A 47,802-nucleotide genomic window follows, 5' to 3' on the forward strand; every position below is an offset into this window, starting at 1 on the left:
CGTTCAAGCCTTGCCCAATCCCCCGCGGGGCATGGCATTTGCCGCCGCCTCCAGTTCCGCCGGCTGCGCGCCGCGTCCGATCAGCATGGCGCACACCGCCGACACCACCCCCGCGAACAGCACGTACAGGCAGATCAGCCAAGGCTGGCCGCCGCCCGTCTTCAACAGCGCGGTCGCGATGATGGGCGTGATGCCCGAGGCGAAGATGCCGGAGAACTGATAGACAAAGGAAATCCCCGTGTAGCGCACCTTGGCGTCGAACAGCTCGCAGAACAGCGCCGCTTCCGGCCCGTACACGGCGGCGTACAGGATGCCGAACGGAATGATGATGGCCAGCCAGATCAGCATCACGCTGCCCTGGCTGTTGAGCATCATCCAGAAGCCGGGGAAGGACGCTGCAGCAGTGATGAGCGAGCCCCAGAAGTAGACCCGGGTGCGTCCGATGCGGTCGGACAGGCGGCCGAAGAAGGGGATGAAGAAGCACATCACCAGGGCCGCGGCCATCACGCCGATCAGCGCTTCGGTGCGCGTGATCTGTACGGTCTGCGTCAGGTACGAGATCGAGAACACGCCGAACACGTTGAAGAACACGCCGTCGATGTAGCGCGCGCCCATGCCCTTGAAGACATTGCCCGGATAGCGCTTGAGCATGTCGAAGAAGGGAATGCGGCTTTCGGCGTTGTTGGCCTTGACCGCCGCGAATTCCGGCGTCTCCTTGATGTTCAGGCGGATGTACATGCCCACCAGCACCATCGCGGCCGAGGCCAGGAAGGCGATGCGCCAGCCCCAGGCCATGAACTGCTCATCCGTCAGCAGGGTGGATAGCAGCGCCACCGTGCCAGAGGCCAGGCACAGTCCGATCGCCAGTCCGATCTGCGGCAGCGAGGCGTAGAAGCCTTTCTTGCCGGGCGGGGCGTATTCATAGGCCATCAGCACCGCGCCGCCCCATTCGCCGCCCAGCCCGATGCCCTGGAACACGCGCAGCAAGAGCAGCAGAATCGGCGCCCAGATGCCGATGCTGTCGTAGGTCGGCACCAGGCCGATCAGGAAGGTGGCGATGCCCATGATCATCAGCGTCATCACCAGCATGCTCTTCCTGCCGATACGGTCGCCGAAGTGGCCGAAGATCAGCCCGCCCAGCGGCCGGGTGATAAAGCCCACGGCGAAGGTGGTATAGGCCAGCATGGTCGAGATCGTCGGGTCGCCGGTGGGGAAGTACAGCTTGTTGAACACGATGCCCGCGACGACGCCATACAGGAAAAAGTCGTACCACTCGATGGTGGCGCCGATCAGCGACGCGGCGACGACTTTGCGCACCGCGGCTTCGTTTTGCTTGGCCATGTCTAGTCTCCTTTGGTGGGGCGGTCGGGCAATCTGCGTTGTCCTGCGCCTTGGGGGTTCTGCTATCCGGGGTCCGTCATCTCCGATTCAGGCGGCGACGCGCAGCGCCTGCGGCTGTGCTTGCCTGAGGTCCTGCAACATGAAATCGGCCGCGCGTTCGGCCAGCATCACCACGGGCACGTTGGTGTTACCTGACACCAGCGTGGGCATGATCGAGCAGTCCACCACGCGCAGTCCCGCCACGCCATGCACGCGCAGGCGCTCGTCCACCACGGCCATGGGGTCGCTGGACGGTCCCATCTTGGCGGTGCCGGACGGATGGAAGATCGTGGCGCCGTATTCGCGGCAGAAGTGCAGGATCTCGTCGTCCGTGCGCACCTCCGGCCCGGGGCGGAACTCGCGCTTCATCAGGCCGGCCAGCGGCTCGGTGGCGGCGAGTCTGCGCGCATACTTCACCGCGGCCACGGCCATGTGGCGGTCCAGTTCGGTGGACAGGTAGTTCGGCTGCATGGACGGCGCCTCGAAGGGGTCCGCGCTGCGCAGCTGGACCCGGCCGCGCGACGTGGGCCGCAGCTGGCACACCGAATAGGTGCAGCCTGAGAACGGATGCACCTTGCCGCCCGCCATGTCGGCGGACAGCGTGGCGAAATGGAACTGCGTGTCGGGCGTGCGGCTGGCCGGATCGACCCGGCAGAATACGCCGCCCTGATTGATGCCCACGGCCAGCGGGCCGCCGCGGAACAGCAGCCATTCCAGCCCCATGCGGGCGCGGCCAGTCAGGCTGCGCAACTGGTCGTTGGTGGTGATGGGGCGGGTGGTTTCGTAGATCAGACGGATCTGCAAGTGGTCCTGCAGGTTCTCGCCCACGCCTGGCAGGTCGCGCACCACGCCGATGCCGAACTGGCGCAGCAGGGCTGCGGGGCCGACGCCGGACAACTGCAACAGCTGCGGCGATTGCAGGGCGCCCGCGCACAGCACGACTTCGCGGCGGGCGCGCACGGTGTGCACCTGGCCGTTGCGGCGGTAGCGCACGCCGCAGGCGCGGCGGCCCTCGAACAGCACGGCCATGGCGTGCGCGTCGGTCTCCACGCGCAGATTGCTGCGGCCCTGCGCTGGGCGCAGGTAGGCGACGGCGGTGGAGCAGCGGCGGCCGTTGCGCGTGGTGAGCTGGTAGTAGCCCACGCCTTCCTGGTCGCCGGTATTGAAGTCCTGCACATGCGGCAGGCCCAGCTTTTGCGCGGCGCCGATCAGCGCTTCCACCAGCGGATGCGCGGTCTTGATCGAGGTGGCGTTGAGCATGCCTTCGGTGCCGCGCGTGGGGCCAGGACCCAGGTCATTGTTTTCCAGCTTGCGGAAGTAGGGCAGGCATTCGTCCCAGCTCCAGCCTGGATTGCCGGCAGCGGCCCAGGCGTCGTAGTCGCGTCGCTGGCCGCGGATGTAGATCAAGCCGTTGATGGAGCTGGAGCCGCCCAGCGTGCGGCCGCGCGGCCAATAAATGCGCCGGTCCAGCATGCCGGGGTCAGGGTCGGTGTAGTAGCCCCAGTTCAGGACCTTGTGGAACATCGTCTTGCCATAGCCGATGGGGATGTGTATCCACGGGTTGCTGTCCTTGGGGCCGGCTTCCAGCAGGCAGACGCTATGCGTGCCGCTGGCGCTCAGCCGGTTGGCCATCACACATCCGGCCGAGCCGGCGCCAACCACGATGTAATCCACGGTATCGGACATGTCCGCAAGCTCTCCCTGCAGCCGGGCGCCGCGCCTGGCCTACGGCGCGTTAACCCTGCTTGTCGTTGTGGGGCGCACTTATATACTGGATCGATGCCGGGGCTTGGGTGCTCCGTCATTTGTGGCGATTCTAGGAAGCACGCGCGCAGAACAAAGCACAACAGGCGCAGGGGCGGAAAAGTGGAACAGAATATGCAGATTCAGTTTCAAAATCGCGGTGCAGCATCGGCGCAGCAGGCCGACGACGCCGCGACCCAACAGGAAGCCGCGCGTTCGCTGCGCGCGCTGGTGGTGCTGGACCACCTGGCGCGAGCCCAGCATCCGCCCACCCTGGCGCAACTGGCGCAGCGGCTGGATATGCCCAAGACCACCTTGATGCGCCTGCTGGCGGCCATGCAGCGCGCCGGCTATGTCGCCGCCACCCCCACCGAGAACGGCTTCGTGCCCGGGCCGCAGGCCGCCACGCTGGCGCTCGCCACCTTGCGCGCATCTGCCTTCTCGCGCGCCTGCCGCGCCGTGCTGGCACAGCTTGTCGGCACCTTGGGCGAAACCTGCAACTTGACCGCGCCTGACGGCGATCGCGTGATCTACATGGAACGGGTGGAAACCGAGGAGCCGCTACGCCTGTTCTTCGCGGTCGGCAGCCACGTGCCCATGCATTGCACCGCCAGCGGCAAGCTGTTCCTGGCCTCTATGAACCGGTTGGAGCGCGGGCGGGTGCTGGCGCGCCTGCCGCTCACGCGCAATACGCCGCGCACGCTGACGGACCCGGCCAGGCTGGAAGAAGAACTCGAACGGTTGGCGGCGCGTGGCATCGGCATCGACAACGAGGAATTCGTGCGCGGCATGAGCGCCGTGGCCGTGCCGGTGCGCGATGCGGACGACCGGGTGGTGGCGGCGGTGGCCTGCCATGCACCGACCGCCCGGGTCATGCTCGATGATCTGCTGCGCGCGGTGCCCGTACTGGAACGCGCGGCAAGATCCATGCACGAGGTGCTGGCGCAGCATCGCGCCGGCGCGGCTTGACCGCGCGCTTCGCGGGCCGGCCGCGGTTCATGCTTGAGGATTGAACAGGTCCGGCGGCAAGCGCGCCACCGCGTCGTAGGTAAGCCGGATATGAGCGGCCAGCAGGTCACAGGCGCGGTCGGCATCGCGGGCCAGCGTGGCGTCCAGAATGCCCTTGTGTTCGTCGTCCAGGTTACGGGCGATGGGCTTGCGCGTGACGGTCAGGCGGCGGTAGCGCTCGGCCTGCTGGTACAGGATTCCCAGGAAATGATGCAGCCAGCGCGAGGGACAGGCGCGGATCAGTTCGCGGTGGAATTCGCGATTGCGCTGTTCCCATTCCTCGAATCGGGTGTCGGGGTCAGCGGCCAGGCGCTGTTCGGCCTTGCTCAGGCGGTGGAAGGCGGCGAGCACGGCGCTTTCCCAGTCGTCGTCGCCCAGGGCGATGGACTGCCGCAAGGCCTGGGTTTCCAGCAGCACCCGGTTCTCGGCGATGTCGCGGAAGTCTTCCAGCGAAATCGGCGTGACGTGAAAGCCGCGCTGTCCCTGGGCGATGACCAAAGCATCCGACACCAGCAGCGCCAGCGCTTCGCGTAGCGTGCCCGCGCCCACGCCGTAATCGTCCTTCAGGTGTTCGACCCGCAGGCGCGATCCTGGCGGGTGCACGCCCTGGATGATGTCGCGGCGCAGGTTGACATAGGCCGCGCCGACCAGGGTGTTGGCCGAGGCTGAATGGGCAAGCGGAGGGAGGGTGGCGCCTTCTGACATGGGGGCTACTTTATCACTGTGATAAAAAAATCTCGATAAAAATTATTGACGCCGAGATTTATGCTGCTTATCGTAGAAAAAAGCGTCGAGACGACGACCGGCATGAAGCCGGCGGCAGGCGCAACCAGGAGACAAGCAGAGTGATACGGCTACACGACGTCCGGCAGGCCCGGCTGCGCACCCGCAATCCGTCCAAAACGCCCGCGCGGAGACCGATGTTGCGCCGCATGGCGGCCTGCGTGGCCGCGTTGGCGGCGCTTGCCGCAAGCCCCTGGGCCAGCGCCGAGAACTGGCCGGCCCGGCCCGTGACCATCCTGGTCAACGGCGGTCCCGGCAGCTTGCCGGACCTGTTCGCCCGGCCCTTGGCCGAGCGCCTGCACCACGCCCTGGGCCAGCCCGTGGTGGTCGAAAACAAGCCCGGCGCAGGCGGCATGCTGGCGATGCAGCAGCTGAAATCCGCGCCGGCCGACGGCCACACGCTGGCCCTGGTCACCAACGCCCACCTGGTGTGGAACCCCTACATTTTTCCGGCCCTGACCTACGATCCGGCGCGCGACCTGCAGCCGGTCAGCCCGCTGGCGGTCATCCCCATGGCGCTCACGGTCAATGACAAGCTGCAGGCCAAGTCCCTGGACCAGTTGCTGGCGCTGGCGCGCCAGAAGCCCGGTCGGCTGAACTACGCGTCCTCCGGCAACGGCAGCCCGCCCCATGTGCTGTTCGAGATGCTGCGCGAACAGGCCGGCGTCGACATCATGCACGTGCCGTTCAAGACCGGCACCGGCGCGCTGAACTCCGTGCTGGCGGGCGACACGGAAATCTATTTCGCCGGCACCGCCCTGGTGGAACCCATGGTCAAGGAAGGACGCTTGCGCGTGCTGGCCATGAGCGAGACCGTACCCGATGCGGCTTTCGGCAAGGCGCCGACGCTGGCCGCCAGCCATTTCACGGGCTTCGAGGGCGCGGTGTGGCTGGGCGTGGCCGCGCGCGCCGGCACGCCGGACGCCATCGTGCAGCGGCTCAACGAAGAAATCGGCCGCGCGCAGCAGGACGGCGCGCTCAAGCAGATGTACGCCAGCCACGGCTCGCTGCCGTACCATCTGGCGGCGGCGGCCTTTGCCCAGCGGGTTGCTGCAGAGCGCGACACTTCCGGTCCCGTGCTGCGCAAGCTGGGCATCAAGCCCGATTGAATTCCCCCTTTCCAACCCGAGGGCCTGCGCAAGGCTCGCGTCAGTGCGTAACAGCCCTCTAATTCCGGGCTCCGCTTGCGGAGCCCGCAGCAGCTTATGAACCTGATCGAAGAGATTGTTGAAAACTCCCCGTCCATCCGCGACATCCGCAGGGACATCCATGCGCATCCGGAACTGGCGTTCGAAGAGAACCGCACCTCCGACCTGGTGGCCCAGCTGCTGGAAAGCTGGGACATCCCGGTGCATCGGGGCTTCGGCAAGACCGGCCTGGTGGGCGTGATCCGCAACGGCGAATCCGGGCGCACCCTGGGCCTGCGCGCCGACATGGACGCGCTGCCCATGCATGAGGTCAACCAGTTCAGCCACGCCAGCAAGCATCCCGGCGTGATGCACGCCTGCGGCCACGACGGCCACACCGCCATGCTGCTGGGCGCGGCTCAGCATCTGGCCCGCCATCGCAACTTCGACGGCACGGTCTACCTGATCTTCCAGCCCGCCGAAGAGCGCGGCGGCGGCGCGCGCGAGATGATGCGCGACGGCCTGTTCGAGAAATTCCCCATGGAAGCCGTGTTCGGCATGCACAACATGCCGGGCATCCCGGTCGGCTGCTTCGCCTCGTCCGCGGGGCCGGTGCTGGCGTCCAACAGCGAATTCCACGTGACCATACGCGGCAAGGGCGGCCACGCGGCCATGCCGCACCTGGCCATCGATCCCATACCCGCGGCGGCCCAGATGATCGAGGCCTTCCAGACCATCATCAGCCGCAACAAGAAACCGCTGGAGACGGCAGTCATCTCGGTGACCACGGTGCAGGCGGGCGGGGTCGTCAACGTCATCCCCGACACCTGCGAACTGCGCGGCACGGTGCGCGCCTACACCCGCGAAACGCTGGACCTGATCGAGCGCCGCATGGGCGAGGTCGCGCAGCACGTGGCCGGCATGTTCGGCGCGCAGTGCGAATTCGTTTTCACGCGGCACTATCCGTCGACCATCAACCACGAGGCCGAGACCGCCTTCATGCGCACCGCGTTGACCCAGGTGGTGGGCCAGGAGCGCGTGCTAGTGCAGGCGCCCATCATGGCGGCCGAGGACTTTTCCTTCATGCTGGAAGAGGTGCCCGGCAGCTATTGCTTCATCGGCAACGGCGAAGGCGACCATCGCGAACCTGGCCACGGTGAAGGTCCGTGCCTGGTCCACAACACCAGCTACGACTTCAACGACGCGTTGCTGCCGATCGGCGCCAGCGCCTTCGTGAAGCTGGCGGAGAACTGGATGCCGCGCAAGTAGCGGCAACGGCGGCGCGGGCGGGCAGGGCACTGTCCGTCCGACCGCGCGCCGCAAAATCCGGGTTCAGTGTGTGGTACCGGCCTGGACCGACAACTCATGGTTGCGTGTGCGCACCAGCAGCGCGCTCAGCACCGCGGCAAGCGCCGCGATCAGCGCGCCCGCCAGAAAGGTCAGCTGATAGCCGCCATTCAGCGCCACGGCCGGTGCCGCGCCAGCGGCGGCCAGGCCCGCGCTGCGCGCCGCGGCCAGACTGGCCAGCACCGCCAGGCCCAATGCGCCGCCCATCATGAAAGCGGTGTTGACCACGCCCGAAGCCAGGCCCGACTGGCTGGGCTCCACATCGCTCATCGCGGCCAGCAGCATGGGATTGAAGGCCACGCCCGCGCCCAGGCCCAGCAATAGCATGCCGGGCAGCACGTCCGCGGCGAAGCTGCCGTCCACCGGCGCGCGCGCAAACAGCGCCAGTCCCAACGCTGCCATGAACAGGCCCGTGGCCAACGGCGCGCGGATGCCGAAGCGCATCACCAGCTTGGCCGACAGGCCCAGCGAGAAAGCCGCCATGATGAGGTTGGCCGGCAGGAAGGCCAGGCCCACTTCCATAGGGCTATAGCCCAGCACCAGCTGCATGTACAGCGCCGACACGAAGAACCACGCGAACATGGCAGCAGCCCACAGCACGCCCACGACGTTGGCGGTGGCCACGTTGCGCAGGCGGAACAGGCCCAGCGGCATCAGCGGCGATTCCACCCGCGCCTCGATGGTCAGGAACAGGATCATCAGCGCGGCGGCCGCGCCCAGCAGGGTCAGCGACTGCGTCGACGTCCAGCCGGCTTCATTGCCATTGACCACGGCATACACCGCCAGCATGAGCGAGGCCGTGACGCTGAGCGCGCCGGCCACGTCCAGCCGGGTACCCGCGGCGGCGGGCCGGGCGGCCGGAATCAGCCGCAGGCACAGCGCATAGACCACTACGCCGATAGGCAGGTTGACCAGAAATATCCAGTGCCAGGACAGCGCGCTGGTGAGCAACCCGCCCAACAGCACCCCGATGCTGCCGCCGCCCGCACAGACAAAGCCGTACACGCCCATGGCGCGCGCCCGTTCGCCCGTTTCGGTGAACAGATTCATGATGAGCGACAGCGACACCGCCGACACCACCGCGCCGCCCAGGCCTTGCGCGGCGCGTGCGCCGATCAGCAGGGCCTGGTTCTGCGCCAGGCCACAGGCCAGCGAGGCGATGGTGAAGACCACCAGGCCCGCCAGGAACATGCGGCGGTGGCCCAGCAGGTCGCCCAGCCGCCCACCCAGCAGCAGGAAGCCGCCGAACGTCAGCATGTAGGCGTTGACCACCCAGACCAGCGAGGTCTCGGTGAAATGCAGGTCTTCGCGAATAGAGGGCAGGGCGACGTTCACGATGGTGGTGTCCAGCACGATCATCAACACGCCCAGGCAAAGCACCATCAGCGCCCACCAGCGTTGCTTGCCGTGTATTCCATGCGTCATCAGTTGTTGCTCCGTGGATGGCGGCTCGATCCGCCGTCTTGCTTCTTAGTGGGAAACGCGCCCGCCGCTGACCATCCAGCGGGTGCCGTAGCGGTCTATCAGCGAGCCATGGGCTTCGGCCCAGAAGGTCTTCTGCAGCGGCATCGTAATACTGCCGCCATCGGCCAGCAGCTCGAAGACGCGCTGCGCGTCCGAGACCGTGGGATAGGCCAGGGACAGGGCCACGCCTTGCTTGCCAGGGTAAGGATGCCCGGCGGTGGCGTCGCTGCCCATCAGCGTCTGCTCGTCCAGGCCCAGGCGCGCGTGCATGATGCGCCCGGCGTCTTCGTCCGACAGGACCGGCATGGCGGCGTCGGGCGGCGCGTCCGCATAGCGGATCATGGCCTCCATCCGGCCGCCCAGCACGCGTTCGTAGAACTGCATGGCTTCGGCGCAATTGCCGTCAAAGCTGAGGTAGGCGGATAGTTGGGGCATGATCTCTCCAGAGTGGTGAACGGACGGTGCCAGGAGGGCGGCGCCGCTCTATGATGGAAGCCCGACCCTCACATACCAAGGAGCCCGGCCATGCTGAAAGGAAGCTGCCATTGCGGACAGATCGCATTTGAAGTCGACGGCGAACCGTCCCAGGTCCTGGAATGCAATTGCTCGCACTGCATCCGTAAAGGCTATCTGCTGTGGTTCGTGCCCCGCGCCAGCGTGCGCCTGGCCACGCCCGCCAGCGGCTTGTCGACCTACCGGTTCAACAAGCACGTGATCTCACACCATTTCTGCGCCAATTGCGGCTGCGCGCCATTCGGCTTCGGCGTAGGCGCCAAGGGCGAAGAGACCGCGGCGGTGAACGTGCGCTGCCTGGAAAACGTGGATCTGAACGCCTGGCCCCGCATTCCGTACGACGGCCGCAGCGTCTGAGCGCCGCGAACCGGGCTACATCATAGGGCATGGCTGCGCCGCGCGATATGGCGAGTGCGTGACATGTCTTTTCATCGAATTGAACTAGTTTCCAGGGAAGCGCCGCATGAGCACCGTAACACTGCTGTCCGACGAAGACGTACGCAAAAGCCCGCAAGCCTGGGCCGTGTTCGAAGACATCCGCGCCACGCGCAAGTCGGATTTCATCAACAACTTCTGGCGCGCCCTGGCCAACGATCCGCCGCAGCTGGAGCGGGTCTGGGGCCAGCTCAAACAGGTCATGATGGCCGACGGCGAACTCTCGCCGCTGGTGCGTGAAATGATCTACATCGCCGTGTCCACCGCCAACGGCTGCACCTACTGCATCCACTCCCACACCGCCGCCGCGCGCGCCAAGGGCATGACCGACGGCCAGCATGCCGAACTGCTGGGCGTGATCGGCATGGCCGCGCAGACCAACGCCATGGTCACCGCCATGCAAGTGCCCGTCGACGAGGCATTCATCGTGAAATAGGAGGCCGCCATGTCTCTGATTCCGCTGTTTCCGCTATCCAACGCGCTGTTTCCCGCCGGCGTGCTGCATCTGCGCATCTTCGAGGTGCGCTACCTGGACATGATCCGACGATGCATCGCGGACGGCAGCGAGTTCGGCGTGGTGGGCCTGCTGTCGGGCCAGGAGGTTCGCACGCCGGAGGGCACGGAGACGCTGGCACCGGTGGGTACGATGGCGCGCATCGAATCGTGGGACGCGCCCATGCCGGCCCTGCTGGAGCTGCGCTGCGTCGGCACCAGCCGCTTCCGGCTGCTTTCCAGCGAGGTGGCAAAATACGGCCTTTGGATGGGCCAGGCCGAGCCCATCCCCGACGACCCGCCCGCGCCCGTGCCGGCGGCCATGCAGCCTAGCGCCGACGCGTTGGGACGCCTGGTCGCCCAATGGCAGCAAGACGGGGTGTCCCCCGAAAGAATGCCCCTGGGCCCGCCGTTCCGGCTCGACGACAGCGGCTGGGTCGCCGATCGCTGGTGCGAACTGCTGCCGCTGCCGCCCGACGACAAGGCCGCCTTGCTCGCCATGACCGATCCGGTGGCGCGCCTGGCGGCAATCCAGGACGTGCTGCGGGGGCAGGGGCTGGCTTAGGACAGATCAAGGGCTGGTTTAGGGCAGATGCCAGGGGCCTCGTATGGCTCGTATTGCGTGCCGGGCCTCGGCGTAACCGTATTTGGACACCATGGAAATCAGGATAGACGAGGGCCTGCGCGCCTACATAGACCCCTTGACCGACGACGAGCGCGAAGCGCTGGAACGCAGCCTGCTGGCCGAAGGCTGCCGGGACGCCCTGGTGCTATGGGGCGATCTGCTGGTCGACGGCCACAACCGCCATGCGCTCTGCATGAAGCACGGCATCCCCTTCGAGACCCGCCAGAACACCTCGTTCAAGTCCATCGAGGACGTGCACCTATGGATGATCGAAAACCACCTGGGCCGGCGTAGCGTGTCCGACTTCCAGCGTGGGGTGCTGGCGTTGCGCAAGAAGGAAATCCTGCAGGCGCGCACCCCCTCGGCGCCCGCGTCTGACGATCCGCCTTGGGACGAAGACTCCGGCGAACCGCCGCCGTTGCCGGCCGCAGTCGTGTCGCAGGCGCTGAGCCGGCAGGCCCTGGCTCGGGCTGCACGGATCAGCAGCAATACCTTGGGGCAGATCGAGAAGATCCAGAAGGCTGCGGCGCCGGAACTGGTGCGGGCGGTTAAGGATGGGGCGATATCCATCAACGCTGCGGCGGCGGTGGCGACGTTGCCGCCCGAGCGCCAGGCTGCGGCCGTGGCTGGCGGCAGGAAGGAATTGCAGCAGGCAGCCCGGGAAGTCCGCCAGGCCAAGGCGCCGCCGCCGCGGGAGGCGGTGCCGGATATTCCTATTGAGAATATTGCTGATCTGCCGGCCGAGGTGGCGCGGCTACGCGAGCTGCTGACCCGGCTGACGGATGAGCGGGATCAGCTTAAGAAGAAGGTGATGCATTTGACGGTGGCGCTGGCTGAGGCTCGGAATGCGTCGGCGGGAGGGGATGATTGAAGGCTTGGGTGGCGTAGGGGGCGGGAACTGAGTAGAGAAGCTTCGAATCAAGCGAAAGCTGGCTTGTCGCCGGCGGTATTGGGCTTGTTCACCCCCACGTTGGCGCGCACCAGCCGCTCGGGGTGCGCTACCAGTTCCGTCACCAACGCTGCCACGCTCTTGCGCGATACTTCGGTGCCCTTGAATGGCTCGTCCCGCCCGGTGATCTCGTAGTCCACTTCCTCTTCGTTCTGCAGCCAGGCAGCACGCAAGATGGTGTAGTCGGTATCGGACGCCTCGATCAGATCCGCCGACTTGCGGTAAGGCGGCAGGTACTGGCCGATCTCGTGGCGGTTCCATTCGCCGAACTTGCCAGGCACTTCGTCATAGATACCCAGCGAATTCACGATGATCAGGCGCTTGACGCCCTTGGACCTCATCACCGCGAGGATGTGCGCAGTCTGTTTGTCCACGTCACCCGCCAGATTGGCATAGACCACATCCTGTCCCTCCATAAGCTGGGGCAGCAGCTTCTTGTCCATCACATCGCCGATGGCGATTCTGGCGTTGGCGGGTTCCGCGCTGGTGAGCTTCTTGGGGTCGCGCACCAGCAGGGTCTGTTCGAGATCCTTGCGCTCGCCCAGCATCTGTACGACCCAGCGGGCAATTTGGCCGCTCGCGCCCAGGATCAATACCTTGGTCATGGCCTTGGTCATGTTGTTCCTCTCCAAATGAATCGGCCCAGCCGTCTCCGGCGGGGCCGATGGCTTGTTCTCGCAGAAGGTCGGGGAGCCGCAGGCTCGCGCTCAGCCTGCGTTTACAGGTTTTCCTGATAGAAGGGGATCAGCTTGGCCAACGCCTGGCCGACCGGCTCGGGCTTGTCGTACAGGTCATAATGCGACCAGCCTTCGACCACGACCCACTCCTTCTTCTTCGAGGCGGCGCGGCCAATGATCTCGCAGCCGTCGCGGTAGGCGCCAAAGGCCCCGACCTGATCGCCGACCACCACCATCAAGGGCTGCGTCAACAAGGTCTCGCAGAGGTGAAAAGCATCCCAGCCTATGGCCGCGGACTGGTGCGAGAACAGCGCACGGTTCAGGCCATTGGGCGCGCGGCCACGGTCACTGCGGTAGTACTCGGTGGCGCCCAGCACGTCAATTTCCTTGATGCCCGCTTCCTTGGCTGCCTCGGGCGAGGGCGGCAGCAGGTCGTCCACGCGCAGCGCGGCCCCCCGGGCCTCTGCCGTGCGCTGCTTGGCCATGGCCTCCAGCGCGCCGATAGGATCAAATCCGCTGAAGCCTTCGCGCATCAGGCGGCCATAGTTCGCGCCCGTGACGGTGCCCACGGCCTTGATCCGGCGCTCGGTCATGGCGGCGTTAATGGAGTAGCCGCCGCCTCCGCAAATGCCCAGCACGCCGATGCGTTCTTCGTCCACATAGGGCAGCGTCACCAGGTAGTCGCACACCACCCGGAAGTCCTCGACGCGCAGCGTGGGGTCTTCGGTGAAACGCGGTTCGCCACCGCTGGCGCCCTGGAAGCTGGCATCGAAGGCGACCACGACGAAACCTGCCTTGGCCAGGGCCTCGCCGTAGACCTTGCCCGAGGTCTGCTCCTTGCAGCTTCCTATGGGGTGCGCACTGATGATTGCCGGGTACTTCCTGCTTTTGTCGAAATCCGGCGGGAAGTACAGGTCCGCCGCAATGTCCCAGTAGGTGTGCTTGATCTTGACGCTTTGCATGATGCGCTCCTGGTGGCCGCTAAGTAGGAATTGCCGGGCCACTTTTCTCTGAAGGCGCAAGCCCAAGCCCGATGAATGCACTGTACGCCGTGCATTTGGTTAGCCATAGCCCTCAATCCGAACTACAGTAGTATTTCCAAATTGACAATGAGCGTTGCATGGACCCGTCATTGTTTGCAGGAGTTTTGTACGCGCTACCCCAGGCTGCAACTGGAACTGGTCATGGACGATGCCCTGGCCAACATCGTGGCCGAAGGCTGCGATGCGGGCATACGCATAGGCGAGAGCCTGGCCGAACACATGGTGGCGGTGCCGATCACGCCAGCGCTGGAAATGGCGGTAGTGGCCACGCCCGCATACTTCGAGCAACATGGCTTGCCCGTCACGCCAGCAGACCTGTCCCGGCACAACTGCCTGCGTTTCAGGCAGACCCGGGGTGCGATCCACCCGTGGGAATTCACCTCGCCCGAGGTAGGCGGACACACCTTCACCGTGGAGCCTCAGGGCCGCATCATCACCAACGACGACGACGGAATGATCCGCGCCGCGTTGCAAGGCGCTGGACTCATGCAGCACATCGACATCGCTGTCCGGCAACATCTGGAGTCCGGCGCGCTGGTGCGTGTGCTGCACAACTGGTGCAAGCCCTTCGCGGGGTTCTATATCTATGCGCCAACTCGGGCCCAGATGCCCGCCAAGGTGCGTGCGTTGATTGATTTTCTGGTCGAGAAGCGCGAGGGCCGCTGACTGTGCTTCGGAACTGTAGTCTGGCACCAATTTTCTTGCTACGAGTCTATACTCGGCGGCCCGCCAATTTGCCTGATACGACAAGGCCAAATGAAAGCAAGAGAATTAGTCCTCGCCACGCTAGGAGCGTGGGTGTTGACTCAACCATCACTATCTTTCGCACAGAACCTCAATGGGAAGAATCTCTACACCCAGAGATGCGCGATGTGCCACGGCGCAGATATCAAGGGCTCGGGGCCACTGGCCAAGAAAAGCAATCCTCCCACGCCCGACCTCACAACGACTGCGTTCAAGAAGCGACTCAATGAATATCCGGGTGTCATAGTCTCGTCGGTAATCCTTCGTCCGAACGGAGATCTGATTCCGAGAACGTTGAGAGAGAACGGCGTGAAGCTGGCGCCGCACTCCTGGACCGTTCAGGATTTTCGGGATTTGAACAAGTACATGAGCGATGTGATTTCCAAAAGCCGATGATGGCGTGTTGACAGGCTGACTGCGCTATCTAACTCGTTCGAAATCGAGCCGCCAGGGCTGAGACTGGTCAGTTTTTGCGATCCGGATCAAGGCGGACGAGGTGGCCTGCATCAGATTCGACGGACTTGATGGATCGGGCCGGGAAAGGGGAGCTTAGGGCTGTGTCACCGTATCGCCCGGAAGCATCGGATTGCTCCTTCCGGGCTAGTTACTTACACCGCGATCACGAATAACCTACTCGTTCAAAAAGAGAATGGGGGGCGATCATGAGGAATTGGCTATGCGGTGCGGGCGTGATAGGCATGCTGCTGGCTGGTCCGGCTGACGCGCAATACGTCGCCACCTGGGAGGATCCTGCGGGAGTGTGGAAGGGGCCTGCGGCAAATCAACCTGGGACCGATCTGAATTTTGCAGAAGGAGCTGCGCATCGGGCCTGCCTGGATCGCGGTATCCCCAAGCTTTGGAACCGCGCCGCGAAAGTGACGGAGAAGGCTACCGGGAAGGTCATGCTGGAACTGGACTGCAACGCGGAGCGAGCTAAAACCAAGGAACTCCAGGCGGCAACAAACCCGCCGCAGGACACCACGATGTATCAGGCGTACTGGCAGGAACAATCCGGCCAGTGGAAAGCGACGGTTACCGCTCCGCGCCATCCTGGGCTACTACTCTCTTCCGCAAAAGGCTATGCATACGAAGCATGCAAGGATCGGGGCAATCCGAAAGACCTGAAGCTGGCGTCGAAGGTCACGGAAAAGAATACCGGGAAGGTGGTGCTGGAACTCGACTGCAACGCGGAGCGCGCGAAGTTAAAGGCCGGCAGCAACGCGGCAAAGCCTGGCCGGGAGGCCGCGAGCGCTAAACAGTAGTGTCCCGCGACTCGAAGTTTGCTCACCGAGCACAGGCGTCTTGCGTAGGACGCGTGCATTCTCCACGGCTGCTGGATGAAAAAAAGATGCAATACGTGCTTGCGAAACTTCTGCTGCTGAGCTTTCTTTTGATGGGATCGCCCGGAAGTGGAACCGCGCAGCCCTCTCAAAAACCGGATGCCGATGCCAAAGGGGTTGCAGTGGCACTTCTAGCTATGGCGAACCCGCAGAAAGAGACCAAGCAAGCGTTCGCTCAACGTGTTGGCCCCACCTTCAAGCGCCTGGTAGCAACCGAGACCATGACGCGAGTTGTACTGGGACCGGCATGGGGATCGATGTCAGCGGCAAGGCAGGCAGAAGCCGTTGAACTTTATAGCCGGTTCCTGATGAGGACCCTCCAAGGCACCTTCGAAGGCCTGTTGCCCTCGCAGTTTGTATTGGAGTCTGGAGAGATGTTCCGAAGCAAGCCAAGCTCGGTTGCTGTGATCCAGATCACCTGCCTCACGCTGAAGATGGCGGACTGCATTTACTATTCGGCGAAATCGAAGGCCAACGAGTTCACCATGGAGTTTCAACTTCTCTATATAGATGGTAAATGGCAGATGGTCGAAATGTATGTGAGCGGGATGTCCGTTCAGCAGGCCCATTATTCGAATTTCAGCTCCATTATCAAGTCCAGTTCGGTCGAAAGTTTTCTGGAAAAACTTCGCGCACGGGTCGATAACTGATCTGGCCACAATGCCGGCCATCCGGCCGAATTCAAAAGCCGTCCTGTCTGCTACGGGCCGGCTGATCCGCGCTCAGGAAATGTTGTCGAACAACAATTTCGCTATCTGGATACTGCGGAAATTTCAGTCTGGTACCTATTTTATTTTTTGCACAGCTAGGTGTGTCGTAGTGTTCCGATCTGATTTCAGGCAAGCGCCTAAATGGAGGACCTATGCTTGAACGTAGCTATCTCAGCAACAGCTTCACCGTCTCGGATCCCGACGCGCGGTTGAGGCAAGCAAACAATCTCATGGCTTTCGAAACGGCCAACGGAAAAATCCGAATAATACCGAAAGGAATTGTCGTACGTGTTGATGCGATTCAACGCTTGCAGACTGGAGCAAAGAAGGTCGCGTTGTTTGCGCATGCCGTCCGAGAAGATGGCGAGCCACTTGGCTGGACCTCGACAAAGAACTTTGACGGCGGGTTTATCAATGAGACACTGGATCTGCTCAAGCCCGCGGCTGGAAGTGGAAAGTTCGGTTCTAATGCCGCCTGGTCGCATGGCGCCTACATTGGCCAGATTGACGTCGTCGAAATAATCGATTCGAAGATGGAAATTGAGCATCTTTCTATTGATACCGTTTCGCCATATCTGGAAATGGTTGGTGAGGCGAAGTCGTCGGGTGTCAACCTCACTATCAATAGCGGGTTCCGATCCTATCCGGAGCAGAAGATGTTGTGGGATGGGTATGTCAAGCGTCTTCCCGGATTCAATTTGGCTGCGAAGCCCGGCAACTCAAACCACCAGAACGGAATCGCCATCGATATTGCTGTCGCCGGCGCGGACGGCAACGAGGTTTATGAGTGGCTAAAACAAAGCGCGCCTCGGTTTGGATTCGTTCGCACCGTCAGTGGTGAGCCATGGCATTGGGAATACGATCCCGGACGCGCTCAGCAGGCGTTTCAAAATGGGACCTACAAAATTCCATCTGTGAATGACTGACTAGGCGAATCTCTGCGGAACTGCTCGTGAACCCGTAAACAGAGAAAGGTTCGGACTACGGGCGGTCCCGTCCTAGGTAGCTTCCAGCTTTGCAATGCGCGTGCGGCGCAGTTCGACCACCTGCGCCGCGCCGACAGCCCGCGCGCGCAACTGCCCACAGCCTCCATCCACGTCCTGCCCGGCGCTATTCCTCACCTTGGTCAGCACGCCACGGCTTTGCAGAGAGCGGACGATCTCGTGGATGCGCTCGGTATCGGGGCGTTGGTAGTCATCCCCTTCGAGACTATTGAAGGGAATGACGTTGAGCACGCCGTACTTGCCCTTGAGCAAGCGCACGACCGCATCGAGTTCGTCGTCGCCGTCGTTGATGCCCTTGAGCAGCGTCCATTGATACTGGATCGGATAGTCGGTGTCGCGGGCGTATCTCTCGCCCAGTTCGACCAGTTCCTCGGGCCCAATTTTCGGCGCGCGCGGCAGCAGATGTGCGCGCAGTTCGGCCTTGGTCGTGTGCAGCGACAGCGCCAGCGCGGGCTTGACGCGTTGTTGGGGCAGGGCCTCGAACACGCGCAGGTCGCCCACGGTGGAGAACACGAGATTCTTGTGGCCGATATTGCCCTCGGTGCCGAGCAGGTCGATGGCTTCGAGCACGTTGTCGAGGTTGTGCGCCGGTTCACCCATGCCCATGAAGACGACCTTCTTCACCGCGCGCTGACGCCGCGCCAGCACGACTTGGGCAAGGATTTCCATGCTAGTGACCTGGCGGATCAGGCCGCTCTTGCCGGTCATACAGAAGCGGCAGCCGACCGCGCAGCCGACCTGCGTGGAGACGCAGAGTCCGTCGCGCGGCAACAGCACGCTTTCCACCATCTGCCCGTCGGCGAGTTCGACCAGCAAGCGCGAGCCGTCGTTGCCGGCGTGTTCGGAGCGGACGCGGGCGAGGGCGTCCAGTTCCGCCGTCAAGACGGGCACGGCGTCGCGCAGCGCAAGAGGCAGAAAGTGTTCGGCGCTCCGGCGTCGCGTCCCGGTGTCGAGCGCTTGCCCTTGCAGCCAGACGCGCAGGATCCGGCCACGATGGACGGGCAGGGCGCCGAGAGCGGCGAGGCGTTGGTCGAAGTCGGAGTAGCGCATGGGGGGCGCATTTTACCCTGGCGCTGGAACGGGCTGCTGGAGGGTAGATGGTCTCGTTGGCGACCACTGGGTTCCCTACACCCGCTCCAATCCCTCTCATATCACGCCGCTTCCCACAGCGCCGCTGTCAGACCCAGCAGCAGCAGTACCGCCGACGCGATGAACCATCGCACGGTTTTCCGGTATTCATCCTCGGCGTCATCCTCCAAGCGCAAGGCGCGGTAAAGAGCAATTATCTGCAGCAGGCTGGCGAGCACCAGGGACAGGCCCGGCAGTATGGACAGCGCGCTCCAATCGCCCGGCGCGTCGAAGCCCCAGTAGCGCAGGAAACCCAGCGAAAAGCCCAGCAATACCGTGATGGCCGTAATCAATCCCGCCCGATAGCCCTGGGGCAGTTCGCGGGGCCTGTGGCTGCGGGTCCGTACCAAGTCGTCGTCTGGCGTTTCCGGTGTCATCACTGAGATACTCCGCACTGAGTACGCTACGACCCACCCGCTACCGGCTTATGTGGGAGCGAAAACTGAACTCCTGCCGTCACGCGGGGCCAGGTTGAATTGATTATGGCTGATATCGCAGCGCACAGGGGCTGTTGATGCTCTGTGTTGCAGCGCTGTGCCTTGTCGCCTTGCTTGCCGGCTGCTCGTCGCCCGGTTCCAAGAACGATGCTGGGAGGGGGGGCGCTGCAATGAGAAAGCTCGCTCATCTGTGCTTCGGCGTACTCAAGACACGTTCATCCTATCGCCCGGATTACGCCTAGTTTCTGGACGGGCAAGACGGTATCTTTTTTCCGCCAGTATTGACCTGCTCAGCCAAAAGCCGCTAGGATTGTGGGCATGTCTACTCGCTTCAAATTCCTCTTTCCGCTGGTCCGTGCATGTTGTCAGAACGTGCCGGGGGGAAACTGCGTCTAGCCATTAGCTGCACGTTGAATCAATCGCCTCTGGCCGCCCGTTGCAAAACCGGCGGCTTTTTTGTTTTTGCCTGCGCCCTTCCATACGGAGAGAGTTGATGCCGCTTGCGTTGTATGACACCTGGTCGCGTACCGTGCGCTCGTTTACGCCAATCCACGCTGGCCACGTCGGCATGTATTGCTGCGGCCCCACCGTCTACGACCATGCGCATATTGGCAATCTAAGAACGTATGTGTTTGAAGACATTCTGCGCCGGGTACTCATTCGCAACGGCTATGAGGTCCGTCACGTCGTTAATATCACCGACGTCGGTCACCTGACTTCGGATGCCGACGAAGGCGAAGACAAGATGGAAAAAGGTAGCAGACGGACCGGGGAGTCCGCATATGCTATTGCTCAGCGCTACACCGAGGCCTTCGTCGCGGATTGGCATGCCCTCAACTTGCTGGAGCCGACGGTATGGTGCCGCGCGACCGATCACATCGCCGAACAGATCGCGTTTATCGGCCAGTTGGATCGGTCCGGCTACGTGTATAGGACTAACGACGGTCTCTATTTCGACACCAGCAAACAGGATGACTACGGCTTTCTGGCGCGGCTTGACCGTGGCGGCCTGCAGGCGGGCAAGCGCGTAGCACTTGGCGCGAAGCAGAACATCACGGATTTTGCGCTATGGAAGTTCAGTCCGGAGGGCGTGGTGCGGCAGATGGAATGGGATAGCCCATGGGGGCGTGGATTTCCGGGCTGGCATATTGAGTGCTCGGCCATGTCGGCGAAACACCTCGGCATCTGGTTCGACATCCACTGTGGCGGAGAAGACCATATCGCCGTGCATCACAGCAACGAAATTGCGCAAACACAAGCGGCCCACGGCACTCGTCTTGCGAACTTCTGGATACACGGACATTTTCTAACGCTCAATGCCGACAGCAAGATGTCGAAGTCGAGTGGAGATTTTGTTCGCTTGCAGACCTTGCGCAGTCGGAACATCGATCCGCTTGCCTACCGCTACCTGTGCATGACAGCGCATTACCGGAGCAAGCTGCATTTCAGTTGGACGTCTCTTGGCGCAGCGCAGACAGCCTTGAACCGGCTGCGGCATCTCTATTCCGGTTGGCCTGACGGTGGCCGCATCGATCCGGATTTCGCCGCGCGCTTCAACGCCGAATTGAATGATGACCTGAATCTGCCGGGGGCATTGGCCGTGCTATGGGAACTGGTCAAGAGCGAGCTCCCACCAGCGACCTTGAAAGCGACTATAGGCAGCTTTGATTTTGTACTGGGCCTCGGGTTACGCGATTGGAACCCAGTTGCGTCTGACGTTCCGGAAAGTATCCGGGTGCTGCTCGGTGAACGCGCTCAAGCCCGAGAGGCAAAGAACTGGGCAAAAGCCGATGAGATACGGAAAATGTTAAACACCCGAGGCTGGAGAGTCGAGGATGGCAACGACGGGCAACGCCTGACTGAAATCGCCACACTCCCCACAGATAGCGGAAGCTAGTGATAACTGCATGGGCGCCGAACTGAATGTCCGGTTGGCACAGGCTCGATTGACCGTTGTGGGTCGAGAACGGTCGGCCATCAAAGGCGGCTCCCGGTCAGTTGCGGATATTCAGCGAGTTGGAATGTGTAATCTATCGAAGCCAGCAACCTACGGATTAAATGACGTTTACGACTTCCAGACAGAAGCCGTTATACGAAAGTCTCGAACATGACAGGCAAAACTTTCAATCAATCAGAGCTCGATTTTTTCCATAGAGAAGGGTACTTGCGATTGAGCGGTGCACATTCCAAGCGCTGTCTGAAGCCGCTTCGAGAGTGCATTCTGCGTGAGCTATCGCGGCTCAAGGTCTGGGCCGGCGGAAAGAGTCTTGGCAGTTCGCTGAACAATTTGTCGCCGTTTCAGCAGATCGCAAAGCTATCCTCGATGGTGAAGATTGCGGATCTGGACAAAGCGCTGAACACGGCGGAAATTCGCAACGCAATCGCTGACCTGACCGGCAGAGCCCCGCAATCCAGCCAAGGTACGCAGCCCTTGCTGTCCCTGCCTCATCAAGGGCCATGGTCTCTGGGCAATCTGAACTGGCACGTTGACCTGGCTGCGAAATCCGGCGCTGAGATTCCCGGCATCCAGGTGTTCTATCTGATTGACGATGTTATTGAACACGGGGGCGCGACTTTAGCGCTGGCCCGTTCTCATCGCGTGGCGGGTGAAACGGCTGGGATGCTTCGTGGATCGTTGAAAACGCCAGATAATCTCGAAGCTGTTCTCAGCGCATCCGGCACCGAGATCATCGAGATGTCGGGACGGGCTGGCGATGTTTTTTTGATGGATATGCGCGTACTGCACACCCCATCCGTCAATTCGTCCAGCCGTATCAGGATGATGGCTACGACTCGTTTCGGTCTGCGCACAAGCAGATAGGGGCGGGAGCTGCTGGGGGGGCGGATTTAACGAAAAAGGTGTCGGACTACAATTCCGCCGCAGCCGGTAGCGGAATTGTAGTCCGACACCTTATCTCTACTGGCGGTCACGCAGGTGTCAGGCGGATCGCAGTCATTCAACGCTGTGAACCAAATGCGAGTGCTGGGGCGTTGGATGCGCATGCCGACCATCCCGAATCAGTCATCGGTCGCCAAGGCTTATCAAGAATTCGACAATGCCGGTCGAATGAAGCCCGCGTCCTACTATGACTGACTCGCCGACGTCATCGAGGAGTTTATGAAGTTCACTCTACTCACACGCGATGTCGGACACCGTTTTTATTGTCGTCGAAGTGCCCGAAACGACCTTGCTTTAGTTTTGAACTACCCACTTCTTTGGGAGAGCGTCAGTCATAACTAATGCGGCAAGTCTGCCGCCGCAAAACCCAACCAGACAGACGGGTTTTCAGCGATACCCTTGCGACCCGCAACTGACTTGCCCGGTATCTGTTTTCCGGCAATGGGTGGCGCCATACTCGCCAACCTGCACTTCCGTCCTGTCGTTCTGCGCGCCAGGGGTACGATCAGCGGGCCGCGCCTTGGCATTGAACATTTCACGCTGATGCAGTTGAGTGCGTGTCGATTGCTCCTGTTCCGCCTGGCGCTTGCGCTCGGTATCGGTCAGGGCCTGGTTAAATTTCTTGCTGAAGTCGGTGTCGCGCGTGGAACTGCGCGAACGCGCTGGCTCGCCGCCTTGGGAACTGCCATTGCGGGCCGCATTATCCTGGGAACTCTGCAGGCTTTTACGGTCTTCAGCCGTGAGATTGTATTGAGCCTGTGCGCTATTGCCGGTCAGCGCACCCAGGCCAAGCAGCGCTGCCAGCCCAAAAACGTACGGTTTCACGTATGGCCTCCTGAAAGATCCTGTTTGTTGAACATGCTCTGAACCGTGGTTTGTTCAGAGCCGCGGGCATTCGTGCTGTGTCTGGCGCCTTTCTGTGCGAAAAGTGTCAGGCTACGATTTTGCCCACCTGGATGCTGCGAAATCGTAGTCTGACACCACTTCCTTTAAGTCGCACGTTGCACTTGACCTGGCTCGGGTTTCCCTGGTTAATGTCGCTGCCTACGGCTTAGCGACTCCAACGCAGGAGTTTTCGCCTCTCTCCACGTCAAGGTTATGGTTGCATCCACTCTCGTTGCCATGCTGTGTGCACATCTTTTGTGCTTTTCGGCCATGTTTTTACTGATTAGCCGTCGCTTGCCCGGCAATAGGATGGGGATGGATTTTTTCGCCGCAGGCAATCTCCTGCTGGCGTTGGCCTATATTCTGCAACTGCTTGAAGGGGGGCCCGCCTGGAGCGTGATGAGCATCGTCAACCACACCCTTACGCTGGCTGCTCCGATCGCCTACTGGCTTGGCGCCATGCGCTTCTTTGGGCGTCAAGTTCGGTTGTGGCGTACGTTGATCATCTTTTCTGTGGTCTATGGCATTGCGCAATGCCTGGTGCAATGGAGTGCAGGGCCTACCGCGCGTTACGCAATGCTTGCGGCGATGGCAAGCGTGCTTTTCTTTGTAATGACAATAACCGTGATCTACGGAGTCCGCACTTTCGCAAAGGACCTGTACGGGGAGATGTTCTTCTTTGCGCTTCTGATAGGCGGGATCTGTATTCTGAACGCGCTGAAGTTCTTGAAAATCGTAGATGGCGGCTTGGATGCGCTGCACATGGATAGTCGATTTCAAATGATCTTCTACATCTACATGTCAACCCTGGCTACCATAGTGCCGCCTTCCATTGTCTGGCTGGTACTGCGACGGCTGACGGATAGTCTGCGCAATATGGCGGCGCGCGATCCCCTGACAGACCTGCTGAATCGCAGGGGGCTTCTGGAGGCGCTGACCCGGTCTTTTAATTCTCGGAATGCCGGACCGGCTCGCTTGCTATTGTTGGATGTCGACCATTTCAAGCGTATCAATGACACCTATGGGCACCAAGCCGGCGATGAAGTCATATGCCAAGTCGCAGACATACTCCGCTCCACGGTTCGTCGCGGCGACTTGACGGGCCGTATTGGCGGAGAAGAGTTTGTGGCGGTCTTCCTGGACGCTGACGGGGACCGTGCAATCCATCTAGCAGAACGTCTGCGTGCCAGCGTTGAAAGGCAGGCAATCAAAGTGACGAGTTCTGGCAATGTGCTGCGCTGCACGGTCACCATTGGAATTTCACCACCTTTCCATGGGGCGCACGGGCTGGAGGATGCGCTTCGGCAGGCTGATGCTGCTCTGTACAGAGGGAAGGCGGCGGGACGCAACCGGATCGAACCAGCAGATGTCATTACTGGCATTTCGGTTGAGAACGCTAAATCAGCGATTGTGTGAAATAAGGAAAAAGGTGCGAGACCATAGTTTTGCAGCATCTAGATAGCGAAATTGTAGTCCGAAACCTTTTTTATACTTTTATTATGCAGGTTGACCAATCGATAGAATTCTCCACTTGACCACTTCGCCACTTCCCTACCACTGATCACTGAACAATAGATGAGACCCTCCCTGCTAGATACCGTCCTAAATGGCGAAAATCCACTTAACGTTCTGTACCTCGAACAAGTAAATTTCAGACCATCGCTCTTTGTTACATTGGAATCGGTGGTCTCTTTGCACGAGACAATAGGTCTCGAAGCGGAATCTTTTGAGGAATCTGGAAATCGAACGTGGAACTATCTCCGAAGCATGATATCGATGCTCAATGTCACTGCAGCCTCTTCCCACGCCGGAGAGAATCGTTGGGTAATGCCGGAGGAGCGTGAAATGATTTTTAAGGAACTCGGACCGCCGCCACCATACTGTTGTCCGCTCTATTTTATTTCTGCGGACGATGGCGAGTTTGAGCGGATTGTGTATGTCGGAAGAATGTCGTCGCGTACCCCGCGCTTCAGAAACGGCCATTCGGCCGTCACTAAATTGCATGCGCCGGAGTATGAGGGATGTGTAAAGAGAGTTTACCTGTGCTCGGTACTATTCAGGGGGGTGGATTTCACATACGCGACGATTGAACAGATCCGGTCGACGGACTATGCCGACGAAATACTGGCATCTTTGGAAGCGCAACTGATCTACTACTTCAAGCCGCCGCTGAACAGTTCGAATAGCGTGACAGAAAACTCGAGGTGGAAATGGTCGATATCGTTGGAGAACAACACGGGGAAGACAAATTTTCTCTCCGGTGCAATGTGCCATCACCCCGATTTGCCTCTATTGATCTAATCTGGTGTCAATAAAAAAGTCAGGACTGTTGGCAACGATTTTTATTTTAAGGGGAAGTGCTCCATCATGCAGCCATGTTACGAAGCACTCTTGGGTCCATTTCAATTCGTCCTGGAAATATGATAGTCAAACTGCAATCTCATAACCGCGATTTTGGTTTGATACCTATTTTCTTGCAGCGCCGGAGTCTACACCAGGCGTGATGGAGATTCTTGAAAAGGTTGTGGCGTGCTTCCCTTGCAGAATCACCTTGAAATTCATGCAATGGGTGCGACTGCGAGCAAGTGATTCGAAAAGTTGATTTCGGCCTCACATCGCCAAGTTGCCCATAGCTTGCACCCATCGGCCGAGCCCATGTCCAACTCCAGGGCCAGCCAGTTGCGCGCTGCCATGACATGTTTGTCGTGCCCAGGGAAAGGCATCACTTCAGCAACGTACTGCACGTCGATGTTTTGAGGTTGCTTAGCATTGCTGTTCAGCCAGGAGAGAAACAGCCGCTCCATCACACCCATGAGCGAAGGATGAACCACGGCCGACGAGGTGAACTGGTGGATCTGGGACCAAGTCTCTGTTGCAGGCAGGTCCTTGCGGTAGGCCGTGCCCCAGGCCGCGACGTGCACGTCGCCCGACACTAGGGACACGCGGATCTTCTTGTCGCGCGCCAAGTGGGAAAACACTTCCAGGAGGCGTTTGCGCTCACCTTCGTGGTCGTCGTGGGACCAGTGGTCCTTCAAGTCGTCGGCATTGCTGTCCGTGACGTGGTCTTGCCCGAACTTGTCCATCAGCAACTCGGCCAGGGGCAGTTTGGGGTGCACTACGGGCACCGAGGACATGAACAGGAGATGCTGACAAGCACTCTTGGGTTGTGCGCCCGCGTTGCCGGATTCCAGGCTGTCAGTCCAATTCTTGATTTGGCCCCAGGTGTCCGAGCCCATCACCTGCGTCCGCGAGCGCTCGGTGCGCAGATCGGCCGCCATGATGGCCACCGGCCCGATGGCGTACGCGGAAGTGAATCCCGGCTGGCCGTCCAGCAGGGGCAGCGCCAACGCATCCTTGGCGAGTACCTGACTCCACACGATGGGCTTGAGCAGCGGGTCTTGTCGGGAAAAACCCGCTGGGGTCGTGTCTTCCTGTTGGGGCAGGTCGTCCAGCGCATGCTGCATCTGAAACACCCAGAAGGCGCGTCGGGCGTGGCGGAACAGCGTCTGAAAGAGTGGGCTGTTCTGCATCTCGCAGCTGTACGAACCCCAGCCGTCGAAGATGTCGTGGTCGTCCCACATCATGATAGTCGGCATCGACGCCATCGCCGCGCTCGCATCTAGCGTGGCCGTGGGCGACGACCAGGGCTTCCGCTCGCCGGGCAGCCAGCGTTGCTTGTACAGTCCGAAGTAGTAGGCCTCAATCTCGCGGTCCAGCGCCTTGGTAACCTTGAACTCCAATTGCGCCTGCCGAGGCAACGCCACCCACCGGCGCAGCGCCTCAATTTCTTCCCAGATCGAGTCGAAGTAGATCTGGTCGCCTCCCATGAGCATGAGATGAAAGCGCTGCAGGCCTTTGTCATGGATGCGCTTCTCATGCCACAACTGCTCCTTGTCCAGCAGCTTGGTTTCGCCTGCAGCTTGTTTTCTGCGCAGCGCGCGGTCGTGGCTGTAGAGCAGGTCTTCCCACACCGCGTCCGACGTCCGGATGAGCTTTCGCATCACGGCCGGGTCCGAAAACCCATTGCACGACACATAGGCCATGCGCGGCGAGAAATCCTTGCCGGGTACCGTCATCCGCCACGTCAATCCACCTGGAATACCGTAGCTCACCGTACGCTCGTTCTTCAAGACCTTGCAGGACAGGTCGTAGCGCAGATAGCGTTCGCCGTTGATGGCCAACAGCTCCTTTGGCGCGGCGCAGACCTTGCCGTCGACCTCCAGTACAGGCGTGACGGCGCCCGCCTTGAGGCCCACTAGCGCGCTTATTTTCCAGACATCACCTTTTCCGATACCACGGAACGACAATACAGGCCCCAGCAGCAGATCTTTTTCATTCATGTTCAGCCTCCTCAGCTATTCATTTCTTTCGCCACTACCTTGACGATCCGAGCACGAGACACCGCCCTGCGTGCCACCAGCACCCCTTCGCCGGTCTGTTGCAACCATTCAAAAAAACGTTGACTGGCGTGTCGCGTCTGCGAATCGTCTCGGCAATTGGCTAAGAAGGCGAATTGCACCTTCTGCACGTCATCGGCCACGAACACCCCAAAGGGGCCGCTTACCACCGTCGCGTCCGGGAAACCCAGAAGCGACGTAGCTTGCGTTTCCGTCGCGCCCCGGTGACAGGCAATCAGATGCAATGGTCCATGTGCCGAAGTCAGCAACTCGGTGCGCTGATGATCTTCTAGGAAGGGCCGTCCCACTAACTCGCGCGCGGCGGCCACGCTGAACGAGGCCGGAATTGCGTGAACCACCACAGCTACGCCCTTGCCATCCAGGTTGACCACCACACCGCCGGCCAATGTTTTGGCGCCTTTGAGCCCGCTCAAGGCCGTTTTGAGCGTTGACTCCATCGCTATTTTTCGCTGACGGAAGTCGAGCCGGGTCCAGTCCAGAGCCTCGCCAACGTCAAAGCGCGCTGATGCGCTGGCCTTCACACCCCGTTGCGCCAGCGAGATCACGGCATCCGAGAGTGCCTCAAACACACGCTCTTTTGCATCGGCCACGGTTTTTACCTCGCCTCCCCGGAAGGCTGTCTGGCGCGAAAGATAGTCCTGAAAGCGCCGGTTGCGCTCGCCTGCCACTCCCTTGGCATCGGCCACGGTCGGCAGCGCCACCAGGCGGACCTTGGCCTGCGCGGAGCGAAGACCCTCCATGTACTCTGCGTGGCAAATGCCGATGTCTTGCGCGCCCGCGGCCCAACCTGCATTGCCATTGGACAGCACGATGAGCACATCGCAATGGCGCACGGCCTGTAGGCAGGTATCCCAACTGTCCTGTGTGCCTTCGGCCGGCGGCGCGTCTTCGTTGATCCAGACCTCGAATAGCTGTCGCCCCAGCACGTGGGCGGACTCAATCTCGGTTTTCAGTTCCTTTCGTAGGTCGGTCAGTGTGGACTTGCTGCCCATGGGAAACGGGTCGAGACATCGGCTGGACAGCATTACTCTGATAAGGGACTTAGCCAAGAAGCGCTCCTGTTTGACTCTCTGCTGATGGACAGTACGCAATTCGGGATGCTTGGACAATTCCTCAAGGACTGGAATTAGCAGGGACTGCTAGTTTGCAGTTCAGTTGCCCGCCATTCAGGTTATTGCCAATGACGAAAGTCAAACGGGAAACGTAAGGACAGCTTTATCCACCGCCCACTGTTCCTTTGACATCATCTTCGTACAGCGTCGTTCGCCCGAAACTAGGCTGCCGTTGCCCCAAGGGATTTAGGTAGTCAGACTACAATTTCGCTCAAGTCTGTTAGCGTGTTGCCACGACCTGTCGGAAATGGATCCAAGCAACGGCTGGGCAGCATGATTCGGATGAGTGATCTGGTCACGAGGATTTTCTGAATTCTATTGGTTGCTGATAGCGTCAGTACTAAATCGAAGTCGGCCTTGAGACGGCTACATCGCCTGAATTGGACGAGACTTCTCTTTTCCTTTTGGATCTTGATAACCAGGCGCCAATTGCGCATTGCTCGCGCCATACAAAGCCAGTGGATCCTTCAACCACAGCACGTACTCAAGCCCTTCCAGACGATGGTCGGGTGAGCAGTCGACAGACCATCTGCGCAGCATGTAGCCCACATTCGCAGCTCGAACCTTCACTCGCATGACGCCATCAACCATTGGGTAGTCCATCGCGACGATCTCGGGCCGCTTGTGCGAGGGATGAGGCACCAGATCAAGCTCAATGATGCGGCTCCATTGAATGTCTTGTTCGGGCGATTCTTCACGCTGCATTTGACTATCCTCAATGAGCATCGGGTTATCCATGCGCGTGAGCACGAAATCCCGAAACTCTTGTCGAAGACGGCAATAGGCACGAATGTGCCAACGCAGACCAACGTCGACTAGAGCCAGTGGCACGATCACACGCTCGGTGCGGCCGGTATCCACCGATGTGTAGCCTAGACGGACGGCCTTGCCGCGATGAATGGCTCGGGTGATTGGAGCCAGGACGGACATTTTCGGCAAGGTGAGGGCGGCAGGTATCTCACACCGAACCATCGGGTGCAACTGATCACCGATGCCTTCGCCGAAACCCTGGGACAGGGCCGTCAGAACACGCCGTGGCGCATGGTCGAATAGAGGCACAAAGGCCTCATCTGGCCGATACGCCTTGGTTGCGCCATCGAGCACCATGTTCTCAGGCGCGATCTCCTTATACAGCGCGATATCTCTAGTGGCGCCAGCGGGGCCTGTTTCGAACCGCGCGATGACATCGGCGCGGCGCAGTTCCCCGAGGAAGTACAGCATGAAATCGATGTGGGAAAGCCTCTCGCGCTGCACGCGGGATAGGCTGTTTAGTAGCTGGGCACTTTGGCCAGATAGGAATTCAGTCATAGGCGAATGATACGCGCTCTTGCTTAGATTATAAAATCTTTAAGAGAATTTAAGTAATCATTTTGATGATGTGATAAGCTAGCTATAAGCAGTCGATCTAGACTTGTGAAGACGTGGTCGCACTATCTGAGCTCCATAGTGGAGTCAGAGGGCGCGCAATGCCGCAATTGCACCGTTAAACGCTTGTTACCAGCCATGTCACTGCCCTCAGAAAACGCCAAAGGAATCCACCGGATCACCGAACTACCCGACCCCAGTCTGCGTGAACTGTGGTCGTCGATCGTGATCGACAAGAAAACCAAGGACCAATTGCTCGCGCAGGCCATCGTGAACTTCACGGTACGGAGCAAAGTCGCGAGAACCGTTCTGCCGCTGCATGGCACGATCCTGCTGATTGGTAAACCGGGCACGGGGAAGACCTCGCTGGCCAAGGGCCTCGCGGCGGAGGCCGCGGCAGTGTTCGACAAGAGTAGGTTCCGGTTGCTCGAAGTCGATCCGCATGCCCTTGGTAGCGCGATGATGGGCAAGACGCAGAAGGCTGTGTCCGACCTCTTCTCGCAGACGATCGCTGAAAGCGCGCTCGCCGGCCCGACCATCGTCCTGTTGGACGAAGTTGAAACCCTTGCAGCCGATCGCAGCAAACTGAGCTTGCAAGCGAACCCCATCGATGTTCACCGCGCGACCGATGCAGTACTGGTTCAGCTTGATGCGCTAGCGGAGACGCACCCAAACCTGCTGTTCATCGCGACCAGCAACTTTCCTCAGGCGGTCGATGCCGCGTTCGCGTCGAGGTGCGACCTGGTACTCGAGATCCCGATGCCGGGAGCAGCGGCCTGCGAACAGATCTTGCGCGAGTGCCTGGACGGCTTGGCGAGAACTTATCCTGCAATCGCCGACCTGCCGAGCAGCGCAAAATTCAATGCTGTGGTGAGTGAGGTCGTCGGTCTCGACGGCCGGGCCATCCGCAAAACGGTTGCGGCGGCGCTCACTATGCGCAAGGAAGTTGCCGTCGCGCCGGGCCAGTTGAAGATCACCGACCTGATCGACGCTGCCAAGGGTGCCAAGGCCGCTCGTACTAGCAACGGAGGTTCGCAATGAGCACAGTCGTCAGCCGCGTGATTCGCAGTTCCCCACATCGCGACTCGGCCCAGACCTGGGCCTTGATCGTCGATCTGCTGACACAATGTAGGGAAGGCTCTACGAAGACGGAACTGCTGTCGGTCGCTGGCGTTGCGGCCTCGATGATCGCCGAGCGCGCGCCTAAGGATGCCGCCATCGTCGTCACCTGCGATGGCCCTAGGACCAGGATCTATTGCCTCTACGACGAAGACGCCATCGACGGGTCGGACGCGAAGGAGGACGCCGTCGGCTTCGACCCGCTAAAGGGCGACTGGTCGGTCTCACTGCCTTGCCCGGCGGACGATCTCATGTGGGTGCAGCGGGCGCTTAAGGCCAAGACCGCCCGGATCACGGCGCGCGATCAATCGGCCACATTAGGCGAGGCCGAGAATGCGGCTGCGTCTTTCCAGGGGCTTTCCCTCAACATTGACACCTTCCTGAAGTCATGAGTGCCGTAGCAGTCTTCTCTTATACGCAATCGGTCGTCTACGTGGCCGACAACATTCTGAAGAGCTTGAAGGACATCATCAGGTTGAGTGGCTTAGATCCTGCCAAGCTGATCGACGATTGGGCTGTTCTTCTGCATGGTCTCAGCACCTGGATCGAGTCTCGCCATCTGGAAAGTGTGACGCTCGAGCTCTTCGACCCGAAGACCGACGGCCTGCTGTTCAGGTGGGACATCGAGGTCGTTTACACCTGGGACGTGTCGGCAGGCACTTTCTGGACCGATACCGAACAACTGAAATGGGCCCTCCAGAAGGCCGGCCTTGTCCCTGAGCAGGCCGCCTATCGCGTTTCGGTACACAGCAAGTCGGGTCGGCCTGACGTACCAGGCTGGAGCAGCTGTACGCTGCGTTCGACTGATGGCATGGTCCGTCAAAGCCTGGGCACTACCATCGAGCACAACGGCTTGAGCGGCAATACCACTTACTGGAGAAAATCCTGATGCTGACCGTCGATGAGGCATTCCGAAAATTCAAGTCCAGGCTTGAACTCAACGAGCGAGAACAGAAAAACGCGAGCGCGAGGCATACGGAGGTTCGCGAGTTTGTGCGCACGAAGTTCGCTATCGATCGCGACTTCCTGACCGGTTCGTATGCCCGCTACACCAAGACCAAACCGTTGAAGGATATCGACATCTTCTTCGTGATGAAACAAGCCGAACGGCACTACCGTGACAAGGCGGCCGGCGTTATCCTGGACAAGTACAGGGAAGTGCTGGTCGAGAAATATGGCGAGAAAGCTGTGCGTCGCCAGAGCCGCTCCATCAACATCGACTTTGGTGTGGACATCAAGGAGGAGGACAAGACCGACTACAAGGTCCTAAGCGTCGATGTCGTGCCAGCCTTCGACTGCGACGATGACTACGAGATTGCCGATGGTGACACTGGGAATTGGATCAAGACCAATCCAGAGAGGCACGCCGACAAGGCCGTGGACGCACATCGTACCTACAGCAGCGAGTGGAAAGGGCTGGTGCGGATGGCCAAGTACTGGAACAACAACAAGAAGCATGACGAGAAGCCGGTGAAGCCCTCGTTCCTGATCGAGGTCATGGCGCTCGACTGCTTGTACGGTGGTTGGAGCGGCCAGTTTGATCGGGAAATGCAGGCCTTCTTCGCTACCCTTGCCCAGCGGATTGGTGAGACCTGGGCGGACCCGGCGGGCTTGGGGCCACCGATCAGTGCTTCGATGGACGCGACACGCATTCAGAACGCGCGGCGCTCTCTCGACGAGGCGGCCCGCCAGGCCGGTGCCGCCATCAACCACGTGCGCCAGGGGCGCAACGGCGAAGCGCTCAAGACGTGGCGCGAGCTTTTTGGTCCTATGTTTCCTCTGAGCTAAGGAAGGGTACGTTCGATGACGCAGGCAGTGGTCACGCGGCGCGATGGAGATACGTTTCAGGCGCGCATGTTCTGGTTGTACGCGGCGCACCTCCTTGATCCGGAGGGCAAGGTGGCGCGCGTGGGGTTTGAGACAGGTCCACGCGGTTTTGACGATATCTGTGTGGAGTATGATCCTGCTCGCGCGCCCAAAAACCAGTTTGGCGATCCGATTCTGGTGGAGCGAATGCAATGTAAGTGGCATGCGACGGGCGGCTACTACACGTCTGAGGACTTGACGCTGCCGGCGTTCATCAACGCGCAGGCCACCTCGATGTTGCAGCGCGCATACAGCGCATTGCAACATGACCGGACAGAGGGGCGGACAACGAAGCTGTCGTTGGTGACAAACCACCGCCCCCATGCCGACGATCCACTGCATGCTCTGCTGCGCATGAAGTCCTTCACCTTGAACATCGACGAGATGTTCTCGGGCAAGACGGAACGCAGCGCCATGTTCAAGTTGCGCAAACTGTGGATGGAGCACCTGAGTATCGACGAAACAGAACTGCGAAACCTTGGCATGGCGCTCGGGCTAGCGCACACCAGCGATTCCCTAGATATGTTGCGTGATCGGCTGGACATTGTCTGCAGGATCGCGGGGTTGAAACGACCGGCCTCGAACTCGAGCAGCACGATCTACGACGGCAACATCTTCGAATGGGTTGGCCAGCGGAGGACCGAGTTCGACCGCAGGACGTTTCGGGAAAAGTGTGGCGACGAGGGCTTGCTCGCAACGCCGGAGACGTCAACGCGCATGTACGGCGTGAAAACCTTCGAGCATGCGTCCGATCGGCTCGAACTTGTATGCGAAGACACGCTGAATATGGTACCGGCGTTCGATGACCGCTTCATCCGAGACACCGAGGCGTGGAAGACCTCGCTGCAGCCCCGCCTGAAGGAGTTCCTGCTCGGTCTGCCTGCAAGCGATGGGCACCTGCAGCTAGCGATCGACGCACACGCGACGATCGCGTTCGCTGCCGGCGCGGTGCTCGATACCAAGTCCGGTCGTGTCACCGAGATCGTGCAGCGCTCGCCGATGCGCGTCATCTGGTCTCCGACCGACCAGCCACCCACACCTTCGTGGCCCACTTGGGTGTTCGACGAGGAACTCATCTCCGCCGAGGGTCAAGGGACGGCATGCGCAGTGAGCCTGACGCGCGACACTGTGCCCATGGTGCGCCAGTATGCGACGCAGAACTTGCCCGGCATTCGGCGCTTGCTAGTTGCAAGGCTCAGTGTCGCTAGTGGACAGAGCGTTGTCGCATGTGGGGCGCACGCGAATCAATTGGCTGAGTCGCTGGTGGATCGGCTCAAGAGCGATCGCGAGTCGGACCTCGCCCATTTGATGGAGCGCGTGCACCTCTTCGTGGCCGCGCCGAACGCCTTTACGTTCTTCCTCGGCCGCCATGTTCAAGTCTTGAAGCCTGTCACACTATACGAGTTTGACTTTGGTCGAGAGCGCCACGGCTCGTATGACCCATCGTTGTCGTACCCGGATATCGAGCGGCATTGAGCGCGTTGGAGTGACCATGGCTACTTGACGGTTACACTACGGATTCACTGGATACCGAGATTGGCGGGGGGCCGACGACTGCTCTGCGCGATTCAGTGCGGGTTCACTTGCTGATGGTCGCCAGCCGCGATCGCTGCAAAGCAGTCGTAGATTTAGTGAGCCGAAATTTCCACTCCGGGTCGAAAGCAGCATCTGGTTTACTGGGCGGTATCCACCGCAGAATTGTCCCTCCCACCAGCACCATCTTCGTTCCGCGCCATATACTCCCTCCACTACCACCCAACCGGTAGTCCGGCTTGGAAGCCGGAAAGCTATAGGCGGATAGCCGCAACGCACGCGGCCTTACTCACCGCTATAGGAGGCAGCTCCATGCTGCACCATTCCCTGACTCAAAACCCCTGGTCCCTAGACACCGACCGCGAATCCGGCCCAATTTCCCTTTCCCATCTCCACCAGATTGATCGTGCCCGCTACGCCATCCAGACCATCGCCCGCATGGTCGGCAACAGCGCGTCTGAACCTGACGCAACGGGTTCGCCGCCGCTGGACGCGTGGGCGGTATCTGCGTTGATGGGGGGAGTGGAGGGCCTTTGCGAGCATGTGGTCACTTTGACCGACGCTATGTTGGAACAAGCGCTGCACGATGAGGACAACCGGGATGAGGACGGTGCGTCGCACGACGCGCCGGCGTCGGTCCAGTAGCACCGACGAAATTGTGTCCGCCTGGAGTTTTCGCGGTCTCGACGGGGCAGTTGACGCCGAGGCCGACGCGGACATCACTTTCTCCTTCCGACAGTGGCGTTGGCGGAGGCGCGCAGCCCCAACGGCAGCGCCCAACCGCCCAAGCACGAATAAGGGATAACCCCTAAATCCAAAATCCACGAATAAAATTCCTGAATCACTGGGAATTTATATCGTTTTGAGGAACACCCCCTGGGGCCTTGTAATGCGTGTTCGCTTAACGCCGTTCACGCATCTACCCCAGACTTCCTCATGAATCCCATCGGATACCGCATTCTTCCCCGTTCCGGCCCGGCCGTTTCGGCCGACGTGCTTGCCGGCTTCGCCAGCATCGGCTCGGCCCAGATCAGCGACTGCATGAACCGCCTGTACGGCGTCAGCGGGCTGCGTCCGCTGCACGCCGGCGCTCGCCGCACGGTGGGCCTGGCGCTCACCGTCAAGACTCGCCCGGGTGACAACCTGATGATCCACAAGGCGATTTCGCTGGGTGGCGCGAGCGACGTGATCGTCGTCGACGGCGCGGGCGATACCAGCAACGCGCTGGTGGGCGAGCTGATGATGATGGATGCGCAGTCGCGCGGCATCGAAGGTTTTGTGATTGATGGCGCGGTGCGCGACCTGGATGTGTTCGCGCAGGGCGAGTTCGGCTGCTATGCGCGCGCCGTGTCGCACAAAGGCCCGTACAAGGACGGCCCGGGCGAGATCAATGTGCCGGTGTCGGTGGGCGGCCAGGTGGTCAACCCGGGCGACGTGGTGGTGGGCGACGCCGATGGCGTGGTGGTGATTCCCGCCGAGCATGCCGTGGCTGTGCTGGCTCTGGCGCAGAAGAAGGAAGCCGACGAGGCCGTGGCGAAGGAGAAGCTGCGCGCCGGCACCTACACCAAGCCCTGGCTGGAAAAGACCCTGGCCGAGAAGACGGGAGCCGCGAAATGAGCCAAAACCTGAGCCAAACCGTGACCCAAACCCCGCAACCCCCCAGCATCGTCGCCGACCGCATCAAGCGCATCAAACTGTCGCCCAGCGTGGCCGCGCGCGCCATCATCGCCGAACTGCGCGAACAAGGCCGCCGCATCATCGACCTGACCATCGGCGAGCCAGATTTCTCGACACCCGAACACATCCGCCTGGCAGCCACCGCCGCCATGAACCGCGGCGAAACCAAGTACCCGCCGGCCCAGGGCACCGTGGCACTGCGCCGCGCCGCCGCTCAGCATTTGCTGGAAGCGACCGGCGTCGACTATCCCGTGGGGCGCATCATCGTCAGCACGGGCGCCAAGCAGGTGATCTTCAATGGCCTGGCCGCCACGCTGAACGATGGCGACGAGGTGCTGATCCCCGCGCCGTTCTGGGTGTCGTACCCGGACATGGTGCTGGTCAACGGCGGCGTGCCGGTGGCGGTGGAGACCTCGCCGGCGACTGGCTACAAGGTCACGCCCGAGGCGCTGGAACGCGCCATTACGCCGCGCACCAAGTGGCTGATGATGAATGCGCCCAGCAACCCCACGGGCTCGGTCTATAGTGCGGACGAGCTGCGCGGCCTGGCCGAGGTGCTGAAGCGCCATCCGCATGTATGGCTGATGACGGACGATATCTACGCCCGCCTGAATTTCACTGGCGAACCGACGGTGCATCCGCTGCAGGTCGCGCCGGAACTGGCGGCGCGCACGCTGGTGGTCAATGGCGTGTCCAAGGCCTATGCCATGACGGGCTGGCGCATCGGTTACGGCGCGGGTCCTGACGAGCTGATCAAGGCGATGGCGATTCTGCAATCGCAGAGCACGTCGGGCGCCTCGTCCGTGAGCCAGGCGGCGGCGCTGGAGGCCTTGTCGGGTCCGCAGGATTGCGTGGCCGAGTTTGCCCAGGTGTTCCGCCAGCGCCGCGATCTGGCGATTGCGGAGCTGTCGGGCACGCCGGGTCTGGAGATCGTCGTGCCGCAGGGCGCGTTCTATGTGTTCCCGGACTGCTCGGGTCTGCTGGGCAAGAAGACGCCGGCGGGCGACGTGATCGCGACCGATACCGACCTGACGCACTATCTGCTGCGCGAAGCGGGCGTGGCCGTTATCGACGGCCATGCCTATGGCGCGCCGGGCACGTTCAGGTTGTCGTTCGCGGCTTCGATGGACGATATCAAGCAGGGCTGCTCGGCCATCCGGGAAGCTTGCGCCAAGCTGGCCTGAGGCCGGGCTAAGCAGTCAGTTCACCATACAACCATACAAGGGGAATCAAGCATGAAACGTCACACTCTTTTCGCCGCCTGCCTGGGCCTGGCGACGCTGGCCCTGGGCGCCGTCGCCCAGGCCGACCAGGTGGATGACATCAAGGCGCGCGGCGAGTTGATCTGCGGCACGCTGGGCACGTCGCAGCCGTTCAGCTTCCAGGATGGCGCGACGCGCCAGCTGGTGGGTTATGACGTGGACGTGTGCAAGCTGGTCGCGGACAAGCTGGGCGTGAAGATCAGCTACAAGCTGCTGTCGGTGGCGGCGCGGGTGCCGGAACTGAATGAAGGACGGGTCGACATCCTGGCGGCCAACCTGGGTTATTCGCCGGACCGGGCGCAGCAGATCGGCTTCAGCCATGCCTATTACGTCAGCCCGCAGAAGCTGCTGGTGCGCAAGGATTCGGGGCTGGACACGGTGGAAGCGCTGAACGGCCGCCGCATCGGCGCGACCAAGGGTTCCAGCTCGGAACGCGAGATCAAGCGCATCCTGGACAAGTCGCAGGTGATTGGCTATGGCGACAGCTCGGCTACCTATCTGGCCTTGCAGCAGAAGAAGGTGGACGCGCAGTTCGCTTCCGAGCTGGTGCTGGTGCGCCTGGTGCTGCAAAGCCCGCCGACCGCGCCCGTCAGCGTGATCGCCAAGTCGGTGTTCGACGAGCCTTGGGGCCTGGGCGTGCGCAAGTCCGAACCGCGTTTCCTGGAAACGGTGAACCAGGCGCTGGATGAGGCCGAAGCCTCGGGCGTGGCCGCCAAGCTGTTCGATAAGTGGTTCGGTCCCGAGACGCCGTACAAGCTGGAACGCGGCTTCAAGATCGGTCCGATTGCGGGCTGAGGTCGGGTTAAGCACCATCGCGAGTCCCTCGTCACGGGTTCCGGCGCCGCATCCAGCGGGCGACCGGGACCCGTGACGTTTGGTCTGGGCCTCGCGCTAGCAGGAGATTGATTGTTTTATGAGCCTACTTGACGCTTCCCAATACCAGCTGCTGTTGAGCGGCATGGCCGTGACCGTGCAGCTGTTCCTGGTTGCCTGGGTCATGGCCTTTGCCATTGCGGTGACGCTGGTGGTGGTGCGCGCGACCAATCTGGCGCCTTGTCGCTGGCTGGTCGACGCCTATGTGGAATACCACCGCAACGTGCCGCTGCTGGTGCAGGTGCTGTTCTGGTATTTCGGCATGCCCGAGCTGCTGCCCGAGGGTTTCCGCATGTGGCTGTACCAGCACAACGCCGAGATGTCGCTGGCGGCGATCGCGCTGGCGCTGGGGTCGGCGGCGTATATCGCCGAGGACATCCGCAGCGGTTTGCGCGCCATTCCCTTTACGCAGTTCGAGGCCGCCCGCGCGCTGGGCGCCAGCTATCTGCAATGCATGCGCTTCGTGATCGTGCCGCAGGCGGTGCGGATTTCGATTCCGCCGCTGGTGGGGCGCGCGCTGCTGCTGTTCAAGAACACCAGCGTGGCCATGGCCATCGGTGTGATGGAGCTGACCTACCAGGCCCGCGAGATCGAAAACGAGACCTACCGCACCTTCGCCACTTTTGGCGCCGCCACGATCATGTACCTGTTGGGATCGTTCCTCATCATGCTCATCGGATCGCGCATCTATGACCGCTATCGCTTGAACCGGGGAGGCCACGGTGCTTGATCTCCTGTCTCAATACTGGCCGACGCTGCTGGTTGGCCAATACCCCAACGGACCGCTGGGCGGACTGGCGCTGACGCTGATCTTGGCCGCCTGCGGCCTGGCTTTGTCGCTGCCGCTGGCGCTCTTGATCGCGCTGGCCCGGGTCAGCCCCTATGGCTGGCTGCGTACGGCCAGCAAGGCGCTGGTCAACGTGGTGCGCGGCATGCCGCTGCTGATGCTGATCTTCTGGGCCTACTTCGTGGTGCCCAAGCTGACCGGGCAGGTGATCAGCGGCTTCTGGACGCTGATCTTTGCGCTGGTGGTCTATGAAAGCGCCTATCTGTCGGAAGTGATCCGCTCGGGTATCGAGGCGGTGCCGCGCGGTCAGATCGAAGCGTCGCGTTCGCTGGGCGTGGGCTACTGGACCACGATGCGGCGGGTAGTGCTGCCGCAGGCGCTGTTCAATGTGCTGCCCAGCATGACCAGCCAGTTCGTCTCCACCATCAAGGAGACTTCGCTGGGCTATGTCATCAGCGTCAACGAGCTGACTTTCGCGGCCAACCAGGTCAACAACCTGGTGCTGACCAAGCCGCTGCAGGTCTTCGGCATCCTGGCCATCATTTATTTCCTGGTGTGCTTCAGCCTGAGCCGCGGGCTGAGCTGGCTGGACCTGCGTATCCGCCGCTCGCGCGCCATGGCTTGAAGGAACTAAACATGATCAATCTAGAAAAAGTGAACAAGTGGTACGGCGCGCATCACGTGCTGAAGGACGTGGATCTTTCGGTGGCGCGCGGCGAGGTGTTGGTGGTTTGCGGTCCGTCGGGTTCGGGCAAGTCCACCATGATCCGCACCATCAACCGGCTGGAGCCGATCGAGAAAGGGCGCATCCTGATCGACGGCAAGGACATCTATGCCAAGGGAGCGGACTTGAACGCGCTGCGCCAGAAGATCGGTTTCGTGTTCCAGCAGTTCAATCTGTTCCCGCACATGAGCGTGCTGGAGAACGTGATCTTTGCGCCCGTCAGCATCCGCAAGCAACCGCGCAAGCAAGCCGTGGAGCTGGCGCGCGGGTTGCTGGAGCGGGTGGGGCTGGAGCACAAGATCGACGCCTATCCGGGCTCGCTGTCGGGTGGCCAGCAGCAGCGCGTGGCGATTGCCCGGGCGCTGGCCTTGCAGCCGCCGGTGATGCTGTTCGACGAACCGACCAGCGCGCTCGATCCGGAGATGGTGGGCGAGGTGCTGCAAGTGATGAAGGGCCTGGCCAAGGACGGCATGACCATGGTGTGCGTGACGCACGAAATGGGCTTCGCGCGCGATGTGTGCGACCGGGTGGTCTTCATGGACGCGGGCGAGATCCTGGAGATGGACACGCCCGAGCGTTTCTTCAGCGCGCCCTCGCATCCGCGCGCGCAGCGCTTCCTGGCGGACATCCTGCATCCGCGCGGCTGAGGCCGGACGGCGGGCGTTGCCATGATGGTAAGGTGAGGGTTTCCATGCGTTTCGCATCGACCGCCGCGATGTACACCCTCAAACAGTTAGAGGCTTTCTACTGGAGTTCCCAGCTGGGCAGCTTCAGCGCGTCTTCCCGCAAGTTGCACACCACCCAGTCGGCGGTCGCCAAACGGGTGGGCGAACTGGAAGCCTTTGCCGGCGCGCCGCTGTTCGAGCGCCGCGCCAAGAAGCTGATCATGACCCCGCAGGGCCGCAAGCTGTACGAGCTGGCGCGCGAGATGTTGGACCTGAACAGCCGCATCGTGCAGAACATGGCCGATCCGGCCAGCTTCGAAGGCGTGGTGCGGCTGGGCGTGACGGAACTGGTGGGCATGACCTGGCTGGCGCGGCTGATCAGCCAGATCAGCCTGCGCTATCCACGCGTGCAATTGATGCCGGAGATCGACGGCGGCATCACGCTGTACGAAAGGCTGGAGCAGGACGAGCTGGATCTGGCCATCATGCCGGGGCCGTTCTGGGGTTATCAATATGATTGCGTCCACCTGGGCGCGGTCACCAATGTCTGGATGGCCAGTCCGGCGCTGGATATCGACTTTTCCGCGCAGCTGACGCCGCAGGACCTGGCGCCGTATCCGGTGATCTCGCAGCCTACCAATTCGGCCTTGTCGCATCTGTACGATGCCTGGTTCGCGGAACAGGGCCTGCCGGTCAAACGTGTGCTGACCTGCAACAGCCTGGGAATGATGGCGCAGCTGACGATGCTGGGCCTGGGCATCAGCTATCTGCCGGGCGCGTATTTCGCGCCGCTGGTGGAGCGTGGCGCGCTATGCCGCTTGAATGTGCAACCCGACCTGCCCACGATCAATTACTACGCGGTGCACAAGAAGAACATCGTCAACCCGGTGGTGGCCCGGGTGATCGATATCGCGCGCGAGGAATGCGCTTTCGAGGTGGCGGGGGCGTTCCTGCCCCATGTGCCGCCGGCGGTCAGACCGCCAGAGGCGTAGCGCGAGGCCGGCCGGGCCGACCCCCGCGAGGCATCAGCCGCAGCGGATGGCGGTCATGACGTCCTTATCGTCAACGATCAGGTTCAAGCGCGTAGCGTTGTACTCCATCGTGACCAATTGGCCCGGACGCAGCATGCGGGCCGTGGTGCTGCCGCTGCGGGTGCGCAGTTCTTCCATGACGGATGCGGTGGCCTTTTGGCCGATCTGGGATTGCAGCGCCGCGGCGTCGCAGGTCTTGCCGCCGCCCATGGAGGACGACGAGCCATAGGACGAGCCGCCGTACGTGCTGGTCCCGGCGTCAGAGGAGGACGCGCTGCCGGAGGAGCTGGAGGCCGCCGGCGCACTGGATGAACGCGGGGCGCCGGTGTTGGCGCATGCGGTCAGGCTGGCGACCAGCAGGAAAGGGATCAGCTTTCGGATCATGTAACGCTCCTTACAACAACTCGTCGAAAAAGCCATGATAGACCAGCCATGGCGGGCTGTGACGGGGAGCGGATGCGGCCGGCGTGAGGTGTTGCCGTTATAGGACGCTGTGCGCGTTCTTGCGCATGCAGGGCCGCCATGGCCTTGACGCCCGCTCATCGAATTTCTTTCCAGGCGTCCAGATTTCCGCGGGCATTCGCCGCTGCGCGACGATCCGATTTTTGCGTTGACACTGTAGTTTCATGAATATATATTTGTGAAACTACAGTTTCATAGACGGGATCATCATGACTTCGGTGTTGCAGGAGCGCATCCTCGCGCTGCAGGACAGCTTCACGGACAGCGAGCAGCGGCTGGCCAGCGTGACCCTGGAGTGCCTGGGCAATATCGCGGCCTATTCGGGCGCCGAACTGGCGCAGAAGGCGGGCGTGTCCAAGGCCACGGCGGGGCGGTTCTTCCGGCGCCTGGGCTACGAAAATTTCAACGAGGTGCGGGCGCAGGCGCGCGACGAGGCGGATCGTGGGTCGCCGCTGTACGAGATGGCGGGCGTGCGCCCGCCGGACGCGACGGGCGACGCGCTAGCGGAGCATCTGGCCACGGACTTGCAGAACCTGGCGCAGACCTTTGAGCGCCTGGACAGCCGCGACGTGGAGCGGGCCATCGAGCTGTTCGCCGGCGCTCGCCGCATCTGCATCGCAGGCTTTCGCAATGGCCGGGTGCTGGCGCAGTACGCCTGGGCCTTGCTGACGCAGCTGCGCGACGGCGTTGCGTTGGTGCCGGGTGCGGGTTTGAACCTGGCCGAGGATCTGGCCGACCTGGGGCCTGACGACGTGCTGCTGGTGATGGATTTCCGGCGTCGCGTCACGCTGCTCAAGCCCATCGTCGAACACGCGAACCGGGTAGGCGCGAAGGTCGTGGTGCTGACCGATCCGACCGCCACCGAATTGCCCGCGCGCTCGGACCTGGTATTGCGATGCGTGAACAGCGGCGCGGCCGTGTTCGATTCCTACGTCGCCGCCACCAGCGTCATCAATCATCTGTGCTCGGCCTTGGCCCGCAAGCTTGGACCTACCGCGCGCGAACGTCTGCAGAACATAGAACGCCTGCACGAACACTACGGCGACTTGCATCGCTGAATTCCAAGAGGAGACTGACTTGAACCATCCCATTCCGAACATCCGGCTGCAGTACGTGCCCAACCCGGCTTTTGAGCCGGCCGCGCCTTATGGCCAACGGCAACTCGACGTGCTGGGTGGCCAGGCCTATGTGCTTGCCGAGACGCAGATCCGCCGCTGGCCCGGCTATCAGCCGACACCGTTGCGGGATTTGTCGGGGCTGGCCCGGGCCGTGGGCGTGGCGGGCATCCGGTACAAGGATGAGGGCGGCCGCTTCGGGCTGGGCAGCTTCAAGGCCCTGGGCGGCGCCTATGCCGTCAGCCGCCAATTGCTGCGGGAATTGGCGGCCAAGCTGGGACGTGACGATCTGTCGGTCGAGGATTTGCTGTCCGGCCGCTATCGGGAACTGACCCAGGCCATGACGGTGACCTGCGCGACCGATGGCAACCATGGCCGTTCTGTCGCCTGGGGCGCGCAACGTTTTGGCTGCCTATGCGTGATCTACATCCACGCGACCGTTAGCGAAGGGCGCAAGCGGGCGATTGAGCAATATGGCGCGCAGGTTGTGCGCACGCCTGGAAATTACGACGATTCGGTGCGGCAGGCGGCGGAAGACGCGGCTCGGCTCGGACGTTATGTGGTGTCGGATACCTCGTATCCCGGCTATATGGAGGTGCCCAAGGACGTGATGCAGGGGTACGCCGTGATGGCCGACGAGGCATTGCGCCAGCTGCGCGAGGCGGGCGATGGCGAGTTGCCGACGCACGTGTTCCTGCAAGGCGGCGTGGGCGGGCTGGCTGCCGCGGTCTGCGCGCATTTCTGGGAGCAGCTGGGCGAGCGCCGTCCGCGCTTCATCGTGGTGGAGCCGGACAAGGCGGCCTGCCTGTACGAGAGCGCCCGCGCCGGCAAGCCGGTGGCGGTGCACGGCGATCTGGATACCGTGATGGCCGGGCTGGCCTGCGGGGAAGTGTCGCTGCTGGCGTGGGAGGTGCTGCATCCCGGCGCGCAGGCTTTCCTGACGGTTGACGACGAGGCCGCGCTGGAGACGGTGCGTCTATTGGCGGGCGGCAAGTATGGCGACGCGCCCATCGTGGCTGGCGAATCGGCCGTCGCTGGGCTGACCGGTTGTCTTGCTGCGCTGGCCGACCCGGCAGTGCGTGATGCGCTGGGCCTGGACGCAGGTAGCCGCGTGCTGGTGTTCGGCAGCGAAGGGGCGACCGACCCGGAACTGTATCAACGCATCGTCGGCCGGAGCGCCGCCGAAGTCGAAGCCGAGGCTGTGGCATGACTGGCGCCACGCTTGAGGCCAGCCGCGAGGCCGTGCGGATCGACGGCGCCCGCCTGTTGCGCCGCATTGCCGACCTGGCGCAGGTCGGCGCCATCGAGGGCGGCGGCGTCTGCCGCCTGGCGCTGACGGACGCGGACCGGCAGGGGCGCGATCTGGTGGTGCAGTGGATGCGCGAACTGGGCCTGACCGTGACGGTGGACGGCATAGGCAACGTGGTGGGCTTGCGGGCAGGGCGCAAGGCCGGTCCGCCCGTGATGACGGGGTCGCACATCGACACGGTGCGCACCGGCGGCCGCTATGACGGCAACCTGGGGGTGTTGGCCGGGCTGGAAGTGGTCGCGGCCTTGAACGACGCGAGCGTGGTCACTGAAAGGCCGATAGCGGTGGCGTTCTTCACCAACGAGGAAGGCGCGCGCTTTGCGCCGGACATGATGGGCAGCCTGGTGTTCCAGGGCGACTTGGCGCTGACGGATGCGCTGGCCACGGTCGGTATAGACGGCACCACGGTGGGCGAGAACCTGGCCCGCATCGGCTATGCCGGGACGGCCCCGGTAGGCAATAACGAGGTGCATGCCTTTGTCGAGCTGCATGTGGAACAGGGGCCGGTGCTGGAGCATGAGGACTACACCATCGGTGCGGTGACCGGGGTGCAGGGCATCCACTGGATCGAGTTCACCGTGCGCGGCGTGTCCAACCATGCCGGCACCACGCCAATGGCGTTGCGCCATGACGCCGGCATCGTGGCGGCGCGCATCGCGTGCTTTGCACGGGATCTGACCGTCGAATTGGGGGCGGGGCAACTGGCGACTGTTGGCCAGGTCAATCTGTTTCCCAACCTGATCAATGTCATCCCCAACCGCGCCACCTTCACGCTGGACCTGCGCAACACCGACGGCGCGGCCTTGCAGGAGGCGATTGCGCGCTGCATGAAGTACGCGGCGCAGGCAGCGGCGGACGAAGGGGTGGAGCTGAGCCATCGGGTGCTGGCCGATTTTGCGCCGGTGGCGTTCGACGAGGCCATCGTCGGCCGGGTCGAGGACATCGCGCGTAGCCGCGGGCACCGCGTGCGGCGGCTGCCCAGCGGCGCCGGGCACGATGCCCAGATGCTGGCGCGCATGTGCCCGACGGGCATGGTGTTTGTTCCCAGCGTGGGCGGGCTGTCGCACAACGTCGCCGAATTCACGCATGACCAGGATATCGAGGCGGGCGCCGGCGTGTTGCTGGAGCTGATGCTCGAACTCGCAGAACAATGAAACCGTAGGAGACTGAACATGTCACGCATCATCAATGTCGCGGCCGCGCAGCTTGGGCCGATTCAGCGTAGCGACACGCGTCGCGACGTCGTCGAGCGTCTGCTCGCGCATCTGCGCCAGGCCCATGCCATGGGCTGCCAGCTGGTGGTTTTTCCGGAACTGGCGCTGACGACTTTCTTTCCGCGCTGGTACATGGAAGATCCGGCCGAGATCGACGCGTTCTATGAAAGCGAGATGCCCGGTCCGCAGACCCGGGTGCTGTTCGAGACCGCGCGCAAGCTGGGCATAGGCTTTTACCTGGGCTATGCGGAGCTGGCGGTGGAGCAGGGCGTCAAGCGCCGCTTCAACACGTCGATCCTGGTGAACCAGAACGGCGAAATCATCGGCAAGTACCGCAAGGTGCATTTGCCTGGGCATGCCGAGCATGAGCCGTGGCGCGCATTCCAGCATCTGGAGAAGCACTATTTCGAGCCAGGCGAGTCGTTCGATGTCTGGCGGGGCTTTGGCGGCGTGATGGGCATGGCCTTGTGCAACGACCGCCGCTGGTCCGAGACCTATCGCGTGATGGGTCTGCAAGGCGCGGAAATGATTCTGCTCGGCTACAACACGCCGGTGCACAATCCGCCGGCGCCCGAGCATGACGACCTGTCCATGTTCCACAACCACCTGGTGATGCAGGCGGGCGCCTATCAGAACGGCACCTGGGTGGTGGGCGTGGCCAAGGCCGGCAAGGAAGAGGGCTGCGAGATGATAGGCGGCAGCTGCATCATCGCGCCGTCGGGCGAGATCGTGGCCGCCTGCTCGACCAAGGGCGATGAGCTGGCGATCGCGCGCTGCGACCTGGACCTGTGCCTGTCCTACAAGAGCACGACTTTCAATTTCGACCGGCACCGGCGTCCCGAGGCTTACGGCCTGATCACGGAACGCAGAGGCGCGGTGGAACCTGCGCTGGAGGCGGCGGCAACCGCCTGACCTGCGGCGCGACCAGCGTGGCCGGCCGGCAGGCTGGCCGCATAACCGGTCCGGACGTTTCCTTCCCATAAAAAACAGCATGCGGACGCCCCGAGCGCCTGCAGGGGAGCGTTCGGCCTAAAAAAACAGACCCCAAGGTGAAAATATGGACCAGTCAGTCGAGAGTATTGCGGCGCCTCCGGTTGCCGCAGACAAGGATCCCCTGGCGGCGCGGGATGACGCGCTGTATCGGAAGGTGGCGTGGCGGCTGCTGCCTTTTTTGATGGTGTGCTACATCGCGGCGTTTCTGGACCGGGTGAACGTAGGCTTTGCCAAGCTGCAGATGCTGGACGATCTGAAGTTCAGCGAAACGGTGTACGGCCTGGGCGCGGGCATTTTCTTCATCGGCTATTTCTTGTTCGAGGTGCCGAGCAATGTGCTGATGCACCGCATCGGCGCGAAGAAGACGCTGGCGCGCATCATGATCCTGTGGGGCATCATCTCGGCCGCCATGGCCCTGACGCAGACGCCGACCCAGTTCTACATCCTGCGCTTCCTGCTGGGGGCGGCCGAGGCCGGCTTCTATCCCGGCATCATCCTGTACCTGACCTATTGGTTTCCGTCGAACCGGCGCGGCCAGATCGTGGCGGTGTTCATGACGGCGGTGCCGTTCGCCGGCATCCTGGGCGGGCCGCTGTCGGGCTGGGTGATGGAATCCTTCCATGACACGCATGGTCTCGCTGGTTGGCAATGGATGTTCATCATCGAGGCGATCCCTTCGGTGCTGTTGGGCCTGGCGGTGTTCTGGTACCTGGATGACCGCATCGATGACGCGCGCTGGCTGTCGACCACAGAGAAGTCGCGGCTGGGCCAGAATCTGCTGCGCGAGAAGACCGCCAAGACCGAACACGTGTCGATGCTGACGCTGCTCAAGGACCGGCGCGTGGTTCATATGGCGCTGATCTGCTATTGCACGGTGTCCAGCCTGTCCGGCCTGGCGTTCTGGATCCCGTCGGTGATCCGCTCCACCGGCGTGGTGTCGCTGCTGGACATCGGCCTGCTGACGGCGGTGCCGAACATATGCGCGGTGATCTCGATGGTGCTGGTGTGCCGCCATTCGGACGCGACGCGGGAGCGCCGCTGGCACATGATCGTGCCCTTTCTGGTGGGCGGGACGGGCCTTGCGCTGAGCACGCTGTTCAGCCATAACCCGATGTTGGCCGTGGCCATGCTGTCGGTGGCGGCCGCCGGTTGCATGGTGTGCTCGCCGCTGTTCTGGAGCCTGCCGACGGCGTTCCTGGAAGGCAAGAGCGCGGCGGCGGGCATTGCCGGGATCAATTCGTTCGCTGGGCTGGCGGCCTTTGTCAGCCCGTACGCGATCGGTTGGATCAAGGACCTGACCGGTTCGACCGACTGGGGCATGTATTTCCTCGCCAGCTTCGCGCTGATCGGGGCGGTGCTGGTGTATCGCGTGCCGAAGAGCCTGGTCAACCGGTAGGCGTCGCGCCTCTCCACATCGGCGGGCGGGGCGCGCCCGCCCCCCCCCGACAGGGATGATGATGACTCTGGACGGAGGTGCATTTACGCCGGCGGAGGGGCGGGGTCCGGGCCCTTTGGGGCAGGGAGGGGGGATGGCGGGGCCGGTG

General features: G+C 62.0%; 48 protein-coding genes and 1 pseudogene. 35 read left to right on the forward strand and 14 right to left on the reverse strand.

The features are described 5' to 3' along the window. Window positions 1–3: 3 nt before the first annotated feature. Both AC6LKD_RS20965 and AC6LKD_RS20970 read right to left on the reverse strand, forming a co-directional pair. Window positions 4–1,341 (reverse strand): MFS transporter, encoded by a 1,338-nt coding sequence (locus tag AC6LKD_RS20965; protein ID WP_498117331.1) that lies wholly within the window; start codon window positions 1,339–1,341, stop codon window positions 4–6. An 87-nt stretch (window positions 1,342–1,428) separates the two neighbouring features. Further along, the gene (locus tag AC6LKD_RS20970) at window positions 1,429–3,066 is read right to left on the reverse strand and encodes a GMC family oxidoreductase (RefSeq protein ID WP_498117332.1); all 1,638 of its coding nucleotides are present in this window, start codon (window positions 3,064–3,066) and stop codon (window positions 1,429–1,431) included. A 180-nt stretch (window positions 3,067–3,246) separates the two neighbouring features. Between AC6LKD_RS20970 and AC6LKD_RS20975 the strand changes: the two genes are divergently transcribed. Then, window positions 3,247–4,092, forward strand: a complete 846-nt coding sequence (locus AC6LKD_RS20975) for an IclR family transcriptional regulator (RefSeq protein ID WP_041653882.1) — start codon at window positions 3,247–3,249, stop codon at window positions 4,090–4,092. 27 nt (window positions 4,093–4,119) lie between these two features. Here the strand turns inward: AC6LKD_RS20975 and AC6LKD_RS20980 are convergent, their stop codons facing one another. Continuing rightward, complete coding sequence (locus AC6LKD_RS20980) at window positions 4,120–4,836, reverse strand: GntR family transcriptional regulator (protein WP_498117333.1); 717 nt, start codon at window positions 4,834–4,836, stop codon at window positions 4,120–4,122. Window positions 4,837–5,051: 215 nt separating this feature from the next. Between AC6LKD_RS20980 and AC6LKD_RS20985 the strand changes: the two genes are divergently transcribed. Together AC6LKD_RS20985 and AC6LKD_RS20990 are read left to right on the forward strand one after the other, a co-directional pair. Then, entirely contained in the window at window positions 5,052–6,023 is a 972-nt protein-coding gene (locus tag AC6LKD_RS20985; RefSeq protein WP_498117334.1) for a Bug family tripartite tricarboxylate transporter substrate binding protein, read from the forward strand. A gap of 96 nt (window positions 6,024–6,119) precedes the next feature. Next, a complete protein-coding gene (locus AC6LKD_RS20990) occupies window positions 6,120–7,310 on the forward strand; it encodes a M20 aminoacylase family protein (protein ID WP_498117335.1) in 1,191 nt (396 codons plus the stop codon). 63 nt (window positions 7,311–7,373) lie between these two features. On the opposite strand, the gene AC6LKD_RS20995 is transcribed toward AC6LKD_RS20990, so the two are convergent. Both AC6LKD_RS20995 and AC6LKD_RS21000 read right to left on the reverse strand, forming a co-directional pair. Then, window positions 7,374–8,813, reverse strand: coding sequence for an MFS transporter (locus AC6LKD_RS20995; protein ID WP_498117336.1), 1,440 nt, complete (start codon window positions 8,811–8,813; stop codon window positions 7,374–7,376). A 45-nt stretch (window positions 8,814–8,858) separates the two neighbouring features. Beyond that, complete coding sequence (locus AC6LKD_RS21000) at window positions 8,859–9,287, reverse strand: VOC family protein (RefSeq protein WP_013394199.1); 429 nt, start codon at window positions 9,285–9,287, stop codon at window positions 8,859–8,861. A 90-nt stretch (window positions 9,288–9,377) separates the two neighbouring features. Between AC6LKD_RS21000 and AC6LKD_RS21005 the strand changes: the two genes are divergently transcribed. The 4 genes from AC6LKD_RS21005 (at window position 9,378) to AC6LKD_RS21020 (ending at window position 11,788) form a co-directional block, all read left to right on the forward strand. Beyond that, window positions 9,378–9,722, forward strand: coding sequence for a GFA family protein (locus AC6LKD_RS21005; RefSeq protein WP_013394198.1), 345 nt, complete (start codon window positions 9,378–9,380; stop codon window positions 9,720–9,722). Window positions 9,723–9,828: 106 nt separating this feature from the next. Continuing rightward, window positions 9,829–10,236, forward strand: coding sequence for a carboxymuconolactone decarboxylase family protein (locus AC6LKD_RS21010; RefSeq protein WP_013394197.1), 408 nt, complete (start codon window positions 9,829–9,831; stop codon window positions 10,234–10,236). 9 nt (window positions 10,237–10,245) lie between these two features. Further along, entirely contained in the window at window positions 10,246–10,857 is a 612-nt protein-coding gene (locus tag AC6LKD_RS21015) for an LON peptidase substrate-binding domain-containing protein (protein WP_498117337.1), read from the forward strand. Window positions 10,858–10,948: 91 nt separating this feature from the next. Next, complete coding sequence (locus AC6LKD_RS21020; protein WP_492276482.1) at window positions 10,949–11,788, forward strand: ParB N-terminal domain-containing protein; 840 nt, start codon at window positions 10,949–10,951, stop codon at window positions 11,786–11,788. A 47-nt stretch (window positions 11,789–11,835) separates the two neighbouring features. On the opposite strand, the gene AC6LKD_RS21025 is transcribed toward AC6LKD_RS21020, so the two are convergent. Further along, the gene (locus tag AC6LKD_RS21025) at window positions 11,836–12,483 is read right to left on the reverse strand and encodes an SDR family oxidoreductase (protein WP_013394194.1); all 648 of its coding nucleotides are present in this window, start codon (window positions 12,481–12,483) and stop codon (window positions 11,836–11,838) included. Window positions 12,484–12,584: 101 nt separating this feature from the next. Next, window positions 12,585–13,505 carry an alpha/beta hydrolase gene (locus tag AC6LKD_RS21030; protein WP_498117338.1) on the reverse strand — a complete coding sequence of 307 codons (921 nt, stop codon included), beginning with the start codon at window positions 13,503–13,505 and terminating at the stop codon, window positions 12,585–12,587. Between the two features lie 147 nt (window positions 13,506–13,652). On the opposite strand from AC6LKD_RS21030, the gene AC6LKD_RS21035 reads away from it, so the two are divergent. The 5 genes from AC6LKD_RS21035 (at window position 13,653) to AC6LKD_RS21055 (ending at window position 17,306) form a co-directional block, all read left to right on the forward strand. Continuing rightward, window positions 13,653–14,252 carry a LysR substrate-binding domain-containing protein gene (locus tag AC6LKD_RS21035; protein WP_498117339.1) on the forward strand — a complete coding sequence of 200 codons (600 nt, stop codon included), beginning with the start codon at window positions 13,653–13,655 and terminating at the stop codon, window positions 14,250–14,252. Between the two features lie 90 nt (window positions 14,253–14,342). Continuing rightward, window positions 14,343–14,726, forward strand: a complete 384-nt coding sequence (locus tag AC6LKD_RS21040) for a c-type cytochrome (protein WP_498117340.1) — start codon at window positions 14,343–14,345, stop codon at window positions 14,724–14,726. Window positions 14,727–15,028: 302 nt separating this feature from the next. Then, window positions 15,029–15,592: a hypothetical protein gene (locus AC6LKD_RS21045; protein ID WP_498117341.1), complete on the forward strand. Its 564-nt coding sequence runs from the start codon at window positions 15,029–15,031 to the stop codon at window positions 15,590–15,592. 86 nt (window positions 15,593–15,678) lie between these two features. Continuing rightward, window positions 15,679–16,320: an ABC transporter substrate-binding protein gene (locus AC6LKD_RS21050; protein ID WP_498117342.1), complete on the forward strand. Its 642-nt coding sequence runs from the start codon at window positions 15,679–15,681 to the stop codon at window positions 16,318–16,320. A gap of 212 nt (window positions 16,321–16,532) precedes the next feature. Next, complete coding sequence (locus tag AC6LKD_RS21055) at window positions 16,533–17,306, forward strand: M15 family metallopeptidase (RefSeq protein WP_498117343.1); 774 nt, start codon at window positions 16,533–16,535, stop codon at window positions 17,304–17,306. Window positions 17,307–17,378: 72 nt separating this feature from the next. On the opposite strand, the gene AC6LKD_RS21060 is transcribed toward AC6LKD_RS21055, so the two are convergent. After that, complete coding sequence (locus AC6LKD_RS21060) at window positions 17,379–18,434, reverse strand: RNA methyltransferase (protein WP_498117344.1); 1,056 nt, start codon at window positions 18,432–18,434, stop codon at window positions 17,379–17,381. Window positions 18,435–18,535: 101 nt separating this feature from the next. Next, window positions 18,536–18,889, reverse strand: coding sequence for a hypothetical protein (locus AC6LKD_RS21065; protein ID WP_013394186.1), 354 nt, complete (start codon window positions 18,887–18,889; stop codon window positions 18,536–18,538). 553 nt (window positions 18,890–19,442) lie between these two features. Between AC6LKD_RS21065 and cysS the strand changes: the two genes are divergently transcribed. The 3 genes and pseudogenes from cysS to AC6LKD_RS21080 all read left to right on the forward strand — a co-directional run. Then, window positions 19,443–20,846: a cysteine--tRNA ligase gene (gene cysS, locus AC6LKD_RS21070; protein ID WP_498117345.1), complete on the forward strand. Its 1,404-nt coding sequence runs from the start codon at window positions 19,443–19,445 to the stop codon at window positions 20,844–20,846. A 210-nt stretch (window positions 20,847–21,056) separates the two neighbouring features. Then, complete coding sequence (locus tag AC6LKD_RS21075) at window positions 21,057–21,770, forward strand: phytanoyl-CoA dioxygenase family protein (protein WP_498117346.1); 714 nt, start codon at window positions 21,057–21,059, stop codon at window positions 21,768–21,770. Window positions 21,771–21,869: 99 nt separating this feature from the next. After that, window positions 21,870–22,190: pseudogene (locus AC6LKD_RS21080) on the forward strand (NADPH-dependent FMN reductase family protein); the annotation flags it as partial. Between the two features lie 45 nt (window positions 22,191–22,235). On the opposite strand, the gene AC6LKD_RS21085 reads toward AC6LKD_RS21080, so the two are convergent. After that, window positions 22,236–22,673 (reverse strand): hypothetical protein, encoded by a 438-nt coding sequence (locus AC6LKD_RS21085; protein ID WP_498117347.1) that lies wholly within the window; start codon window positions 22,671–22,673, stop codon window positions 22,236–22,238. A 273-nt stretch (window positions 22,674–22,946) separates the two neighbouring features. Between AC6LKD_RS21085 and AC6LKD_RS21090 the strand changes: the two genes are divergently transcribed. Continuing rightward, window positions 22,947–24,149: a GGDEF domain-containing protein gene (locus tag AC6LKD_RS21090; protein ID WP_498117348.1), complete on the forward strand. Its 1,203-nt coding sequence runs from the start codon at window positions 22,947–22,949 to the stop codon at window positions 24,147–24,149. Window positions 24,150–24,509: 360 nt separating this feature from the next. Next, window positions 24,510–25,034 (forward strand): hypothetical protein, encoded by a 525-nt coding sequence (locus tag AC6LKD_RS21095; RefSeq protein WP_498117349.1) that lies wholly within the window; start codon window positions 24,510–24,512, stop codon window positions 25,032–25,034. A gap of 257 nt (window positions 25,035–25,291) precedes the next feature. Here the strand turns inward: AC6LKD_RS21095 and AC6LKD_RS21100 are convergent, their stop codons facing one another. The 3 genes from AC6LKD_RS21100 to AC6LKD_RS21110 form a co-directional block, all read right to left on the reverse strand. Further along, on the reverse strand, window positions 25,292–27,073 hold the full coding sequence (locus AC6LKD_RS21100; protein ID WP_498117350.1) for an alkaline phosphatase D family protein: 1,782 nt from the start codon (window positions 27,071–27,073) through the stop codon (window positions 25,292–25,294). Between the two features lie 11 nt (window positions 27,074–27,084). Beyond that, window positions 27,085–28,200 (reverse strand): DUF4062 domain-containing protein, encoded by a 1,116-nt coding sequence (locus AC6LKD_RS21105; protein WP_498117352.1) that lies wholly within the window; start codon window positions 28,198–28,200, stop codon window positions 27,085–27,087. Window positions 28,201–28,629: 429 nt separating this feature from the next. Next, complete coding sequence (locus tag AC6LKD_RS21110; RefSeq protein ID WP_498117354.1) at window positions 28,630–29,571, reverse strand: WYL domain-containing transcriptional regulator; 942 nt, start codon at window positions 29,569–29,571, stop codon at window positions 28,630–28,632. A gap of 195 nt (window positions 29,572–29,766) precedes the next feature. Between AC6LKD_RS21110 and AC6LKD_RS21115 the strand changes: the two genes are divergently transcribed. From AC6LKD_RS21115 to AC6LKD_RS21175, 13 genes are all read left to right on the forward strand, one after another. After that, the gene (locus AC6LKD_RS21115; protein ID WP_498117355.1) at window positions 29,767–30,669 is read left to right on the forward strand and encodes an AAA family ATPase; all 903 of its coding nucleotides are present in this window, start codon (window positions 29,767–29,769) and stop codon (window positions 30,667–30,669) included. Continuing rightward, a complete protein-coding gene (locus AC6LKD_RS21120; RefSeq protein ID WP_498117356.1) occupies window positions 30,666–31,139 on the forward strand; it encodes a CBASS system Cap8 protein in 474 nt (157 codons plus the stop codon). Before AC6LKD_RS21115 ends, AC6LKD_RS21120 begins: the two co-directional genes overlap by 4 nt. Beyond that, window positions 31,136–31,636 (forward strand): HORMA domain containing protein, encoded by a 501-nt coding sequence (locus AC6LKD_RS21125; RefSeq protein ID WP_498117357.1) that lies wholly within the window; start codon window positions 31,136–31,138, stop codon window positions 31,634–31,636. The genes AC6LKD_RS21120 and AC6LKD_RS21125 overlap by 4 nt, the downstream gene beginning before the upstream one ends. After that, entirely contained in the window at window positions 31,636–32,535 is a 900-nt protein-coding gene (locus tag AC6LKD_RS21130) for a CBASS oligonucleotide cyclase (RefSeq protein WP_498117358.1), read from the forward strand. Before AC6LKD_RS21125 ends, AC6LKD_RS21130 begins: the two co-directional genes overlap by 1 nt. A 15-nt stretch (window positions 32,536–32,550) precedes the next feature. Then, on the forward strand, window positions 32,551–34,089 hold the full coding sequence (locus AC6LKD_RS21135; protein WP_498117359.1) for an SAVED domain-containing protein: 1,539 nt from the start codon (window positions 32,551–32,553) through the stop codon (window positions 34,087–34,089). Window positions 34,090–34,458: 369 nt separating this feature from the next. Beyond that, window positions 34,459–34,791, forward strand: a complete 333-nt coding sequence (locus tag AC6LKD_RS21140) for a hypothetical protein (protein WP_498117360.1) — start codon at window positions 34,459–34,461, stop codon at window positions 34,789–34,791. 291 nt (window positions 34,792–35,082) lie between these two features. Further along, the gene (locus tag AC6LKD_RS21145; protein ID WP_498117361.1) at window positions 35,083–35,763 is read left to right on the forward strand and encodes an RraA family protein; all 681 of its coding nucleotides are present in this window, start codon (window positions 35,083–35,085) and stop codon (window positions 35,761–35,763) included. After that, window positions 35,760–37,007, forward strand: a complete 1,248-nt coding sequence (locus tag AC6LKD_RS21150) for an aminotransferase class I/II-fold pyridoxal phosphate-dependent enzyme (protein ID WP_498117362.1) — start codon at window positions 35,760–35,762, stop codon at window positions 37,005–37,007. The genes AC6LKD_RS21145 and AC6LKD_RS21150 overlap by 4 nt, the downstream gene beginning before the upstream one ends. Window positions 37,008–37,058: 51 nt before the next feature. Then, window positions 37,059–37,880, forward strand: a complete 822-nt coding sequence (locus tag AC6LKD_RS21155) for an ABC transporter substrate-binding protein (RefSeq protein WP_498117363.1) — start codon at window positions 37,059–37,061, stop codon at window positions 37,878–37,880. A gap of 118 nt (window positions 37,881–37,998) precedes the next feature. Beyond that, the gene (locus AC6LKD_RS21160) at window positions 37,999–38,688 is read left to right on the forward strand and encodes an amino acid ABC transporter permease (RefSeq protein ID WP_013394169.1); all 690 of its coding nucleotides are present in this window, start codon (window positions 37,999–38,001) and stop codon (window positions 38,686–38,688) included. After that, window positions 38,681–39,370 carry an amino acid ABC transporter permease gene (locus AC6LKD_RS21165; protein WP_013394168.1) on the forward strand — a complete coding sequence of 230 codons (690 nt, stop codon included), beginning with the start codon at window positions 38,681–38,683 and terminating at the stop codon, window positions 39,368–39,370. Before AC6LKD_RS21160 ends, AC6LKD_RS21165 begins: the two co-directional genes overlap by 8 nt. Window positions 39,371–39,381: 11 nt before the next feature. Beyond that, window positions 39,382–40,116 carry an amino acid ABC transporter ATP-binding protein gene (locus AC6LKD_RS21170; RefSeq protein WP_013394167.1) on the forward strand — a complete coding sequence of 245 codons (735 nt, stop codon included), beginning with the start codon at window positions 39,382–39,384 and terminating at the stop codon, window positions 40,114–40,116. 44 nt (window positions 40,117–40,160) lie between these two features. Further along, complete coding sequence (locus tag AC6LKD_RS21175) at window positions 40,161–41,126, forward strand: LysR family transcriptional regulator (RefSeq protein ID WP_447068934.1); 966 nt, start codon at window positions 40,161–40,163, stop codon at window positions 41,124–41,126. 33 nt (window positions 41,127–41,159) lie between these two features. Here the strand turns inward: AC6LKD_RS21175 and AC6LKD_RS21180 are convergent, their stop codons facing one another. After that, complete coding sequence (locus AC6LKD_RS21180; RefSeq protein WP_498117364.1) at window positions 41,160–41,549, reverse strand: I78 family peptidase inhibitor; 390 nt, start codon at window positions 41,547–41,549, stop codon at window positions 41,160–41,162. 287 nt (window positions 41,550–41,836) lie between these two features. Here AC6LKD_RS21180 and AC6LKD_RS21185 point away from each other — a divergent pair, with 287 nt between their 5' ends. The 5 genes from AC6LKD_RS21185 to AC6LKD_RS21205 all read left to right on the forward strand — a co-directional run bounded on the left by AC6LKD_RS21185 (window position 41,837) and on the right by AC6LKD_RS21205 (window position 47,654). Then, the gene (locus AC6LKD_RS21185) at window positions 41,837–42,685 is read left to right on the forward strand and encodes a MurR/RpiR family transcriptional regulator (protein WP_498117365.1); all 849 of its coding nucleotides are present in this window, start codon (window positions 41,837–41,839) and stop codon (window positions 42,683–42,685) included. A gap of 19 nt (window positions 42,686–42,704) precedes the next feature. Further along, the gene (locus tag AC6LKD_RS21190; protein WP_498117366.1) at window positions 42,705–43,952 is read left to right on the forward strand and encodes a diaminopropionate ammonia-lyase; all 1,248 of its coding nucleotides are present in this window, start codon (window positions 42,705–42,707) and stop codon (window positions 43,950–43,952) included. Next, entirely contained in the window at window positions 43,949–45,205 is a 1,257-nt protein-coding gene (locus AC6LKD_RS21195) for a M20 family metallo-hydrolase (protein ID WP_498117367.1), read from the forward strand. The genes AC6LKD_RS21190 and AC6LKD_RS21195 overlap by 4 nt, the downstream gene beginning before the upstream one ends. Window positions 45,206–45,223: 18 nt before the next feature. Further along, a complete protein-coding gene (locus tag AC6LKD_RS21200; RefSeq protein WP_498117368.1) occupies window positions 45,224–46,177 on the forward strand; it encodes an N-carbamoyl-D-amino-acid hydrolase in 954 nt (317 codons plus the stop codon). A gap of 145 nt (window positions 46,178–46,322) precedes the next feature. After that, window positions 46,323–47,654 carry an MFS transporter gene (locus AC6LKD_RS21205; RefSeq protein ID WP_013394160.1) on the forward strand — a complete coding sequence of 444 codons (1,332 nt, stop codon included), beginning with the start codon at window positions 46,323–46,325 and terminating at the stop codon, window positions 47,652–47,654. Window positions 47,655–47,802: the final 148 nt, after the last annotated feature.

The sequence above is a fragment of the Achromobacter sp. D7-1 genome, assembly GCF_059760445.1.

What these genes read in the sequence shown, in the direction of transcription:
- AC6LKD_RS21100 (WP_498117350.1), bottom strand. Translation starts at nt 27,073, where the DNA reads ATGAATGAAAAAGATCTGCTGCTGGGGCCTGTATTGTCGTTCCGTGGT.
- AC6LKD_RS21130 (WP_498117358.1), top strand. Translation starts at nt 31,636, where the DNA reads ATGCTGACCGTCGATGAGGCATTCCGAAAATTCAAGTCCAGGCTTGAA.
- AC6LKD_RS20970 (WP_498117332.1), bottom strand. Translation starts at nt 3,066, where the DNA reads ATGTCCGATACCGTGGATTACATCGTGGTTGGCGCCGGCTCGGCCGGA.
- AC6LKD_RS21200 (WP_498117368.1), top strand. Translation starts at nt 45,224, where the DNA reads ATGTCACGCATCATCAATGTCGCGGCCGCGCAGCTTGGGCCGATTCAG.
- AC6LKD_RS21000 (WP_013394199.1), bottom strand. Translation starts at nt 9,287, where the DNA reads ATGCCCCAACTATCCGCCTACCTCAGCTTTGACGGCAATTGCGCCGAA.
- AC6LKD_RS21010 (WP_013394197.1), top strand. Translation starts at nt 9,829, where the DNA reads ATGAGCACCGTAACACTGCTGTCCGACGAAGACGTACGCAAAAGCCCG.
- AC6LKD_RS21205 (WP_013394160.1), top strand. Translation starts at nt 46,323, where the DNA reads ATGGACCAGTCAGTCGAGAGTATTGCGGCGCCTCCGGTTGCCGCAGAC.
- AC6LKD_RS20990 (WP_498117335.1), top strand. Translation starts at nt 6,120, where the DNA reads ATGAACCTGATCGAAGAGATTGTTGAAAACTCCCCGTCCATCCGCGAC.
- AC6LKD_RS21055 (WP_498117343.1), top strand. Translation starts at nt 16,533, where the DNA reads ATGCTTGAACGTAGCTATCTCAGCAACAGCTTCACCGTCTCGGATCCC.
- AC6LKD_RS21175 (WP_447068934.1), top strand. Translation starts at nt 40,161, where the DNA reads ATGCGTTTCGCATCGACCGCCGCGATGTACACCCTCAAACAGTTAGAG.
- AC6LKD_RS21095 (WP_498117349.1), top strand. Translation starts at nt 24,510, where the DNA reads ATGCTCAATGTCACTGCAGCCTCTTCCCACGCCGGAGAGAATCGTTGG.
- AC6LKD_RS21155 (WP_498117363.1), top strand. Translation starts at nt 37,059, where the DNA reads ATGAAACGTCACACTCTTTTCGCCGCCTGCCTGGGCCTGGCGACGCTG.
- AC6LKD_RS21135 (WP_498117359.1), top strand. Translation starts at nt 32,551, where the DNA reads ATGACGCAGGCAGTGGTCACGCGGCGCGATGGAGATACGTTTCAGGCG.
- AC6LKD_RS21030 (WP_498117338.1), bottom strand. Translation starts at nt 13,505, where the DNA reads ATGCAAAGCGTCAAGATCAAGCACACCTACTGGGACATTGCGGCGGAC.
- AC6LKD_RS21035 (WP_498117339.1), top strand. Translation starts at nt 13,653, where the DNA reads ATGAGCGTTGCATGGACCCGTCATTGTTTGCAGGAGTTTTGTACGCGC.
- AC6LKD_RS21025 (WP_013394194.1), bottom strand. Translation starts at nt 12,483, where the DNA reads ATGACCAAGGCCATGACCAAGGTATTGATCCTGGGCGCGAGCGGCCAA.
- AC6LKD_RS21160 (WP_013394169.1), top strand. Translation starts at nt 37,999, where the DNA reads ATGAGCCTACTTGACGCTTCCCAATACCAGCTGCTGTTGAGCGGCATG.
- AC6LKD_RS21075 (WP_498117346.1), top strand. Translation starts at nt 21,057, where the DNA reads ATGACAGGCAAAACTTTCAATCAATCAGAGCTCGATTTTTTCCATAGA.
- AC6LKD_RS21180 (WP_498117364.1), bottom strand. Translation starts at nt 41,549, where the DNA reads ATGATCCGAAAGCTGATCCCTTTCCTGCTGGTCGCCAGCCTGACCGCA.
- AC6LKD_RS21195 (WP_498117367.1), top strand. Translation starts at nt 43,949, where the DNA reads ATGACTGGCGCCACGCTTGAGGCCAGCCGCGAGGCCGTGCGGATCGAC.
- AC6LKD_RS21065 (WP_013394186.1), bottom strand. Translation starts at nt 18,889, where the DNA reads ATGACACCGGAAACGCCAGACGACGACTTGGTACGGACCCGCAGCCAC.
- AC6LKD_RS21150 (WP_498117362.1), top strand. Translation starts at nt 35,760, where the DNA reads ATGAGCCAAAACCTGAGCCAAACCGTGACCCAAACCCCGCAACCCCCC.
- AC6LKD_RS21045 (WP_498117341.1), top strand. Translation starts at nt 15,029, where the DNA reads ATGCTGCTGGCTGGTCCGGCTGACGCGCAATACGTCGCCACCTGGGAG.
- AC6LKD_RS21140 (WP_498117360.1), top strand. Translation starts at nt 34,459, where the DNA reads ATGCTGCACCATTCCCTGACTCAAAACCCCTGGTCCCTAGACACCGAC.
- AC6LKD_RS21110 (WP_498117354.1), bottom strand. Translation starts at nt 29,571, where the DNA reads ATGACTGAATTCCTATCTGGCCAAAGTGCCCAGCTACTAAACAGCCTA.
- AC6LKD_RS20985 (WP_498117334.1), top strand. Translation starts at nt 5,052, where the DNA reads ATGTTGCGCCGCATGGCGGCCTGCGTGGCCGCGTTGGCGGCGCTTGCC.
- AC6LKD_RS21050 (WP_498117342.1), top strand. Translation starts at nt 15,679, where the DNA reads ATGCAATACGTGCTTGCGAAACTTCTGCTGCTGAGCTTTCTTTTGATG.
- AC6LKD_RS20995 (WP_498117336.1), bottom strand. Translation starts at nt 8,813, where the DNA reads ATGACGCATGGAATACACGGCAAGCAACGCTGGTGGGCGCTGATGGTG.
- AC6LKD_RS21020 (WP_492276482.1), top strand. Translation starts at nt 10,949, where the DNA reads ATGGAAATCAGGATAGACGAGGGCCTGCGCGCCTACATAGACCCCTTG.
- AC6LKD_RS21040 (WP_498117340.1), top strand. Translation starts at nt 14,343, where the DNA reads ATGAAAGCAAGAGAATTAGTCCTCGCCACGCTAGGAGCGTGGGTGTTG.
- AC6LKD_RS20965 (WP_498117331.1), bottom strand. Translation starts at nt 1,341, where the DNA reads ATGGCCAAGCAAAACGAAGCCGCGGTGCGCAAAGTCGTCGCCGCGTCG.
- AC6LKD_RS21060 (WP_498117344.1), bottom strand. Translation starts at nt 18,434, where the DNA reads ATGCGCTACTCCGACTTCGACCAACGCCTCGCCGCTCTCGGCGCCCTG.
- AC6LKD_RS21115 (WP_498117355.1), top strand. Translation starts at nt 29,767, where the DNA reads ATGTCACTGCCCTCAGAAAACGCCAAAGGAATCCACCGGATCACCGAA.
- AC6LKD_RS21185 (WP_498117365.1), top strand. Translation starts at nt 41,837, where the DNA reads ATGACTTCGGTGTTGCAGGAGCGCATCCTCGCGCTGCAGGACAGCTTC.
- AC6LKD_RS20980 (WP_498117333.1), bottom strand. Translation starts at nt 4,836, where the DNA reads ATGTCAGAAGGCGCCACCCTCCCTCCGCTTGCCCATTCAGCCTCGGCC.
- AC6LKD_RS21090 (WP_498117348.1), top strand. Translation starts at nt 22,947, where the DNA reads ATGGTTGCATCCACTCTCGTTGCCATGCTGTGTGCACATCTTTTGTGC.
- AC6LKD_RS21120 (WP_498117356.1), top strand. Translation starts at nt 30,666, where the DNA reads ATGAGCACAGTCGTCAGCCGCGTGATTCGCAGTTCCCCACATCGCGAC.
- AC6LKD_RS21125 (WP_498117357.1), top strand. Translation starts at nt 31,136, where the DNA reads ATGAGTGCCGTAGCAGTCTTCTCTTATACGCAATCGGTCGTCTACGTG.
- AC6LKD_RS21015 (WP_498117337.1), top strand. Translation starts at nt 10,246, where the DNA reads ATGTCTCTGATTCCGCTGTTTCCGCTATCCAACGCGCTGTTTCCCGCC.
- AC6LKD_RS21145 (WP_498117361.1), top strand. Translation starts at nt 35,083, where the DNA reads ATGAATCCCATCGGATACCGCATTCTTCCCCGTTCCGGCCCGGCCGTT.
- AC6LKD_RS21170 (WP_013394167.1), top strand. Translation starts at nt 39,382, where the DNA reads ATGATCAATCTAGAAAAAGTGAACAAGTGGTACGGCGCGCATCACGTG.
- cysS (WP_498117345.1), top strand. Translation starts at nt 19,443, where the DNA reads ATGCCGCTTGCGTTGTATGACACCTGGTCGCGTACCGTGCGCTCGTTT.
- AC6LKD_RS21005 (WP_013394198.1), top strand. Translation starts at nt 9,378, where the DNA reads ATGCTGAAAGGAAGCTGCCATTGCGGACAGATCGCATTTGAAGTCGAC.